52 protein-coding genes, 1 tRNA gene and 2 pseudogenes (1 of these 55 running past the window's edge) are annotated in these 57,671 nt (G+C 62.8%); 27 read left to right on the top strand and 28 right to left on the bottom strand.

Annotated elements, in window-relative coordinates; genetic code table 11:
- On the bottom strand, positions 1-257 hold the 5' portion of the coding sequence (locus EP237_RS18660) for a PaaI family thioesterase (protein WP_127562408.1). The gene continues 196 nt to the left of window position 1, outside the view; the window shows 257 of its 453 coding nt (coding positions 1-257); it begins with the start codon at positions 255-257; its stop codon lies beyond the left edge, outside the window.
- Positions 258-380: 123 nt separating this feature from the next.
- Here EP237_RS18660 and EP237_RS18655 point away from each other — a divergent pair, with 123 nt between their 5' ends.
- Positions 381-740: a MerR family transcriptional regulator gene (locus EP237_RS18655; protein ID WP_127562407.1), complete on the top strand. Its 360-nt coding sequence runs from the start codon at positions 381-383 to the stop codon at positions 738-740.
- 38 nt (positions 741-778) lie between these two features.
- Here the strand turns inward: EP237_RS18655 and EP237_RS18650 are convergent, their stop codons facing one another.
- Positions 779-2,029, bottom strand: a complete 1,251-nt coding sequence (locus EP237_RS18650; protein ID WP_127562406.1) for a glycosyltransferase family 61 protein — start codon at positions 2,027-2,029, stop codon at positions 779-781.
- Positions 2,030-2,334: 305 nt separating this feature from the next.
- Between EP237_RS18650 and EP237_RS18645 the strand changes: the two genes are divergently transcribed.
- From EP237_RS18645 to EP237_RS18610, 8 genes are all read left to right on the top strand, one after another.
- Positions 2,335-2,733, top strand: a complete 399-nt coding sequence (locus EP237_RS18645; RefSeq protein WP_071690766.1) for a MerR family transcriptional regulator — start codon at positions 2,335-2,337, stop codon at positions 2,731-2,733.
- A 31-nt stretch (positions 2,734-2,764) separates the two neighbouring features.
- Positions 2,765-4,537, top strand: coding sequence for an acyl-CoA dehydrogenase C-terminal domain-containing protein (locus EP237_RS18640; protein WP_127562405.1), 1,773 nt, complete (start codon positions 2,765-2,767; stop codon positions 4,535-4,537).
- A 10-nt stretch (positions 4,538-4,547) separates the two neighbouring features.
- Positions 4,548-4,760 carry a hypothetical protein gene (locus tag EP237_RS18635; RefSeq protein ID WP_127562404.1) on the top strand — a complete coding sequence of 71 codons (213 nt, stop codon included), beginning with the start codon at positions 4,548-4,550 and terminating at the stop codon, positions 4,758-4,760.
- A 310-nt stretch (positions 4,761-5,070) separates the two neighbouring features.
- Entirely contained in the window at positions 5,071-5,715 is a 645-nt protein-coding gene (locus EP237_RS18630) for a glutathione S-transferase family protein (protein ID WP_127562403.1), read from the top strand.
- On the top strand, positions 5,712-6,203 hold the full coding sequence (locus tag EP237_RS18625) for a hypothetical protein (RefSeq protein ID WP_127562402.1): 492 nt from the start codon (positions 5,712-5,714) through the stop codon (positions 6,201-6,203). The genes EP237_RS18630 and EP237_RS18625 overlap by 4 nt, the downstream gene beginning before the upstream one ends.
- Before the next feature lie 16 nt (positions 6,204-6,219).
- Positions 6,220-7,431, top strand: a complete 1,212-nt coding sequence (locus tag EP237_RS18620; protein ID WP_127562401.1) for an acetyl-CoA C-acetyltransferase — start codon at positions 6,220-6,222, stop codon at positions 7,429-7,431.
- Entirely contained in the window at positions 7,431-7,904 is a 474-nt protein-coding gene (locus EP237_RS18615) for a cupin domain-containing protein (protein ID WP_127562400.1), read from the top strand. The genes EP237_RS18620 and EP237_RS18615 overlap by 1 nt, the downstream gene beginning before the upstream one ends.
- Positions 7,901-10,108 (top strand): 3-hydroxyacyl-CoA dehydrogenase NAD-binding domain-containing protein, encoded by a 2,208-nt coding sequence (locus EP237_RS18610; RefSeq protein ID WP_127562399.1) that lies wholly within the window; start codon positions 7,901-7,903, stop codon positions 10,106-10,108. Before EP237_RS18615 ends, EP237_RS18610 begins: the two co-directional genes overlap by 4 nt.
- 59 nt (positions 10,109-10,167) lie before the next feature.
- On the opposite strand, the gene EP237_RS18605 is transcribed toward EP237_RS18610, so the two are convergent.
- Together EP237_RS18605 and EP237_RS18600 are read right to left on the bottom strand one after the other, a co-directional pair.
- Positions 10,168-10,701 carry a dihydrofolate reductase family protein gene (locus EP237_RS18605; RefSeq protein WP_127562398.1) on the bottom strand — a complete coding sequence of 178 codons (534 nt, stop codon included), beginning with the start codon at positions 10,699-10,701 and terminating at the stop codon, positions 10,168-10,170.
- 143 nt (positions 10,702-10,844) lie between these two features.
- Positions 10,845-11,513 carry a Hint domain-containing protein gene (locus EP237_RS18600; protein WP_127562397.1) on the bottom strand — a complete coding sequence of 223 codons (669 nt, stop codon included), beginning with the start codon at positions 11,511-11,513 and terminating at the stop codon, positions 10,845-10,847.
- A 402-nt stretch (positions 11,514-11,915) separates the two neighbouring features.
- Here EP237_RS18600 and EP237_RS18595 point away from each other — a divergent pair, with 402 nt between their 5' ends.
- The gene (locus EP237_RS18595; protein ID WP_127562396.1) at positions 11,916-13,547 is read left to right on the top strand and encodes an AMP-binding protein; all 1,632 of its coding nucleotides are present in this window, start codon (positions 11,916-11,918) and stop codon (positions 13,545-13,547) included.
- A 219-nt stretch (positions 13,548-13,766) separates the two neighbouring features.
- Here EP237_RS18595 and EP237_RS18590 read toward each other — a convergent pair whose 3' ends face one another.
- Positions 13,767-14,546 (bottom strand): methyltransferase domain-containing protein, encoded by a 780-nt coding sequence (locus EP237_RS18590; protein WP_127562395.1) that lies wholly within the window; start codon positions 14,544-14,546, stop codon positions 13,767-13,769.
- Between the two features lie 403 nt (positions 14,547-14,949).
- On the opposite strand from EP237_RS18590, the pseudogene EP237_RS23845 reads away from it, so the two are divergent.
- A pseudogene (locus tag EP237_RS23845) lies at positions 14,950-15,423 on the top strand (transposase); the annotation flags it as partial.
- Between the two features lie 29 nt (positions 15,424-15,452).
- Here EP237_RS23845 and EP237_RS18580 read toward each other — a convergent pair.
- The 8 genes from EP237_RS18580 to EP237_RS18550 form a co-directional block, all read right to left on the bottom strand.
- A complete protein-coding gene (locus EP237_RS18580; protein ID WP_164744762.1) occupies positions 15,453-16,202 on the bottom strand; it encodes an SRPBCC family protein in 750 nt (249 codons plus the stop codon).
- A gap of 312 nt (positions 16,203-16,514) precedes the next feature.
- A complete protein-coding gene (locus EP237_RS23195; protein ID WP_164744761.1) occupies positions 16,515-16,658 on the bottom strand; it encodes a hypothetical protein in 144 nt (47 codons plus the stop codon).
- On the bottom strand, positions 16,655-17,635 hold the full coding sequence (locus EP237_RS18575) for an FAD:protein FMN transferase (RefSeq protein ID WP_127562393.1): 981 nt from the start codon (positions 17,633-17,635) through the stop codon (positions 16,655-16,657). Before EP237_RS18575 ends, EP237_RS23195 begins: the two co-directional genes overlap by 4 nt.
- Positions 17,616-19,820 carry a PepSY domain-containing protein gene (locus EP237_RS18570; RefSeq protein ID WP_127562392.1) on the bottom strand — a complete coding sequence of 735 codons (2,205 nt, stop codon included), beginning with the start codon at positions 19,818-19,820 and terminating at the stop codon, positions 17,616-17,618. Before EP237_RS18570 ends, EP237_RS18575 begins: the two co-directional genes overlap by 20 nt.
- Positions 19,821-19,831: 11 nt before the next feature.
- A complete protein-coding gene (locus EP237_RS18565; RefSeq protein ID WP_127562391.1) occupies positions 19,832-20,302 on the bottom strand; it encodes a DUF2271 domain-containing protein in 471 nt (156 codons plus the stop codon).
- 38 nt (positions 20,303-20,340) lie between these two features.
- On the bottom strand, positions 20,341-20,727 hold the full coding sequence (locus EP237_RS18560; protein ID WP_127562390.1) for a PepSY domain-containing protein: 387 nt from the start codon (positions 20,725-20,727) through the stop codon (positions 20,341-20,343).
- A 188-nt stretch (positions 20,728-20,915) separates the two neighbouring features.
- The gene (locus EP237_RS18555) at positions 20,916-21,587 is read right to left on the bottom strand and encodes a cytochrome b/b6 domain-containing protein (RefSeq protein ID WP_127562389.1); all 672 of its coding nucleotides are present in this window, start codon (positions 21,585-21,587) and stop codon (positions 20,916-20,918) included.
- Entirely contained in the window at positions 21,580-21,888 is a 309-nt protein-coding gene (locus EP237_RS18550) for a PepSY domain-containing protein (RefSeq protein ID WP_127562388.1), read from the bottom strand. The genes EP237_RS18555 and EP237_RS18550 overlap by 8 nt, the downstream gene beginning before the upstream one ends.
- 145 nt (positions 21,889-22,033) lie before the next feature.
- Between EP237_RS18550 and EP237_RS18545 the strand changes: the two genes are divergently transcribed.
- The 3 genes and pseudogenes from EP237_RS18545 to EP237_RS18535 form a co-directional block, all read left to right on the top strand.
- On the top strand, positions 22,034-22,693 hold the full coding sequence (locus tag EP237_RS18545) for a response regulator transcription factor (protein WP_127562387.1): 660 nt from the start codon (positions 22,034-22,036) through the stop codon (positions 22,691-22,693).
- A complete protein-coding gene (locus EP237_RS18540; protein ID WP_127562386.1) occupies positions 22,690-24,021 on the top strand; it encodes an ATP-binding protein in 1,332 nt (443 codons plus the stop codon). Before EP237_RS18545 ends, EP237_RS18540 begins: the two co-directional genes overlap by 4 nt.
- Positions 24,022-24,138: 117 nt before the next feature.
- Positions 24,139-24,425 (top strand): annotated as a pseudogene (locus tag EP237_RS18535) (transposase); the annotation flags it as partial.
- A 251-nt stretch (positions 24,426-24,676) separates the two neighbouring features.
- Here EP237_RS18535 and EP237_RS18530 read toward each other — a convergent pair.
- Entirely contained in the window at positions 24,677-25,054 is a 378-nt protein-coding gene (locus tag EP237_RS18530; RefSeq protein ID WP_127562385.1) for a GFA family protein, read from the bottom strand.
- 173 nt (positions 25,055-25,227) lie between these two features.
- Between EP237_RS18530 and EP237_RS18525 the strand changes: the two genes are divergently transcribed.
- Entirely contained in the window at positions 25,228-26,244 is a 1,017-nt protein-coding gene (locus EP237_RS18525; RefSeq protein WP_127562384.1) for a M48 family metalloprotease, read from the top strand.
- Positions 26,245-26,255: 11 nt separating this feature from the next.
- Here the strand turns inward: EP237_RS18525 and EP237_RS18520 are convergent, their stop codons facing one another.
- From EP237_RS18520 to EP237_RS18470, 11 genes are all read right to left on the bottom strand, one after another.
- On the bottom strand, positions 26,256-27,368 hold the full coding sequence (locus tag EP237_RS18520) for an SPOR domain-containing protein (RefSeq protein WP_164744760.1): 1,113 nt from the start codon (positions 27,366-27,368) through the stop codon (positions 26,256-26,258).
- 70 nt (positions 27,369-27,438) lie between these two features.
- Entirely contained in the window at positions 27,439-28,068 is a 630-nt protein-coding gene (gene upp, locus EP237_RS18515) for a uracil phosphoribosyltransferase (protein WP_420812534.1), read from the bottom strand.
- Positions 28,068-29,051, bottom strand: a complete 984-nt coding sequence (locus EP237_RS18510) for an adenosine deaminase (RefSeq protein ID WP_127562381.1) — start codon at positions 29,049-29,051, stop codon at positions 28,068-28,070. Before EP237_RS18510 ends, upp begins: the two co-directional genes overlap by 1 nt.
- A complete protein-coding gene (locus EP237_RS18505; RefSeq protein WP_127562380.1) occupies positions 29,048-30,256 on the bottom strand; it encodes a phosphopentomutase in 1,209 nt (402 codons plus the stop codon). Before EP237_RS18505 ends, EP237_RS18510 begins: the two co-directional genes overlap by 4 nt.
- Positions 30,257-31,564: a thymidine phosphorylase gene (locus tag EP237_RS18500; protein ID WP_127562379.1), complete on the bottom strand. Its 1,308-nt coding sequence runs from the start codon at positions 31,562-31,564 to the stop codon at positions 30,257-30,259.
- A gap of 3 nt (positions 31,565-31,567) precedes the next feature.
- Positions 31,568-31,960, bottom strand: coding sequence for a cytidine deaminase (locus EP237_RS18495; protein ID WP_127562378.1), 393 nt, complete (start codon positions 31,958-31,960; stop codon positions 31,568-31,570).
- 66 nt (positions 31,961-32,026) lie between these two features.
- A complete protein-coding gene (locus EP237_RS18490; protein WP_164744759.1) occupies positions 32,027-33,535 on the bottom strand; it encodes an ATP-binding protein in 1,509 nt (502 codons plus the stop codon).
- Positions 33,536-33,670: 135 nt separating this feature from the next.
- Complete coding sequence (locus tag EP237_RS18485; protein ID WP_127562376.1) at positions 33,671-35,560, bottom strand: propionyl-CoA synthetase; 1,890 nt, start codon at positions 35,558-35,560, stop codon at positions 33,671-33,673.
- 151 nt (positions 35,561-35,711) lie between these two features.
- Entirely contained in the window at positions 35,712-36,488 is a 777-nt protein-coding gene (locus EP237_RS18480) for an outer membrane protein (protein WP_127562375.1), read from the bottom strand.
- Between the two features lie 272 nt (positions 36,489-36,760).
- The gene (locus EP237_RS18475; protein ID WP_127562374.1) at positions 36,761-39,040 is read right to left on the bottom strand and encodes an NADP-dependent malic enzyme; all 2,280 of its coding nucleotides are present in this window, start codon (positions 39,038-39,040) and stop codon (positions 36,761-36,763) included.
- An 82-nt stretch (positions 39,041-39,122) separates the two neighbouring features.
- Entirely contained in the window at positions 39,123-39,890 is a 768-nt protein-coding gene (locus tag EP237_RS18470; RefSeq protein WP_127562373.1) for an NAD kinase, read from the bottom strand.
- Positions 39,891-40,094: 204 nt separating this feature from the next.
- Between EP237_RS18470 and glyA the strand changes: the two genes are divergently transcribed.
- Positions 40,095-41,390 carry a serine hydroxymethyltransferase gene (gene glyA / locus EP237_RS18465; protein ID WP_127562372.1) on the top strand — a complete coding sequence of 432 codons (1,296 nt, stop codon included), beginning with the start codon at positions 40,095-40,097 and terminating at the stop codon, positions 41,388-41,390.
- Between the two features lie 304 nt (positions 41,391-41,694).
- Here glyA and EP237_RS18460 read toward each other — a convergent pair whose 3' ends face one another.
- From EP237_RS18460 to EP237_RS18450, 3 genes are all read right to left on the bottom strand, one after another.
- Positions 41,695-42,477 carry a carbon-nitrogen hydrolase family protein gene (locus EP237_RS18460; protein WP_164744758.1) on the bottom strand — a complete coding sequence of 261 codons (783 nt, stop codon included), beginning with the start codon at positions 42,475-42,477 and terminating at the stop codon, positions 41,695-41,697.
- Positions 42,474-43,634: a M24 family metallopeptidase gene (locus EP237_RS18455; protein WP_127562370.1), complete on the bottom strand. Its 1,161-nt coding sequence runs from the start codon at positions 43,632-43,634 to the stop codon at positions 42,474-42,476. Before EP237_RS18455 ends, EP237_RS18460 begins: the two co-directional genes overlap by 4 nt.
- Before the next feature lie 144 nt (positions 43,635-43,778).
- Positions 43,779-44,360, bottom strand: coding sequence for a TetR/AcrR family transcriptional regulator (locus EP237_RS18450; RefSeq protein ID WP_127562369.1), 582 nt, complete (start codon positions 44,358-44,360; stop codon positions 43,779-43,781).
- A 127-nt stretch (positions 44,361-44,487) separates the two neighbouring features.
- Between EP237_RS18450 and EP237_RS18445 the strand changes: the two genes are divergently transcribed.
- The 11 genes from EP237_RS18445 (at position 44,488) to EP237_RS18395 (ending at position 57,420) form a co-directional block, all read left to right on the top strand.
- Entirely contained in the window at positions 44,488-44,742 is a 255-nt protein-coding gene (locus EP237_RS18445) for a hypothetical protein (RefSeq protein ID WP_127562368.1), read from the top strand.
- A gap of 83 nt (positions 44,743-44,825) precedes the next feature.
- Positions 44,826-46,112: a homoserine dehydrogenase gene (locus EP237_RS18440; RefSeq protein ID WP_127562367.1), complete on the top strand. Its 1,287-nt coding sequence runs from the start codon at positions 44,826-44,828 to the stop codon at positions 46,110-46,112.
- A gap of 124 nt (positions 46,113-46,236) precedes the next feature.
- Positions 46,237-47,202 (top strand): class II fructose-bisphosphatase, encoded by a 966-nt coding sequence (gene glpX, locus EP237_RS18435; RefSeq protein WP_127562366.1) that lies wholly within the window; start codon positions 46,237-46,239, stop codon positions 47,200-47,202.
- A 3-nt stretch (positions 47,203-47,205) separates the two neighbouring features.
- Positions 47,206-48,951, top strand: a complete 1,746-nt coding sequence (recJ, locus tag EP237_RS18430; protein WP_127562365.1) for a single-stranded-DNA-specific exonuclease RecJ — start codon at positions 47,206-47,208, stop codon at positions 48,949-48,951.
- A gap of 117 nt (positions 48,952-49,068) precedes the next feature.
- Positions 49,069-49,143, top strand: a tRNA-Glu gene (locus EP237_RS18425).
- A gap of 243 nt (positions 49,144-49,386) precedes the next feature.
- Complete coding sequence (locus tag EP237_RS18420) at positions 49,387-49,632, top strand: helix-turn-helix transcriptional regulator (RefSeq protein WP_127562364.1); 246 nt, start codon at positions 49,387-49,389, stop codon at positions 49,630-49,632.
- 381 nt (positions 49,633-50,013) lie between these two features.
- A complete protein-coding gene (locus tag EP237_RS18415) occupies positions 50,014-52,035 on the top strand; it encodes a type I restriction-modification system subunit M (protein WP_127562363.1) in 2,022 nt (673 codons plus the stop codon).
- Positions 52,032-53,321, top strand: coding sequence for a restriction endonuclease subunit S (locus EP237_RS18410; RefSeq protein WP_127562362.1), 1,290 nt, complete (start codon positions 52,032-52,034; stop codon positions 53,319-53,321). The genes EP237_RS18415 and EP237_RS18410 overlap by 4 nt, the downstream gene beginning before the upstream one ends.
- Positions 53,318-53,695 (top strand): DUF4160 domain-containing protein, encoded by a 378-nt coding sequence (locus EP237_RS18405; RefSeq protein WP_164744757.1) that lies wholly within the window; start codon positions 53,318-53,320, stop codon positions 53,693-53,695. The genes EP237_RS18410 and EP237_RS18405 overlap by 4 nt, the downstream gene beginning before the upstream one ends.
- Positions 53,696-56,671: a type I restriction endonuclease subunit R gene (locus tag EP237_RS18400; protein WP_240661691.1), complete on the top strand. Its 2,976-nt coding sequence runs from the start codon at positions 53,696-53,698 to the stop codon at positions 56,669-56,671. It abuts the gene before it with no gap.
- A 56-nt stretch (positions 56,672-56,727) separates the two neighbouring features.
- Entirely contained in the window at positions 56,728-57,420 is a 693-nt protein-coding gene (locus EP237_RS18395; RefSeq protein ID WP_127562360.1) for a hypothetical protein, read from the top strand.
- Positions 57,421-57,671: the final 251 nt, after the last annotated feature.

Here is a 57,671-nt window from a genome sequence, read left to right as displayed (position 1 = left end):
ATCGTCGCCGTGCCTGCGGGTGCGTCGGGGTGACTCATCACCGCCGCACCGCCGCAGGTGTCCATCAACGCCGACACGGCACCGCCATGAATAACGCCGCTTTGCGGGTCGCCCACCAGATCCTCGTTCCACGGCATGGAGATCACGGCAAACCCGTCGCCGATATCGTCAAGGTTCATGCCCAGAGCCTTGGAAAACGGAATCGCCTCGATAAACTGCTTGGCGATGCGGGCTTTTTCGCCGGCTTTCAGCGTCATGGGCGGTCCCTTCCCTCTTCTTTCGGGTATTCGGAGTAGGAAACAGGGAACACGGTTTTGCATTCCCCGCAACCCTGATGCACAATCCCGTTACGGCAAGAGTCAGGACAGATCGGGGCGAGCATGGCTGAGGAACGGCTGACATTCAAAGAGATGTGCGAACGCTTCGACGTGACCCCGCGCACCTTGCGTCACTACGAGTATATCGAGCTGCTGTTTCCCGAGAAGGAAGGCCGCCAGCGCTTCTATGGCCCCCGCGAAGTTGCCCGCATGACGCTGATTCTGCGGGGCCGCCGTTTTGGCTTCAAGCTGGAAGACCTGCGCCAGTGGCTGGAACTCTATAACGCTGATCCTGAGCAGCGCCTGCAACGCAAGGTCTGGATGGAAATGGCAGGCAAACAGCTGGACGAGTTGCGCAGCCGCCGGGACGAGCTGGACGAAATCATCGTCGAACTGGAACGCATGCGCGATGTCTTCAAGTAAATTGAATGCCCTGAAGAGCTGAACACGCTTCGGTCGATCTAGTCCCCGCGTGTCGCCGCAAGGACCTTCGGGATGTCAATTCGCCAGGCATCGCCAGTCTGCGGTTCTCCGAATACAGGCGCATAGTTCAGACCACGTCGGGCAGCGATCATTGCAAATGCCGTTGTTCCTTTGTGCGGATGAAACATCTCGATGCAGCGTGATCCGGGCTTTGCCGCGAAGAGAGAGGTCAGCGCACCCCCATGCGGTGCAACGATGACATCGGCTCCCTGAATGGCATCAAGCTGGCCGACGCCGTCCAGTTCCTCCATCCGGATCGTGGTGAATCCGTCGGCCTCAAGTGCGGCCTGCAACTCGGCTTCATTGCTTAATGGCCTCCGTCGCATTCCCGTGCGGGAAAGGTAGATTTTCTTGCCATGACCCGACCCAGCTCCGACCACTCGCTCAGCAGCGGCTGCCATTTGCGCCATGAGCTCTGCATCACAATAGTGGAACGGGTGACTGTGGCTGTGGGCGCCCAATGAATCGCTGCTCATCACCAAAGTGCCCACGCTGTAGACATGACCTGGGCGTGCCGTCTGGAAACCGGGATCAAGGGCGTGCTGCATCACTTGGTTCAGCGGGGCCGAGGTTTCGGGCAGATAGATGTCTTCTGACGCCACGCCATAGGTATCACGCAGGATCAGCCCTCTGGTCAGTTGATCGGCGACGAAATGGGCCGGATTTCCAGGATTGTGGCGGTCGCCGCAATAGGCCATCACCCGGATCGGCGTCACCCTTCCCGCAGCGATCTGCTGCGCCATTGCCGGGCCGGGCAGAGCCGTGGATTGGGCATCAACACGGTCGCCACGCATGATACAGAAGCGATCTCCGCGATTTGCAAACAGAACATCTTGGAAAACATGCGCCCTTGCAGTTTTGACCTGCTGCGGCCCTGCAAGATGCAGGCGCGCGATCTTGGGGGCCTGAGCAAAGGGCACGGCGATACGCGTCGGAAGCGGATCAATGACGCGATCCAGTGGCTTGGCGTGGGCGCACAGGTCTGCCTCTTGCAGATCCTTCAGATGTGACCAGCGGGGCCGATTGGCCAGATGGGGAAGAATGAGGGAGGGTTGATTGAATGGCATGGGCGGCATGCCCGCATCACTCCGAAGCCAATTGATCGGCGCTAGATGCAGGTGCGTCCCAAGCTTGTACGAGATACCCAGGCGCTTTACCGCGCGGGAGAAAACCCGTTTGGCGAACTGTATCAAAATCGTGAAGACCTTAAGATCAATCTGATGCCGCACGCTACTTCGCCCGATAGTCGAAAGCAAGTCGCGCGAAGTGCCATCGTCCAACAGCGATTCCAACGCGCCCTGCGGCAAAGCATCCCCATTTTGAAGCCGATAGATTCGGCAGGTTCCGAGATATTATTGCGTCATCGGGTATTGTGCGATGGACGCGGCATCCGCGCAAAAATCCGCTGACGCGCCGTCAATTTAGAAAGTGACGCGACGTCTATTTTACGTTAACGTAAACTTATCTTGTAAGCTTGTCCCGAGAATCGCAAATCGGGACCCACACAACGATGTTTATGACTATAGGTGACCTCATGGATCCCGAAACCATGTCGATCCGCGAGATGTGCGATGCGTTTGACGTGACGCCGCGCACCTTGCGCTTTTACGAGTCCAAGGAACTGCTTTTCCCGATCCGGGAAGGCCAGAAACGGCTGTTCACCCGGCGCGACCGGGCCCGTCTGAAACTGATCCTGCGCGGCAAGCGCTTCGGCTTCTCGCTCGAGGAAATCCGGCAGCTTCTGGAACTCTACTATGTGGGCGACCAACAGGAAACGCAGCTCAAGCGCACGCTGGAAGTGGCGCGCGAACGGCTCGACGACCTGGAACGCCGCCGCGCCGAACTGGACGATGCCATAGACGAGATGAAATCTCAGATGGGCATGGTCGATGACATGCTGGCCAGCCTGTCCGGCGGCCAGAAATCAGCCTGACACCCCTTTTCTGCTTCTTCGGGAGGACCAGATGCCGAGCTACACCGCCCCCACCAAGGACATGCAATTCATCCTGCACGACGTGCTGAAGGTGACCGAGCAATCCATCCCCGGCTATGACGAGCTGGACCGCGATTTCACCGCCGCCATTCTGGAAGAATGCGGCAAGCTGAACGCCGAAGTGCTGGCCCCCCTCAATGTCGTGGGCGACACCGAGGGCTGCGTTCTGGAAAACGGCGTCGTGCGGACCCCCACCGGCTTCAAGGCGGCCTTCGACCAGGTCCGCGAAGGTGGCTGGACCGGTCTCGACATGCCCGAGGCATATGGCGGCCAGAACATGCCCTTCGTCCTCGGCGCGGCGACGCTGGAAATGTTCGCGGCCTCCAACCAGGCCTTTGCCATGTATCAGGGCCTGACCCATGGCGCGGCCTCTGCGATTCTGGCCCATGGCTCTGACGACCAGAAGGCGACCTATCTGCCCAAGATGATCGCCTGCGACTGGACCGGCACCATGAACCTGACCGAGCCTCATTGCGGCACCGATCTGGGCCTGATGCGCACCAAGGCGGAACCGCAGGAGGATGGCAGCTACGCCATCACCGGGCAGAAGATCTTCATCTCGGCGGGTGAACACGACATGGCCGAGAACATCATCCACCTCGTCCTGGCCAAGATCCCCGGCGGCCCAGAGGGCATCAAGGGCGTGTCCCTCTTCATCGTGCCAAAGTTCCTCGTGAACGAGGACGGCAGCCTTGGCGCGCGCAATGGCGTCGCCTGTGGCAAGATCGAAGAGAAAATGGGCATCCACGGCAATTCCACCTGCGTCATGAACTATGACGGAGCCAAGGGCTGGCTACTGGGCACCGAGCACAAAGGCATGCGCGCCATGTTCACCATGATGAACGAGGCCCGCATCGGCGTCGGCATGCAAGGCCTCGCGCAGGCTGAAGCGGCCTATCAGAACGCGCTGATCTACGCCAAAGACCGCCTTCAAGGCCGCGCCGTGACCGGCGTTGAAAACCCCGATGGGCCCGCCGACCCGCTGATCGTGCATCCTGATATCCGCCGGAGCCTCATGGATCAGAAAAGCTTCACCGAGGGCGCGCGCGCCTTTGTGCTGTGGGGCGCCACCCTGATCGACCAGGCCCATCGTGGCAAGGATGCCGATGCGGACGGGCTGATCTCGCTGATGACACCCGTCATCAAGGGCTTCCTGACCGACAAGGGCTATGACATGACCGTGCAGGCCCAGCAGGTCTATGGCGGCCATGGCTATATCGAGGAATGGGGCATGTCGCAGTTCACCCGCGACGCCCGCATCGCGATGATCTACGAAGGCGCCAATGGCGTGCAGGCGCTCGACCTCGTGGGCCGCAAGCTGGCAGCCGATGGCGGCAAGCATGTCATGGCCTTCTTCGAAATGGTCAAAACCTTCTGCAAGGAAAACGGCGACGAGGCGATGGAACCCTTTGTAAGCCCGCTCAAGCAGGCGTCGAAGGACCTTCAGGCCGCGGGCATGTTCTTCATGCAAAATGGCATGAAAAACCCCAATGCCGCGCTCGCTGGTTCAACCGATTTCATGCATATGATGGGCCATGTCTGCCTGGCGCTGATGTGGGCACGGATGGCGAAAACCTCGCTCGACGCCCTTGCAAACGGCACCACCGACCCTGATTTTCATGAGACGAAGCTCGTGACCGCGCGCTACTATATGACCCGCCAGCTGCCCGCTACCGGCATGCATCTGGCGCGGATCCAGTCCGGCGCCGATACCGTCATGGGCCTGACCGCAGACCAGTTCTGAGAGGGACCCGATGCCCAAACGCCTGCGCCTCACCCGCCGCCCCAATATCGCGATGTCCGAAGACGGGTATCGCAAGCTGAGGGCGCTGGCCGGTGAGGCCGGGCTCGACGAGGGGGAGTTTCTGTCTTTCCTCTTCGAGAACTGGAAAAGCGTGGTGGATGAGGACAATTTCACCCACCGCATCCGGCTGTTCAATTCGGAGCTGGAAACCCGCAAGAAATGACCTCGGACGACAGTGCCCGGAGAGAGTGAGGAGTTTTGAGTATTTGAACCAAGAAGAAGGAGGGGACACTCTGCCATTCCGCGCAGCCCCGCATCGGAGGCCCCATTGGCCCGGCGCGCGAGGGATCGGATACGCAGAGTGCCTTCTCCTTGGGCGGTCATCGGCTCTCCAGCCTGTACCGCAGGGAGCAAGCTAGGCGGTTAACCTTAATATCCGGTTACGAGCCTTCTTCTTGGTTGAAATACTCCACGGGGGGTGCGGGGGGTGTGAAATCCCCCGCCTGCGCGACACTGGCTAGGGAGGATGGCGCATGACGATCAAGCTCTACTGTTTCGGGGAAAGCGGCAATGCCTACAAGGCGGCGCTGGCGCTGGAACTGTCCGGCCTCGACTGGGACCCGGTCCATGTCGATTTCTTCGCCGGGGAAACTCGCACCCCAGACTATCGCGCCAATATCAATGAAATGGGCGAGGCGCCGGTTCTGGTCGATGGCGACGTGAAACTGACCCAGTCCGGCGTCATCCAGCAATATGTGACCGACAAGAGCGGCAAGCATGGTGGCGCGCCCGAAGATCGCTACGAGGTGCTCCGGTGGGTCCTTTGGGACAACCACAAGATGTCTTCCCAGGCCGGGATGACCCGCTTCCTGATGAACTTCCTGCCCGAAAAGCACCGCGACCCCAATGTCATCGCATTCATGCAGGGCCGCCTGAAAGCCGCCTATGCGACGCTCAACGCCCATCTGGAGGGCCGCGACTGGATCGTCGGCGACAGCCTGACCAACGCCGATCTCTCCTGCTGCGGCTATCTCTATTACCCCGAGCCCTTCGGCTTTGACCGGGCCGAATGGCCCCATATCGACGCCTGGCTTACCCGCCTGTCCGACACGCCGGGCTGGCAACACCCCTACGACCTGATGCCGCGCGCCATGACGGAGAAGGAGACCACCAAATGACCGCAGCCTTCGTCATCATGGCGGCCATCGCCCTGGTCGGCGGGCTGGTGGGAGGAGCGAGCCTCGCCTGCGTTCTCAAACCCTATCGCGGGCAGACGGACCCGCTGCCACGCAGCACCTTTGCCCTCCTCTTCGGCGCAACCTGTCTGGCCGCTCTGCCCGCGATGGCAGTGTTTCTTGGCATGATCGACTATGAAGCCCCGGCAACTCTGCTGCTCTTCTTCGGCACGGGCGCGATCACTGCCCTGCCGCTCCTCATACCGGCAAAGCGATTGCCACGCGACGCGCCGCTGATCTTCGCTGGCTTTGCACTGGCCACCCTGTCCGCTCTGGCCACGGTCTTCTGGGCCTCCCAGGGCTTCCGGGAGGCGCGCGAAAGCCTTCACCGGGCCTGCTCCGCCGCAACCGAAACCCTCAGCGCCGCCCGCGCTTGCAGAGAACATGTCGACACTCATTGGTCGCTTCCAGCCGACCTGCCACAGACCTGAGACGTAAGGATTCCCCATGACCGACGCCTATATTTACGACGCCATCCGCACCCCGCGCGGCAAGGGCCGCAAGGACGGCTCCTTGCACGAAGTCAGCGCCGCGCGGCTGTCCGCGATTGCGCTGAACGCGCTGAAAGACCGCAACAATCTCGAAGGCCATGCCGTCGAGGATGTGATCTGGGGCAATGTCACGCAAGTGGCCGAACAGGGCGCCTGCCTCGCGCGCACCGCCGTTCTGGCCTCGGACCTTGACGAGTCGATCCCGGGCCTCTCCATCAACCGCTTCTGCGCGAGCGGGCTGGAGGCGGTGAACCTCGCCGCCAACCAGGTCAAGGGCGGCGCGGGCAATGCCTATATCGCCGGTGGCGTCGAAAGCATGAGCCGCACGCCCATGGGCATGGATGGCGGCGCGATTGCCGTCGACCCCGCCATTGCGATGGACAATTATTTCGTCCCGCAGGGCATTTCCGCCGATATCATCGCCACCGAATACGGCTTCACCCGCGATCAGGCCGATGCGCTGGCGGTGGAATCCCAAAAGCGCGCGAAAGCCGCCTGGGATGACAATCGCTTCGCCAAATCCGTGGTGCCGGTCTTTGACCAGAACGGTCTGCCGATCCTCGATCATGACGAATACATGCGCCCCGGCACCGACATGCAGTCGCTCGGCGGGCTGAAACCGTCCTTCAAGGACATGGGCGAGGTCATGCCCGGTTTCGACGCCGTGGCGCTGATGAAATACCCGCATCTGGAGCGGATCAACCACATCCACCACGCAGGCAACAGCTCTGGCATCGTCGATGGCGCCGCCGCCGTTCTGATCGGCAACAAGGCGTTTGGCGAGGCCATGGGCCTCAAGCCCCGCGCCCGCATTCGCGCCACCGCCAAGATCGGCACCGATCCCACCATCATGCTGACCGGCCCGGTGCCTGTGACGCAGAAAATCCTTGCCGAATCCGGCATGACCATCGGCGATCTGGACCTTTTCGAGGTGAACGAGGCCTTCGCCTCTGTCGTCATGCGCTTCCAGCAGGCTTTCGACGCGGATTGGGACAAGATCAACGTCAATGGCGGCTCTATCGCCATGGGCCACCCGCTTGGGGCCACCGGCGCGATGATCCTCGGCACGCTTCTGGACGAGCTCGAACGCTCCGACAAGGAAACCGGGCTTGCCACGCTCTGCATCGGCTCCGGCATGGGTGCCGCCACCATCATCGAGCGCGTCTGATGCCCAAGATCGACCTGAGCCAACTCACAGCCCGTACCGGCTCCATCTACCCCGCGCCCTATGATGCGGAGATGGAGGGGCGATCCTCGCTTCGCGTGGGCGATGCGGGCGGTCTGACGCAGTTCGGCGCGAATATCGTCATCCTCGCCCCCGGCGCGAAATCCTCCCTGCGCCACTGGCACGAACGGCAGGACGAATTCGTCATGGTCACCCAAGGCACCTGCACGCTGGTCGATGACCACGGTGAAACGCCGATGTCCGTGGGCGATTGCGCGACCTTCAAGGCGGGCGATCCCAACGGCCACTGCTTCATCAACAAAACCGGCGACGAGGCCCGCTTCCTCGTCATCGGCACCCGCACGGAAACCGAGACCGGCTGGTACAGCGATATCGACCTGAAAATCAGCGTCGACGCGACCGGTTTCACCTTCACCCGCAAAGACGGCACCCCGCTCAAGGGAGACGAAAAATGACCGATTTCACCATGAAAACAGACGCTGACGGCGTCGCCACCATCACCTGGGACACCCAGGGCAAGAGCATGAACGTGATGACCCTCGAAGGCTGGGTCGAGCTGGAGGCGCTGATCGACCAGGCGCTGGCTGACGACGCCATCAAGGGCGTGATCCTGACCAGCGGCAAGCCCGGCAGCTTCGCGGGCGGGATGGACCTCAAGGTCATCGCCAAGATGAAGGAAATGGCGGGCGACAACCCGGCCAAGGGGCTCTTTGACGGGATCATGAATGCCCACCGGATCATGCGCAAGATCGAGCGCGCGGGCATGGATCCCAAGACCAACAAAGGCGGCAAGCCGATCGCCTGCGCCCTGCCCGGCACCGCGCTTGGCATTGGCCTCGAAATCCCGCTCTCCTGCCACCGCATCTTTGCCGCCGACAACCCCAAGGCCAAGATCGGCCTGCCGGAGATTATGGTCGGCATCTTCCCCGGCGCGGGCGGCACCACCCGCCTCGTGCGCAAGATGGGCGCGATGGCGGCCAGCCCCTTCCTGCTAGAAGGCAAGCTTTCCGACCCGAAGAAGGCCAAATCCGCCGGCATCGTGGATGAGGTCGTTCCGGCGGACGAGCTGCTGTCGGCTGCGAAGGACTGGGTTCTGAACGCGAAAGACGCCGATATCGTCAAACCGTGGGACCAGAAGGGCTACAAGATGCCCGGCGGCGCCCCCTACTCGCCTTCCGGCTTCATGACCTTCCTCGGCGCGGCAGCCATGGTGAACGGCAAGACAAAGGGCGTCTACCCGGCGGCCAAGGCGCTGCTCTCTGCCGTCTACGAAGGCGCGCTGGTGCCCTTCGACACGGCGCTGAAGGTCGAGGCGCGCTGGTTCACCAATGTGCTGATGAACCCCTCGTCCTCGGCCATGATCAACAGCCTCTTCGTCAACAAGGAAGCGCTGGAAAAGGGCGCGAACCGTCCGGACGTGGCAGATGAAACCGTCAGGAAAGTCGGCGTTCTGGGCGCGGGCATGATGGGGGCAGGCATCGCCTATGTCTCGGCCAAGGCGGGCATCGAGGTTGTGCTGATCGACTCCACGCAAGAGGCCGCCGACCGGGGCAAGAGCTACTCCACCGGCATCCTCGACAAGGGCATTTCGCGCCGCAAGGTGACGGAGGAGCAGAAAGCCGACCTGCTCGCCCGCATCACCGCCACCACCGAATACGCAGCACTCGAAGGCTGCGACCTGATCGTGGAAGCGGTCTTCGAAGACCCCTCCGTCAAGGCCGAGGTCACCGCCAAAGCGGAAGCGGTCATTCCCGAAGACGCGATCTTCGCCACCAACACCTCAACCCTGCCGATCAGCGATCTGGCGAAGGCCAGCAAACGGCCCGAGCAGTTCATCGGCATCCACTTCTTCAGCCCCGTCGACAAGATGCTGCTGGTGGAGATTATCAAGGGCAAGGAAACCGGCAACCGCGCCGTGGCCAAGGCGCTCGACTATGTGCGCCAGATCCGCAAGACACCGATCGTCGTCAACGACGCCCGCTTCTTCTACGCCAACCGCTGCATCATCCCCTACATCAACGAAGGCATTCGCATGGTGAAGGAGGGCGTGGCCCCGGCGCTGATCGAGAATGCGGCGAAACTGGTCGGCATGCCGCTTGGCCCCCTGCAACTGGTGGACGAGACCTCCATCGACCTCGGGGTGAAAATCGCCAAGGCCACCAAGGCCGCCATGGGCGACGCCTACCCCGATGGTGCCGTGGACGAGGTGCTGTTCTGGATGGCCGACGAGGGCCGCCTTGGCCGCAAGTCCAAGTCCGGTTTCTACGCCTATGACGACGCGGGCAAGCGTCAGGGCCTGTGGGATGGCCTCGCCGCGAAATACCCGGTGGCGGATGAACAGCCCGAGCTGATCGAGGTGCAGCACCGCCTGCTCTTCGCACAGGTGCTGGAAGCGGTCCGCGCGCTGGAGGAAGGCGTACTGGAAGACATCCGCGAAGGCGATGTCGGCGCGATCCTCGGCTGGGGCTTCGCGCCGTGGTCGGGCGGTCCGTTCAGCTGGCTCGACATGCTCGGCACGCCCTATGCGGCGGAACGCTGTGACCAGCTGACCGAGACCTATGGCGACCGCTTCTCCACCCCCGATCTGCTGCGCGAAATGGCAGGCAAGGGGCAGAGCTTCTACGGCCGCTTCGGCCCGCAAGCAAAGAAAGCCGCCTAAGTCGCAGGCAAGGCAATCAGGGGCGAGGCGGGTCATTCCCCTCGCCCCTTTCTCATGTCTTAGCGGATGATCTCGAACTCCTGATACAGATAACCGCCGGCATAGACGGTCTGTGACATCAACCGCAGGTCCGGTTGCACCGGGCAGCCCCCGAACAACCGCGTGCCGCCGCCCAGAACAATCGGCGCGCGTTTCACCCGCAGCCGGTCGATCAGACCCCAGCCCTGCAGCGTCCCGGCAAACGCCCCGCCGCCGCACAGGTAGACCGGCCCGGCAGACCTACGGATCACCTCCACCACCTGCGCCCGCCCTGCCCCGCGATGCAGGGTCACCGCCCGCTTGTCGGGCAGGTCCAGCCGCTCGGAAAAGACATGGGTGCGCATGTGGGTGTAGGGATTCTGCCCCGGCTCCATACCGAACCGATATCCAAACTCGTAAGTGCCACGCCCCATGATGGCGGTGGCATAGCCCTCCAGTCGGGCGACATAGTCCTCCACCACCGGTCCCTCATGGGCAAAACCGGAAATGTCCCCTTCGGGACCGGAAATATAGCCGTCCACAGATACGGCCACGTCATAGATAACGGGATGCATTCAGGTGCTCCTCAAACAAGGTCCAACTTGACCCCGAGGGGCCACGGAAACGGGTTGGTCCTTACTTGATCACTGGCAGAGCACTCCTGTTGTCAGGGCAATTCCTACCCTGCACCCGGCAGGAAAGGCAAGCCGAGCCGGACCTAGTCCACCTCTGCCGCGACCATGGCCCTGCCTTCGGCGAAGGTCCCGGCCTCGATATGCTTCATCAGCAGTCGCGCCTTTTCCCAGCTCAGCGCCTTGCAGTTGTCCACGATCTTCTGATGCCCCAATGCCACCTCGAAGCTCAGCGCATCGTCGGCCAGCAGATAGGTGCCGCCGCCCACGCAAATCGCCTGCGGATGATCGAAGATCAGTTCATAGACCAGCTGATCCCCCACGGGTTCCACCGGCTTGATACCGCCATATCCGTCAAGCGCCTTCGCTGGCAGCAGAACGAAGGGATCGCCGGTCATCTTCTCCACCAGATCGCTTTCATAGATGACCGCCTGATGCTGCATCAGTTGCAAAGGCTCACAATTGCCCAGCGCACCTGCGGGAATTTCGAAGGGCCAATGCTCCATGCAGCGTTCGGACGGGCTGGCCCAGGCCCGGCGCTGGATGATGGCGCGGATTTCCTTGTACCCGTCCTCGAAGGTTTCCACCAATGTCCCCGGCGTCAACTCGCTGACCGGCAGATCGCCATAGGGGGTCTGCACCGGTGTCCGCCCCTGCAACCCCAGGGGCAAGGCCTCGCCGCCGAACCCGGTCAGCATCGCCGCACCGGGAATGATGGCCTTTCCAACGGCCCTGTGTCTGATCTGCTTGGTCACGCTCGATTCTATTGTTTGATTGAATTTCTTATTGAGATTCAGAATGGCGAAAATATGAAAAACTTCGAGCAATAATAATTAACAGATCATTTCCCCTTAAAGAGTGTTTCCAGTTTTCTGAATGGAGGGTCGTGCAAAGCGCCCCCCGGATCGGCCGCTGCTCGGCAGACGTCCCGCTGCAATTGCCCTGCGATTCGCAGGCTGATGCAGGACAGCACCAGCGCGGGCGGCGCGCGCCCCGGGTCACGGTGCATCGGCAGCCTGCATTAGCGACTGTTCAGGATACAGGACCGCCAAATGTCCGACATTTGGTGCCGTTGCGTCACACAAACTCTTTTCTTTTGAAAAATCTCTGCCAAACATCCCGATCACCGCATCGACCACCGGCAAGGAGGACACCGCATGGGCTGGATGAAGGATGAAACCGGGCTGGAAAAACGCGCCGCGAATTTCGTGCCGCTGACGCCGCTGTCGCATCTCAAACGCGCTGTGCTGGTCTATCCGCAGGTCGAGGCACTGGTCTATGGCACGTTCCGAAAGACCTATGCCGAATACCATGCCCGCGTCTCGCAATTGGCCTCTGCCCTTACCGGTCGTGGCGTCGCGCCGGGCGATGTGGTCGCCACCGTCATGCCCAATGTCCCCGCCCAGGCCGAGGCGCTCTTTGGCGTGCCCGCCTGCGGGGCGGTTCTGAACACGATCAACACAAGGATCGAAGTCGGCACCATCAGCTACATCCTCGATCACGGCGAAGCCTCCGTGGTGCTGGTCGATACCCAATTCCTTGGCGCGGTCGAGGCGGCGCTGAAGGAAATGGAAGCCGAGGATTTGCCGCTGATCGTCGAGGTCCCCGACGAACAGGCCGGCTACCCCGCCTCTGGCCGTCACCTGACCTATGAGGATCTGCTGGCCGAGGGCGACGCCGATTTCGAATGGATCATGCCAGAGGATGAATGGGAGAGCATCGCGCTCAACTACACCTCCGGCACCACCGGGCGGCCCAAGGGCGTCGTCTATCACCATCGCGGCGCCTACCTCATCACCCTTGGCACCCCCATCGCCTGGCGGATGACGCTCTATCCCCGCCTGCTGACCATCGTGCCCTTCTTCCACTGCAACAACTGGTGCCACACCTGGATGCTGCCCGCGCTTGGCGGCACAGTGGTCTGCTGCCGCGACGTGACCGCCAAGGCGATCTATGACGCCATCGCCGATGAGGGCGTGACCCATTTCGGCGGCGCGCCCATCGTGCTGAACATGATCGTGAACTCCTCCGAGGCCGATCGCCGCGCCTTTGATCACACCGTCGAGGTCTTCACCGCAGGCGCCCCCCCGGCGGCCGCGACGCTCGCCGCGATCGAGCCCATGGGCTTCAACGTCACGCAGGTCTATGGCCTTACCGAAACCTATGGCCATGCCACCGAATGCGTCTGGAAGGACGACCAGTGGGGCGATCTGTCTCAGACCGACCGCGCCGCGATCAAGGCCCGCCAGGGCGTTGCGCTGCCGAATATGGAACCCATCATCGTCACCGACAGCGACATGAACCAGATCCCGCAGGACGGCACTGCGACCGGCGAAATCATGATCCGCGGCAATTCGGTGATGAAGGGCTATTACAAGAACCCCCGTGCCACCGCCGAATCCTTCCGGGGCGGCTATTTCCATTCCGGCGATATCGCGCTGCAACACCCCGACAGCTACATCCAGATCGCCGACCGCGCCAAGGACATCATCATCTCGGGCGGCGAGAATATCAGCTCGGTCGAGGTCGAGGGCGCGCTGATGCACCACCCCGCCGTGCTGCTTTGTGCCGTGGTGGCCAAGCCCGATGACAAATGGGGCGAGGTGCCCTGCGCCTTCGTGGAACTGAAATCGGGGGTCGAGGCAACCGAAGACGACCTCATCGCCTTCGCCCGCCAGCGCCTGGCCGGGTTCAAGACCCCCAAGCATGTGGTGTTCCAGGAACTGCCCAAAACCTCGACCGGCAAGATCCAGAAGTTCGAACTGCGCAAGGTGGCGCAAGCGCTGTAGTCGGTTTCGTACCGGGCCAGAGCCGCCTGAAGCGTGGCGAAGGGACCGTTCGTGTCCCTCACTGCCGCATCAGCGCCCCGCAGCAGACTTAGCGAATGCGGAAAATCGGACATTTGCAGCGAGTTGCGGGGTTGTCCGCTGCGCGGACTTTATTGCCATTGAGTGATCACACAGCAATGTCGACTTTGGTTCGGGAACATCCAGTCTCCAAGCACGAGATCAAGCTGATTTCCGCGCAACCACGACAAATTGTGTGATCGATAAGAAAAACCGCCCCTCATCCGACAGCGTCTGTTGTTCATTGAACCAAGCCTGCGCCTCCACCTCTTCGATATGCGAATTGGAAATCGCGTATTGCTTCATGAGATGCATCATCACGATGACAATGCCATCGGGCTCGAGTTCGTGATCGGTCATTGTAAAGGGTGTTACTGCATCCACCTTGTGTCCTTTGGCCTTGAGGATACCGGGAAGCCGTTCGGGCAGCGTACCGCTGACGAAATGCTTGTCCCAAGACGCTACTACCTTGGAAATGCGCTCGGGATTATCGGAATGCCAGATGAAGCTGCCAAAGTGCACGTCGCTAATCACCAAACGACCGCCCGGTTTCAGGCATCGCATTGCATCTTCCAGTGCGCTGTCCACGTCGTCTATGCATTCGAAAACCTGAACAGATACGGCCCTGTCGGCGGCACCGTCTGAAACCGGGAAGTCATTCGCCAAACCCTCCGCGAACTCCACGTTATCGTGGCCCTGGCAGCGGTCTTGCCCAGCCTTCAGCATGTCCTTGCTGGGATCAATGCCAATGATCCTGCCTGTCGGCCCGACGGCCCTGGCCAACTCGGCGGTCAGCAATCCGTTGCCACATCCGATATCAATGATCGTATCACCAGGGCTAGGCTTGAGCGCGTCAAAAGATGCCTGCCGTCTGCGGGTCAGGTCAGCACCTTCGTAAGCATTGTTCAATATCCGAGTAATCGCAGCATCAAACTTAAGCACTTGGATTACCTTCAAATTTTCTAGCACCGGGGATTTCCGTGACCCAATTTAGTCTGGAACGCGTCCAGCATTCGAAACTTGGAGCTAGTTCAGCCCGTTGCCGAATCGTCCCGGCCCGAAGGTTGTATGCGGCAGGTTTATCCTCGACGCCGCAGGAAAAGAGGCCGGAACCACGTTGTTGCACGGGTCAAGGAAATCGGCGAAGAAGTCGGCCCAGACATGGTAAAAGTAGAGCCCGATGCCGCACAAATTCCACGCTGATCGTCGAGGCAAGTTCCGGAAAGCGAAATATGCGGTGAGTTACTGGCCGAAATAAAACGAGGCGCTGCGCCGTCGCGGGGACGTGACGATCTGGCTTGAGGATGGGGCTGCCGGGAAATAGGTAGCACCCAAGCACAAGGGTCGTGGCGAGCAACCGAAATACTCCGACTTCGCCATCGAGACCTGTCTGACGCTGGGGCTGATCTTTCACCAGCCGCTGCGACAAACCCAAGGGTTCGTCCGGTCGCTACTTGGACTGATGGGCGTGGCGTTGCCGGCTCCAGACTTCTCGACCTTGTCACGGCGGGCGATTGGCCTCTCTGTCGTGGACGACAGGCCGCAATCGAGTGGCCCCATCACGCTGAACGTGGATAGCACGGGCCTGAAGATCCATCGCGGTTCAGGCTGGCTGGAGGAAAAGCACGGCACGAGAAAGACCCGCCAATCCTGGCGCAAACTGCACATCGGGTACGATCCGGATAGCGGCGAGATTATGCCCGTGACCGACAGGCCAATCCCGGAGGCACCGCTTTCGACGGCGATCCGGTGGGTGCCGACGGCGATCTCGAACCCCCCAGCGCAAGCCGATCGATCCGATCGACGAGCAGCACCATGACCGATTATTCGCGCACGTGACTCTTTCGGCTAGTTTTCAACCGCGGCTTTCAGTTCCGCATTGCAGGTTTGATACATCGGCAATAACTGACCCGCGAAGCTCGCTGCATAGGGGTTGTCCACGATCTCGTCGGATTGGACGAACAGAGTCTGATCACCGCAAGCTTCGACTCTATAGAGATGGTTATCATGCCCCCCGCCGATGTCTTCCGGGAACGGATCGGACCAACCGAATGCCTGGCCGTCTGCATAGATGAGCGTGTGAGGAACCTCCATCACATTGGGCTCACCGGTCTCGTCGGTGCCAAAGATGAAAGTGATCGTCACGCTTCCGCCGTCACGGATGTTGCCGGTCATGCCCTGCAATGTGCCGGTGCTCCAGCTTGCCATGTTGTCGAAGTCGGTCAGGGTCGCCCAGACCTCCTCGGGGGCGGCGTTGATGAGCACGGATGTGTCGACTGTTGCATGGGTCTGGCTGAGCTGCGCGATGCTGCCACTCATCAAACGCGCATCGCAGGGCGTGTCTGCCGCCAAAGATGAACTGAATGCGATTGCAAGCAGCGGGGCAGCAACTGCAGTTGAGGCGAAGGGGAAAGAACGGTTCATGATCACTCCAAATGAGTTTGTTTTCTTGCCAGACTTGAAGAGTTGGATAAGTTCGCGACTTCTCGCTGGGATCACCTGACGCCGAGGTCGCGCCATCGTCCTTGTCCATCTTTGCCATTGCGTCATGTCGGCATCGGCGATGGCAAAGGGGGACAGATCGACGGTCTGGGCCATCCGATCTGGGTTCAGGCTTTTGAACAGCACGGAACAGCCAATCGGTGCGCCCACCACGATAAAAGCTGGGCTTCGGACACGCCCCATTTCTTCGCGATGTCTTTGACGGCTACGTCGTCCGTCCTCATGTCATCTGACTTGGCACTGTCCGGGAAGTGCGAGGGATGAGGGTGAAGGTAGCTTGAGTTTCAGTCATGCAGTGCTCCATTCTTGCGTGTTGTCGATTGGAAGCTATGCGCAGCGCTGAAGCTCGTCCTGCCAAATTCTCCGAGACTTTTGCCAATTCCTCCAAATCGTAGGGAAAACACGTGATCACGCGTGACCTGGCCCCGACGGACCCCGCTCCATATCAAGAGTCTGCGCGGTCTCAGGCAGGCCCGCAGTCAGCCCGGCGATGGCCAGGCACAGGATGACGGGCTTGAGGCGGTCGGTGCGGGTGGCTTCCAGACGGCTCATCCTTCTCCGGCGGGGGCGAATGCCGCTGGCTCTTCCGCGAAAAGCCGTCCGACCCCCACGCTCCGCGTGCTGGACCCGGCATCGCGCAGGAGGAACAGGGCGTCGAGGCCGGTTCGCCGTGCGAGTGCCGCGCCCCGCTCCGGGCCGAGCACCATCAGGGCCGTCGCCCAGCCATCCGCCTCGGCGCAACTCCGGGCCACCACGGTGACCGAAGCCGGTGAGGCAATCAGCGGCGCGCCGCGTCTGGGGTCCATCGTGTGCGACAGGCGTCGCCCCTGCACCTCGACCCAGTGGCGGTAGTCGCCAGAGGTGGCCACTGCGGCGTCCTGTAGCGCAAGGATGGAATGCGGCGTCCGGCGCTCGGCATCCGGTGCCTCGACCGCGATGGCCCAAGCCGCGCCGTCGGGACGCAGACCCAGCGCCCGCATCTCGCCGTCGATCCCGACGAGAGCATCGGCGATCCCGTGGTCGCGCAAGATTTCTGCCAGCCGGTCGACGCCATAGCCCTTGGCGATGCCGTTGAGGTCGAGGGCGACGGGCGCGGCCTTGCGCACGCGGGCTCCGTCCATCTCCAATAGTTCATGCGCCGGGCAGCACGGGTTTTTCATCGCGGCGCGGATGCGATCCGGCGCAGTATTCCCGGGCCCGAAGCCCCAGGCCGTCACCGCGTCACCCATTCCGATGTCGAACGCCCCGCCCGAGGCACGCCCGATTTCGAGGCCGAGGCGCAGGACGTGCCGAAGGCGCTCGGGCACAGCCAGCCATTCCCCCACCGGTGCCGCGTTGAGCCGCATCAGATCGCTGCCCGCGTTCCAGGTCGACATCTGTCCATCCACCTCGTCCACGGCCGCTTGCAGCGCCGTGCGGATCGGGGCCGGGTCAAAGTCGGGTTGCGCAAAGAACAGCGCCGACCAACCTGTGCCCATTGTCGGGCCGCTCAGGGCGATCCTCGCCCGTTCAGTAGACATCTTCGACATACCGCCCCTCTGCCTTCAGGACCGCCGGCGTCAGCCCGGACGGTGCAAGGATCTCGGTCAGCGCATCGGTCACGCCCGCCGCCATGTCGCGGCCGCCGCAGACCATCACGCGGGCGCCGTTGCGGATGAGGTCCGCGACCTGGGCAGCCTCGCCCAGCAGCGCGTCCTGAACGTAGTGGGGCCGCGCCCCGCGCGAGATGGCCGTGACCAGCCGGGTCAAACGCCCTTCATCCTGCCAGCCAGGGATCTCCTTGCCGTAGAAGAAATCACTGCCCGGATGGCGCATGCCGAAGAAGAGGTGAACGGGCCTGCGGCGCGCGTTGCCGCGGATGATGCCCGCAAGCGGCCCGATGCCGGTCCCCGCGCCGATCAGGATCAACGGTGCCCGGCTCTGCCCCGGACGGAAACCTGGGTTTCGGCGGAGGAAGGCGGCCACCGTATCGCCCGGCTCCAGCGCCGTAAGCTGTCCCGAACAGAGCCCGCCGGGATGCTTCTTGACCACGATCTCGACAAAGCCATCGCGGCGTCCAGAGGCGAGCGAGTAAAGTCTGGGGACAGCGCCCCCTTCGGGCTGGACGCCGATCAGGTCGCCAGCCTGAAACCTTGCGAACCCGCCGCCCAGTAGCCTTTGCCAAAGCGAGGCGCGCGGGAGCGCGAAGCGCAGGATGGCGGTCGGGGCCTGTACCTCGACACCGTAGTCGCGGCGCGAGACGAGAGTCAGCATGGTCGCTTGCGGCTGGACCGGCTGATGCGACAGTTCGAGGTCAATGCCAAGCGCCTCTCCGAGCGCCCTGCCCCAGCGTGCGAAGTCCTGAGGCGATTGGCGGTCGACCGTGTCAAGCGACATGAGTTCTGGCCAACCCTTCGCCCGTGCCGCTGCCGCGACCTCCCTGGCGAAGGCGCAATAGGCCGGAAAGCTGCGGTCACCGAAGCCGAGCACGGCCAAAGGAATGTCCGGCACCCGGTCGGACGCGGTCAGGCGGTGAAGAAAGCCCTTTGCAGAGGCGGGCGCTGCCCCGTCTCCATAGGTCGCGGCGAGCAGGATGATCCGCTCGGCATGGGCGTAACGCTCCGGCGCGAAGCCCGACATCGGGCCGACATGGACGCTCTGCCCGGCTTGCGTCAGGGCCGCGTGCAGCGTCGCGGCAAAGCCCCAGGTGCTGCCGCCCTCGCTGCCGACGAGCAGGATCGTCTCGGCGCGGCCTGCGGTCTGGTTGCCCCGGATGCGCGGTCGACCGCGCCGCCCGGCGAACCAGACCAGCACGCCGGTTGCGCCCATCGCGGGCACGCCGAGCGCCATCAGCCCGAGCACGAGCCCAAGCGTCGCCGCCCCCTGTCCGGTGTGCAGCATGTAGATGGTTTCCGAGACGCGCTCCCATCCCGTCAGGTCGGACCAGGCCAGCAGGGCCCCGTCGCCCTGATCGAGATACCCGGTGCCCCTGTCGGTCTTGAGCGTGTAGACATCCGTCGCATCGCCGGGATAGGGAAAGCTCAACTCGCGCAACTCGGCGACCGGCGTTTGCTGTAGCGTGGGCATTTGATCGAGTGCGAAGGCCATCTCTCCGCTGACCTCTGGCATGTTTGGCAAGGCGCCCCCATCCGGCAGGAGATCGAAGGTAGACGCCGTCATCCAGAGCGCAGTCGTGGAGGACAGAACGAGGCCCACGACGGCGATCCGGGCGATCTCGACGTGCAGCCTTCCCGCGAGCGGGCCACGCAGGCGCGCGAACCAGTGCCGCCAGCCGCCCGTCCGCCGCGCGACCAGCGCCGCGCCGGAGAGCGAGAGGACCAGCATCGCGGCAGCCCCTGCGGCCATCGCCATACGCCCGCCGTCGCCGAGGAACAGCGACCGGTGCAGGTTCGTCAGCCAGCGGAGGGCCTGGTTCGGATCGGCCGAGGCCACGCCCTCGCCCGTCGCTGGATCAATCACGGCGGCGCCCGGCGCGCCCTGGTCGAACCAGTAGGCGATGATCCGGCCCGAAGGCGCACGGCGGATCTGCTCCACGCCCGGATAGACGGTCTGGATGCGCTCCGCGAGAGCGGCGACGGTCAGCCCGGCTTCGGCCTGCGGCGCGGCGAGGCGCTCGGCCGCGGGGAAAACAGACAGTGCCGCACCGCTGAGGCTCAGGATGGTGACGAGCGCTAGGGCCAAAAGTCCCGGCCAACGATGGAATGCACGGATCATGGCCCCACTCCTCACATGTCGTAGGTGAAGCTGGCGATGTAGCGTCGACCCCGCACCGGCGTGGCAGCGCCATCGGTCGTGAGAGGCACCGCCACTTCGTTGGGGCTGTCGCGCATATCCTCAGCGGCTGCATCGATATGGAGCGTGTAGCCCGCATCGAAGAGCGCGTCGGCCAGGTCGAGCGTGATTTCCAGCGTGCGACCCGCGCCGACACTGGCACCGGTGATGCCGTTCACCTGAGCGGTATCGCCGCCCGTGGCGCGGTACCAGTCGCTGAGGTGTTCGTAGTAGCGCGAATTGTTGCCCGCCATCCACAGGCTGCCGACATAGGTGCCCGAGGCGTCAGTGACATAGAGCGTGAAATAGGCGCCATCGCCGCCATAATTGGTCAGTTCCGTAGTGAGCGTCACGGGCCGCGCCATGGCAAGGCCGGGAAGTGTCAGGGCGGTGGTCAGCGCGAGCGTTGAGAGAAGCGATTTCATCGGATTGATCCTTGTTGGGAAAGGTGCTGGCGTGCGTTTCAGTTCACCTGAACCTGCGGAGGCGTGCCGTTCTCGAAGAGGCCGTTCAGCGGCGGGGCCACCGCGCCGGCGGGCGCTGGATTCTGCGCGCTCCGGCGGTCGTCGTCCTCGTCCTCGTCCTCGTACTCCATCTCGACAATTTCCAGGGTCGCCGGATCGAGCTGCACCTCGATCTCCCGACCATCCTGGTCTCGGCCCTCGATCTCGTAGCAGCCGTCGTCGATCTCGAATTCGCGCACGGTCCAGCCGTTCTGCTCGGCCAGCTGCATCGCGGCCTCGCGCGGCTGCCACTGGTCACGGGGCGCGTGGCACTCATCGTCATCGGCCAGCGCGGCGCCCGCAGGCAATAGGGCGATCAGGGCGAAGGCGCTCAGGGTCTTCTTCATGGCAGGGTCTCCTTGTCATCTGCTGAGGACAACCTGGGGACCAGACCTGAGGGCATCCTGACGCGCCCGCGATTCCCGCTTCAGCTTGCCGTCAGGAAGAAAGCAGGTTCGGGAGAAAAAAGGGCCCCGCCCGTGAGGGCGAGGCCAAGGGGGGCCGAAGGGACGGACGGCCTTGGGAATGGGTGATGTCAGGCGATGTCGCCGGGGCCGGGTCCGCGCTTGTCGCCCGTTACCATGGCCCGCGCGAGGTTCTCGTTGTGCCGGAACGAGGCCAGAACGACGCCAGCCACATGCAGCGCGGCGAGCAGCAGCATCAGGTTGGCCAGCGTCTCGTGGAGCTCCTTCAGTTGCCCCTCTGCCTCGCCGCGCACGCCATATTCCCGCTCGTCGCCGTCGTCGTCGGCCCAGGCGGGTGCCACAATGGCGGGAATGGACGGAAGCATCGCCATGCGAGACTCGTCCTCCATGAGCCAGCCGGTGAGGGCTGTGCCCGACAGCGTGACCAGCAGCGCAACGATCATCGCCGCGCCCGCCGGATTGTGGCCAAGATAGCGCCGCTCGCGTCCGCGGGCCATGTCCCCGAAATAGCCAAGCGTCTCGCAAGGGCCTTTCAAGAACTGGGCAAAGCGCGCGTAACGACTGCCGACAAGGCCCCAGACCAGCCGGAAGGCAACCAGCCCGGCGACGGTGTAGCCTGCGACCTCGTGGATGGGTTGCAGCTCGTCCGCTGTCAGCCATGCGGTCGCAAAGGCCGCGACCAGACCCCAGTGAAACACGCGGACAAACGGGTCCCAGACCCGGATCTTGCCAGTTGGACCAACGGTCGTTTCCGGCGCATCATGCGTGATGCCGTCAGTCATCATCGTCGCCTTCATGATCGTCGCGCTCGTCTTCGTCCTCGTATTCGAACTCGATCACCTCCAGCGTCGCTGGATGGACCGTCACCTCGATCGGTCGCCCCTCGGCGTCGCTGCCGTCGATCTCGTAGCAGCCATCGTCGATCTTGATCCGGCGCACCGTCCAGCCATTCTCTTCGGCCAGTCGGGCAACGGCATCGCGCGGCTGCCATTCGGCCATCGGCACGAAGCAATCGTCATCCGCCAGCGCGACACTGGCTGGCAAGACCGCAAGAAACCCGAGAATTGTCAATGTCTTCTTCATGGTCCAAACTCCTCGTTGCGGCCATCTTGACACCATTCATGCGCGGCGAAGCTGACGGCAGCCTGAAGGAACGTATTCCGCCGCTTCAGCTTCGTGTCAGCCAGAGGGATCATGGAGGGTCATCGGAAGAGGACGGGAAAAGAGCATGCGCATCCTGCTGATCGAGGACGACACGGTTCTGGGGGCCGCGATACGCGACCAGATCGCGGCCGATGGGCAATCGGTGGATTGGGTGATGCGCCTTGATGCGGCTGGCGACGCGGTGAAATCCGCGTCCTACGACTTGATCCTGCTCGACCTGATGCTGCCGGACGGACGCGGGATCGGCTTCCTGAAGGGTCTGCGCGCGCGCGGAGATGTGACGCCCGTCATCATCCTGACCGCGCTCGACCAGGTGTCGGACCGGATCGAGGGGTTGAACGCGGGCGCCGACGACTATCTCGTGAAGCCGTTCGATCTGGCCGAGTTGTCGGCGCGGATCGGATCCGTCGCCCGACGCTACAGCGGCAACCCGAACCCCATCGTCTGCCACGGGCCGCTTGCAATCGACCTCGCCGCCCGCAGCGTTCACCGCGACGGCAAGCCGGTTGCCCTTACGGCACGGGAATGGGCGCTGTTCGACGCCTTCCTGGCGCGCCCCGGTCAGCTGTTATCGAAGGCTCAGCTTGAGGAGAAGCTCTACGCCTTCGACGCCGAGGTGGAGAGCAACACCATCGAGGTCCATGTCAGCCGCCTGCGCAAGAAGCTCGGGAGTGCGGTGATCGAAACCGAACGCGGCATGGGCTACAGGCTGGGCCGTCCATGAGGTGGCCCGCCAGCCTTCAAGGCCGGCTTGGCCTGTCGCTCGGCCTGACGCTGACGGTTCTGTGGTTGCTGGCGGCGACGGTGACAGCCCTGATCGTGCGGGACGAAATGGACGAGGTCTTCGACAGCGCCTTGCGAGAGACAGCCGAACGTATCCTTCCGCTGGCGGTAACCGACATCGTCGGGCGGGAAGTCCAGGGCGGCACGCAGCGGCTCGCCCCTGTCCGGGAGCATGAAGAATACTTCACCTATCTTGTCCGCGATGCCGACGGGCGCATCCTGCTCCAATCTCATGCAGCCGATCCTGCCGTCTTTCCGCTCTATGACGGGTCCGGGTTCCGGCAGACCGAAACCCACCGGCTCTACAGCGACGCCGCGCTTCAGGACACGATCCGCATCACCGTGGCCGAACCGCTGGCCCATCGCGCCTCGGTCGCGCAGGAGATCCGGATGGGCCTCGGCCTGCCGCTGCTGATCGTGCTGCCCGTTGCGCTTGCGGCGATCGTTTTGGCTGTCCGTTTCAGCCTCGCCCCCCTGCGCCGATTCCGCACGCGGCTGGAGGCGCGTGGCGCGCGCGATCTTTCGGAGGTTCCTGCAGGCGACCTGCCGACGGAGATTGGTCCGCTCGCTGAAACGCTCAACAACCTGCTGGCCCGCTTGCGCGAGGCATTCGAGGCCGAACGCAGCTTCGCCGCAAACGCGGCACACGAGCTGCGAACGCCCCTGGCCGGCGCAATTGCTCAGGCGCAGCGGCTGCGGTCGGAAACGCACGAGCCAGCCACCGAAGCGCGAGCCGGTGAGATAGAGGCCACGCTCAAACGCCTCACCCGGCTGTCCGAACGCCTCATGCAGCTTGCGCGGGCGGAAGGCGGGCGTCTTCGGCTGGACCGGAGCGCGGACCTGAGGGCGGTCGCCCGTGTGGTCGCGGAAGATCTTGGGCGCGCCACTGCCGAGGGCCGCATCGTGCTGAGCCTGCCGACCACAGCCGTCATGTCTGCCATCGACCCCGACGCCTTTGCCATCCTGTTGCGCAACCTCGTTGAAAACGCCCTCCGTCACGGAGCAAAGAATTCGCAGGTCGACGTTACGTTAGCTGCGGACGGGCTGCTGTCCGTCGCGAACGACGGCCCGGTCCTGCCACCCAACACCCTCGACCGCCTGACGGGGCGTTTCGAACGGGCGAACGCGAGCGCCGACGGCAGCGGGCTCGGCCTCGCCATCGTCGCGGCCATCGCGAACCGGATCGGAACCTCTCTAATTCTGGAGTCTCCACGTCCGGGTGAGTCTTCAGGTTTCGAAGCATCGATAAGGTTGCCGATCGAGACTTGAGCTCCCCCAATTCGGACACTGAAAGAAGCTACTGTTGGATGTCACTGAGAACTGACCCAGCTTTGTCACCGAGATCTGACCCGCCCGTTCGTTATGTTTGCTAATTCATGATGGGGTCAATGCTGCCCGAACGCAGACGCCAGATCCATCACCCGCGAGGAACACGAAGATGCGCGCCAGGTTGCGCGCGACATCGCCAAAACCAAGCAATACAGCATCTCGATGAAGCTCCAAAAAAGGTCGAGATGCACTTCGCGCACCTCAAACGCATCCTCGGCCTGGGCCGGCTTCGACTACGAGGTCCATGTGGCGCCAACGACGAATTTCTCCTCGCAGCCACTGCTCAAAACCTCCGCAAACCGGCCAAGATCTTACCTGCACCGCAGAAACCATGCAAAGCCTGATCAGAAAGGCGCTTACGCCACGTTCGACGCCGCACTTTCTGTGCCAGCATCATGTTTTTTTCCACAGAATCGGCTCCAAGCGGTCATCCGCTGCGGAAACCACCAAGGGCCACTACAGGCCGGGTTCCACCGGGTCCGACCAGGCGTCCAACCCGCCGTCGTTGTCACACCACGACCATCCACAAACACCGCCAAGACAGGTGGCGGCTACGGGCTGCTGCCAAAGCCGGGACGGCCAACCGTGCGGCCTGTCACCCCTCCTCCCGCTCCCGGTCATACCGCTCCATCCCCGGAAATTCCGGCAACCAGTTTTCCCGACGAATAGTCCAGAGCTCATAGCTCGGGCGCAGTTGGTTGGGGGTATCGAGGCTGCCCAGGTTGATCTCCAGCTCGTCCCCGCTTTGCGAGAAAACCGATGATCCGCAGCGCGGGCAGAAGGCGCGGCCCTCATACTGGCCGGTCTCGCCGGTGATCTCGACCGCCGCCGCGGGGAAGATGGCCGAGGCGTGAAAGAGCGCCCCGTGGAATTTGCGGCAGTCGAGGCAATGGCACAGCCCGACGCGCAGCGGTGCACCCGACGCCGTCACACGCACCGCCCCGCACAGGCACCCGCCGCTATAGCTCTTCATCGCCATTCTCCCCGCCAATCTGCGCAACCACCCGAAATCCGGTCATTCCGTATGTACGGGGGGTGCACGGGGGGTGTACAGGGGGTGTACGGGGGGCACCGGGCTGCACACAACCGTTGTTCCGGGCGGGTATTTCCGGTATTCTATCAGAAAAACAAGGTGATAGATCGAGCATGACGGCGCTTACGGAATATCAGCGTCTGGAGAGCACGGGGCTCTGGCGAGAGACCCCCGACAGCCAGCGCCGCGAGGTCGTGATCTCGCTTGGCGATGCGACGCTGGTGATCTCGACCATGGCCGAAACGGCACTGTCCCATTGGTCGCTACCCGCCGTCAAGCGGTTGAATTCCGGGAAGATTCCGGCGCTCTACGCCCCCGATGGCGAGGCCGACGAGCTGCTGGAAATCTCCGACCCCGACATGATCGACGCCATCGAACGGGTGCGCAACGCCATCGAGAAACGCCGCCCCCATCCCGGCCGCCTGCGCCTCTGGCTCGGCGCTTTCCTCTGCCTCATCACCCTTCTCATCTGCATCATCTGGCTCCCCGGCGCCCTGACCCGCCAGACTGCGGAAATGCTGCCTGCGGCAAGCCGGACGGATATCGGGCAGAGCATTCTCGCCGAGATGGCCGACCTCTCGGGTCGGCCCTGCGCGGGCCCCGGCGGGGTTTCGTCGATGCGGGATCTGAGCAGGGCCGTCTTCGGTCAGCAGGCACCTCAGATCATCGTGCTGCCCTCCACTGCCCAGGCCACCGCCAGCCTGCCCGGCAACATCATCGTCGTGAACCGGGCTCTGGTCGAGGACTACGAAGGGCCGGAAGTGCTGGCGGGCTTTCTTCTGATCGAAGACCTCCGCCGCCGCTTGCGCGATCCGATGCTGCACCTGCTGGAGCAATCGGGGCTGATGGCCACGGGCCGCTTGCTGACCACAGGAGAGATTGACGACAGCCACCTGCGCGCCCATGCGGCAAGGCTGCTGACGACACCGCCCATCAGCGTGGATCTCCCCCTTATCCTCGCGCGGTTCGAGCGGGCGGGTGTTTCGACCGAGCCTTACGCCTATGCGATTGATCTGACAGGGGAATCCGTTCTAGATCTGATCGAGGGCGATCCGATGCGCGGACGCTTGCGCGCGCCGCTCATGACGGATCAGAACTGGATTGCCTTGCAGGAAATCTGCGGTGGCTGACCCCGCCGACCCTAGCGCGTGACCGCCCCGCCATAGCCTAGCCCGCGTGCAGCAGACAGGGTCTGCCCAAGCATCGCGGCGTCATCGAACGGCCCGGCCAGAACCACGAATGTGCTGAAGTCGCCGCTGTCCTGCGCGACGCCCCCCAGCATCGTGGCCATGCCCTGCTGCTGCAAGCGCAGTCGCGCGGCATCGGCGGTGGCGCGGTCGGAATAGCGGGCGATCTCCACATAGCGATGACCGGCAGGAACCCTGAGGGCCGGAGCCTCCGCCGTGCTGTCCTCCGCCGCGATGTTCGGGGTGGAGGAGGCGCGGGTCACCAGCGGCGCAGAGGCCGGTGCAGCCGTTGCGCGGCTCACTGCGATGCCGTCGGCTGCGGGGTCAACGGCCACGCGCGGCACGGTCTCAGTCCAGAGTTGCGCCATGGCGGCATCGCCTTCGGTCGTGGCATAAGGCAGGCCGCGCGCGGCGTTCAGGCGACCGTCGGTCCATGCCTGGCGGTAGCCTTCGGGAATGACCACCGGCGCCAAGTCAACCCGGCGCGCGGGCGAGGCCGCCCCGGCGGCCCGCAAGACCGGCTGGCCATCGGCAGGGTGAATGGCCTGAGGGCCACAGCGCAGGCCAGAGCCTTGCATGTATTGCGCGGCGCCCGCAGGCAGGCCCTGACAGCTGACCACCTGCATGGCAGCGGGGGCCGACGGCGCGGGATTGGCGGCCGGCGCGGGGCGTGCGGCAGCGACGGCCTCAACAGGCGCCGCAGGGCGCGGCTGAGCGGCGGGTGTGACCGGTTGCGCGGCTGCAGGGGCCACGACGATTTCGACCGCAGGCTGCTCTGCTGGTTGCTCCGGCGCGGCAGCCACGGCCACCGGGGCCGATCCGCCACCGGACGGCTCATACCCACAAAGCGGCTGGCGATCCCGCGTCACGCGGGGCACCCAGGTTTCCTGCCCGCCATAGCCCGCGCGGATGAACACGCAGCCCCGGCTGTCGACATATTGGTCAGAAGAATAGCCCGCGGGCGGCGTTTCCGCCGGTCCACCAAGCTGCGCAATGCTTTGCGCGGATACAGGAACGGCGACAATCGCCGCCACGGCCAATCCAGAAACGGCCCGCAACAGATACATACCAGACAACCCCCATTGCTGTACCGGAAACAGTGGCAGAGGATTGTCCGCAGGTAAAGGGGGCGGTCGCCTATTTTGTGCCGAACATGCGGTCGCCCGCATCCCCTAGGCCTGGAACGATATAACCCTTTTCATTCAGGTGGCTATCGAGCGCGGCTGTGACGATGGGAACATCCGGGTGCGCCTCTTGCATACGGGCCACGCCCTCAGGCGCGGCCAGCAGGCAGAGGAAACGGATATTCGTGGCCCCGGCCTGTTTCAGCAGGTCGATGGCCGCGACGGAACTGTTGCCCGTAGCCAGCATCGGATCGACGGCGATCACCATCCGTTCGCCCAATTCATCCGGCACCTTGAAATAGTATTGCACCGGCTTGAGCGTTTCCTCGTCACGGTAGAGCCCGACGAAGCCGACACGGGCAGAGGGAATCAGCTCCAGCATCCCGTCGAGCAGACCGTTGCCCGCCCGCAGGATCGAGATCAGCGCCAGCTTGCGGCCCGCCAACACCGGGGCATCCATTTCCTGCAGGGGCGTATTGATCTTCTTGGTGGTCATCGGCAATTCGCGCGTGACCTCATAGGCGAGGAACTGGCTGATCTCGCGCAGAAGCTGGCGGAAGACGGCGGTGGATGTGTCCTGTTCCCGCATCAGCGTCAGCTTATGCTGCACCAGCGGGTGATTGACGACGGTAAGATGCTGCATCAGGTCCCTTTCTTCAGTTTCTTGGCCACGCGCGCCCGCGTGTCTTCATCGCAGAAGGCGGCGGCGAGTGCATTGGCGGTGATCTCGTCAAAGATCTCTTCGTCCCAGCCAAACGTGTCGGCCAGGTGATCATATTCACGGGTCATCGTGGTGTGGAAGAAGGGCGGATCGTCGGTCGAAACCGTCACCTTCACCCCTCGTTCGCGCAGGGTTTCAATGGGATGGTCGCGCCAGGAGGGGAAGACCCCCAGGAAGACATTGGACCCCGGACAGCATTCCAGCGTGATGCCCGCCTCGGCGATCTCATCGACCAGCGCAAGGTCGGTGATGGCCTGAACGCCATGGCCGATGCGTTCCACGTTCAGATCGCGGATCGCATCGCGGACGCTTTCCGCCCCGCCCCATTCGCCCGCATGGGCGGTGAGCCTGAGCCCCGCCTCTCGCGCGCAATCGAAGGCCCAGAGGTAATCCTTGGGCTTGCCAATGAGCTCATCGCCCGCGATGCCGAAGCCGGTGATGAAATCGCCCTTGGTCTCGGCCGCGCAGATGGCAATGGGCTTGGCCTTTTCAGGCCCGAAATGGCGGATGCAGGTGATGATGCCGCGCAGGGTGATGCCAAGCTCGGCCTCGGCCTTGGCGGCGGTTTCCTCCATTGCGTGCAGATATTCGCGCCAAGCGCCCACATCGCCGCCACCGCAGAAATCGGGGCTGATGAAGGTCTCGGAATAGACCACCCCGTTTTCGGCGCTTTCCTCCAGAACCGCGCGGGTCAGGCGGGCGTAATCCTCGGGCGTGGTCAGCACAGAGGTCGCGGCCTCGTAGACTTTCAGGAAGTGCCAGAAATCCTTGTAGGAATAGCTGCCATCCTCGCGGAAGATGCGCGACAGGTCGGTGCCCTTTTCCTTGGCGATCCCGCGAATGAAGGCCGGCGGCGCGCCGCCTTCGAGATGCAGGTGAAGCTCTATCTTGGGGATGTTTTTCATAGGAAACTCTTGCCCGGTCCTTGTGATGGCACCCCCAGATGCGCCGCAATAGATGCCGCGACATCGGTGAAGGCGCATAGCCCTATCTGCCCGGTTTGCGGCCCCTTGCCAAGCACCGGCACCCTCTCGCGCGTGTGGTCGGTGCCGATCCAGGTGGGATCGTTGCCGTGATCGGCTGTGAAGATCATCAGGTCGTCAGGGCGCAGGCGGGCCAGGATCGGGCCGATTTCCGTGTCGAACCATTCCAGATGGCCGGCATAACCCGACACATCGCGGCGGTGACCGTAAATGCTGTCGAACTCCACGAAATTGGCGAAGGTCAGGCTGCCGTCTTCGGCGCTGTCCACGAGGTGCGCCAGATGTCCCATCAGCGTGGTATCGGCCCCCTTCACCACATCGTCGATGCCGCGCATGGAGAAGATATCGCCGATCTTGCCCACGGCATGCACCTTGCGCCCCGCCCCCTGCACCCAATCGCACAGCGTCGGCGCGGGGGGCATAATGGCGTAGTCGTGGCGGTTGGGGGTCCGAGTATAATTGCCCGGCTCGCCCACGAAAGGCCGTGCGATCACGCGGCCCACTTTCATGGCGTGCAGCGTCGGGGCCAGTTTCTCGCAAAGGTCATACAGCCGATCTAGGCCAAAGCTTTCCTCATGCGCGGCGATCTGGAAGACGCTGTCGGCGGAGGTGTAGCAGATGGGCCAGCCGGTTTGCTGGTGCCGTTCGCCTTCGACGTCGATGATCAGCGTGCCCGAGGCGTGGCGGTTGCCCAGAATACCCTCGGTTCCCGCGATGCGCTTGACCTCTTCGATCAGCTCGGGCGGGAAGCTGTTTTCCGTGTCGCTGAAATAGGTCCAGTCCCAGGGCACCGGCAGGCCCGCCAGTTCCCAGTGGCCGGATGGTGTGTCCTTGCCGGGGCTGATCTCTGTCGCCGCGCCCCAAAGGCCCTCAGGCTCTACCATTAGCCCCGGCGCATCCTCCCCTGATGCCAGTCCGATAGCATGCCCCAGCCCAAGCGCCGCGAGATTGGGCATGGTGAGCAGCCCGCTGCGCCCCTCCTCTGCCTTGCCCGCCGCGCAGGCCGCCGCGATATGGCCGAGCGTATTGGCCCCGGTATCGGGGTGCCCGTCATTGAAGAACCGGTCCGCATCGGGCGCGCCGCCACAGCCAACGGAATCCATCACCACCAGAAACGCGCGGGGCATCTAGGCAATCCTTTCCTGAACGAGTTCGGGAGGCGTAACGGGGCCATCTGTCAGCCGGTAGGCCCGGTCCAGCGCCTTAGCCGCGGCGCGGGCGTCCTCCTCGCTGCGGGCATGGATGCGGGCAAGCGGGCGCGCGCTGTCCACCCGCTCGCCGATCCCGGCCAGATCGGTCAGGCCAACCGCCGGGTCCACCTTGTCGGTCTGCACGAGACGCCCGCCGCCCAGATGCACCACCGCCTCGCCCACGGCGCGGGTGTCGATGGCGGCGACATGGCCGGGGGTTTTCGGGGTGATTTCCACCATCACCGGGGCGGCCGGCAACCGGTCGCGCCAGCGCGACACGAAATCGGTCGGCCCGCCGAGCGCTGCCACCATGCGGCCGAATTTCTCTGCCGCCGCACCCGAGTTGAGGGCCTCGTTGATCTTCGCCTCACCCTCTGCCGCATCCGCAGCCAGCCCGCAAAGCGCCAGCAATTCGCCGCCAAGCGACAGGGTGACCTGCCGCATCCGGGGGGAGCCGCCCGAGCCGGTGAGGATCTCCATCGCTTCCATCACTTCCACTGCGTTGCCCGCTGTGGAGGCAAGCGGCTGGCTCATATCCGTCAGCAGGGCGGTACATTTGCAGCCCGCCCCCTGCGCCGTGTCGACCAGCGATTGCGCCAGCGCCAGCGCGTCGGCGGGGTCCACCATGAAGGCCCCAGAGCCGGTCTTGACGTCCAGCACCAGCGCATCGAGCCCTTCAGAGAGTTTTTTCGACAGGATCGACGCGGTGATGAGGTCGATGCTTTCCACCGTCGAAGTCACATCCCGCACCGCATAAAGCCGCTTGTCCGCCGGGGCGATTTCGCCCGAGGCCCCGACGATGGCGCAGCCCACCTCGCGCACGACCTTTTGCAGCTCGTCGTTGCCGATGATGGCGCGGTAACCGGGGATCGCCTCCATCTTGTCGAGCGTGCCGCCGGTATGGCCGAGCCCGCGCCCCGAGAGCATCGGCACGAAGGCCCCGCAGGCCGCCAGCGCCGGGGCCAAAGGCAGCGACACCGTATCGCCCACGCCGCCGGTGGAGTGCTTGTCCACGATCGGGCCGTCGATATCCCAGGACAGCACCTGCCCGGTGTCGCGCATCGCATGGGTCAGACTGACCCGCGCATCTTTTCCGATGGGGGATTTGCAGATCGCCATGGCGAAGGCACCGGCCTGCGCATCACTGACGGTGCCATCGGCCAAGCCCTTGGCGAACCACTGGAAATGCTCAGGTGACAGCGTGTCCCCCACCCGCAACCGCGCCAGGATCTCTCGGGCATCCATGCCTCAGACCCCGTCCATATGGCCCATGCCGAAGGCACCGGGCAGCAGATCACCCACAGTGGTTTCCAGCCGCTTGCCGTCGGTCGTCGCCAGCGTTACCGGCGTCGTGGGATCGGCAAATTCCGCCAGCTTCTGACGACACCCGCCGCAGGGGGGCACCGGCGCGGGGCAATCTGCGATGACGGCAATTTCGGCAATCCGGCTGTCGCCTGCCGCGATCATGGCCGCAATCGCGCCCGCCTCGGCGCAGGTGCCTTCCGGGTAGGCGGCGTTTTCGACATTGACGCCAAGATGCAGATTGCCTTCGGTGCTGCGAATGGCGGCACCCACCTTGAAGCGGGAATAGGGGACATAGGCGTTTTCGCGCACGCGGGCGGCATCGTCGACCAGGGACATTGGGGTAACCTCCGGAAACTGTGTCCCCCACTGTGGTCCCGCCATCCGGCGCTTGCAAGCCTTCCGCTACAGAAGGTCCTCTCGCCTGGCGCGGCGGTCGACCTGGGTGATCAGCGCCGCCAGCGCCTCATCGCAGCTTTGCACCAGGGATTGCGCGTGGGAAAGCCGGTTCTTGTGGGCGGCCGCGTTCAGCGCCTCGGCCATGTTCTGCAAGCGGTCCGCCCCGATCGCCCCGGCAAGCGAGATGAGAATATGGCTCTGCGCCCGTGTGGTGGCGGTGTCATTTGCCTGAACGGCCTGTTGCAAGGCATTCTGAACGCTGCGCAGGTCCTGCAAGAGGTGATCGAGCAGTTCCCCGCGCCCGGACGGGCCTGCGGCCTGCAGGATCGCCTCGAACCGATTGCGGTCGAGCGTTCCGTTGGGGGCCGCGACAGGGGGTGTGGCCTCAGAGGGGCTGCGACGGTCCACATGACGGCGGATCGCCTGCCCGAAGGCGGTGACGGATCGGATCGGCTTGGCAATGACCCCATCCGCCCCGGCGGCATAGATCGCCTCCCGGTTCTCGCGCATCACATAGGCGGTCAGCGCCACCAGGGGCGTGTCGAACCCAGGCGTGGCGCGCAGGCGCTGCATGACCTCGATGCCAGACAGTTTCGGCATCTCGATATCAATCAGTGCGATATCCACAGGCTCACGCGCCAGCAGATCGAGCGTTTCCTGTCCGTCGCGGGCCAAGATCATCCGCGCATCCATCGCGTCGAGCATCTGGCGCACCAGAAGCTGGTTGGTTTCATTGTCCTCCGCCACCAGAATGCGCAGGTCGGACAGATCCGGCATATCCGCCGCGTGATCGCGGCATTCCCATGTTGCGCGCGGCAGGGTCAGGGTCACATCCGCACCGCCTTCAGGCAAGTTCTCCACCCTCAAGGATCCCCCAAGCCCATCCGCCAGACCCTTGGAGATATGCAGCCCAAGACCGCTGCCGGGCCGGTCCTGCCCTTCTGGCCGTCCGCCCGCTGTGAACAGGCGTTCCAGCGCCGTGTCCGAAAACCCCCTGCCCTGATCGCGCACCTGAAAATGCATGTCGCCATTCTGCTGCCAGACCGACAACACCACCTGCCCCGCATCCGTGAACTTGAGCGCATTGGCGATGAGGTTGCCAAGGATGCGATCCAGCTTGATGCGGGCCACGGTCACCCGCTCGGCCACATGGCGGTCGATCTCGACACGGAAGGTCAGCCCCTGCTCTCGCGCCCGGCCCGACCAGCGCAGATCAATCCCGGCCAGGAAACTGCGAAAGTCGAAGCTGGCGGCTGCGGTTGACCGCTCCTGCCCCGAGGTCAGCATCATCGCACCATCGACCAGTTCGGCCAGGGTTTCCCCGGCGACGCGGACCCGCTCGATATGGGTCTGGGCGTCGGGCGGCAACCGGTCCACATCCATCAGCCGCAGCCCGCCGATGATGTCGGAAACCGCTGCACGGATGTCATGCCCGTAAAGGCGCAGCGCGTCGCGCATCGCCTCCAGATCGCTCGTCCCCGGGCCGATCACCGGCCCATTGCCGTCCTGTGTCATCACGCATCCCCTGCCCATGCAGCGTTGCGCCCCCGTGACCCATGCAGCCGTGAGTGAGGTTAATATTTGGTTAACAACGCGAGAAGGCCGGGCGATTTCGCACCCGGCCTATAGTTTCTTCCCAGGGAGGTCGGCTTATTTGGGGTAGCCAAGCTCTTTCAGGGCTTCGGTGATCTCATCCAGAATGGCCGGATCGTCGATGGTCGCGGGCATCTTGTAATCCTTACCGTCGGCGATGTTCACCATGGTGCCGCGCAGGATCTTGCCAGAGCGGGTCTTGGGCAGGCGTTGCACGACGGTGGCCAGCTTGAAGGCGGCAACCGGGCCGATCTTTTCGCGCACCAGCTTGACGCATTCCGAGACCACGTCCTCAGCCGATTTCTGCGTCCCAGCATTGAGGCAGAGGAAGCCCATGGGCATCTGCCCCTTCAGCTGATCCGCCACACCGATCACGGCGCATTCGGCCACATCCGGGTGGCTGGCCAGAACCTCTTCCATACCGCCGGTCGACAGGCGGTGGCCCGCGACGTTGATCACGTCATCGGTGCGCGCCATGATGTAGAGGTATCCGTCCTCGTCCTTGTAACCCGCATCGCCGGTTTCGTAGTAGCCGGGGAAGTGGTCGAGATAGGACTTGCGGAACCGCGCCTCGGCATTCCACAGGGTCGGCAGGGTGCCCGGCGGCAGCGGCAGCTTCACCGCGATGGCGCCAAGATCGCCGTCCGGGACGGGATGGCCACCTTCGTCGAGGATCTGCACGTCATAGCCCGGCATCGGCACGGAGGGCGAGCCGATCTTGACCGGCAGCTTCTCGATACCAAGCGGGTTGCCCGCGATGCACCAGCCGGTTTCGGTCTGCCACCAGTGATCGACCACGGGCACACCCAGCTTGTCCTGCGCCCAGACAATGGTGTCGGGATCGGCCCGTTCACCGGCCAGGAACAGCGATTCAAGGCAGGAGATGTCATAGTCGCCAATCAGCGCGCCCTGAGAGTCCTCGCGCTTGACGGCGCGCAGCGCAGTGGGCGCGGTGAAGAGGCATTTCACGCCATGATCCTGAATGACCCGCCAGAAGGTGCCCGCGTCGGGCGTGCCTACGGGCTTGCCCTCGAACACGATTGTGGTGCAGCCGAAGGTCAGCGGCGCGTAGCAGATATAGCTGTGCCCCACGACCCAGCCCACGTCGGAGGCCGCCCAGAAGACCTCGCCGGGGTTCATGTCGTAGAGATTGCGCATCGACCAGTTGAGCGCGACCATGTGCCCGCCAGTGTGCCGGATCACGCCCTTGGGCTGGCCGGTGGTGCCGGAGGTGTAGAGGATGTAATGCGGATGGTTGCCCTCGACAGGCACACATTCCGCCGGCTCCACGCCAAACTGGAAACCGTGCCAGTCATAGTCCCGGCCCTCTTCCAGACGCGCGACTTCCTGTTCACGCTGGAAGATCACGCAGAAATCGGGCTTGTGGGTGGCCATCTCGATGGCACCGTCGAGAAGCGGCTTGTAATGGACGACGCGGCCCGGCTCCAACCCGCAAGAGGCGGCGATGATGCATTTGGGCTGGCAATCGTCGATGCGCACGGCCAGCTCGTTGGCGGCAAAGCCCCCGAACACGACCGAGTGGATCGCGCCAAGCCGGGAACAGGCCAGCATCGCCTCCAGCGCTTCGGGCACCATCGGCATGTAGATGATGACGCGGTCACCCTTCTCCACGCCCTTGGCGCGCAGCGCACCGGCAAGGCTCGCCACGCGGTCGCGCAGCTCGGCATAGGTCAGCTCGTGCTTGGAATGAGTGATGGGGCTGTCATGGATGATCGCAATGCGCTCGCCGTGGCCGGCCTCCACATGGCGATCCACCGCGTTCCAGCAAGCGTTCAGCGTGCCGTCCGAAAACCATTCATAGAGCGGGGCGTTGTCGTCAAAGAGTGCCTTGGTGGGTGGCGTGACCCAGTCGATGGCTTCGGCGGCTTTCATCCAAAACCCGTCAGGGTCTGCCTTGGCTTCGGCGTAGACATGCGAATAGCCCATGTCGTCTCCTCCAAAAGATGTCCTGCATTCCCCTGCGGCAGCACCTACATCCCCTTGCCCCGTCAGACAAAGGGTTTCATTGACGCAGCCCCACAAAAGCAACGGGGCGCCCAAAAGGACGCCCCGCTACAAACTTCGCGACTGACCGGGATCAGAAGTGCATGTTCAAACCGACGCGCACCTGCTGCACCGCATTCGAGGTCTGGGTCGAGTAGATCCCGCCGACAGTGGAGCTGAAGATCGTCTGATCACCCAGATCGGTGTAGCGGTATTCCACCCCGAGCGAGGTCCGGTCGCCAAGGCGGGTTTCCATACCGATCCCGATGGTCGCACCATCCACCTCGTAAGAGCCCGAGGCCGTGCTGGCCAGACCGGTCAGGACGCCGCCGCCGTTGTAGTTATGCGACTCGCCGAAGCTGGCGCGCGACCAGCCGAGCATGCCGTAGAACTGGGTGTTCTCGTTGGCCAGAACGCCGACGCGGCCACCGATGGTCATCATGCTTTCGGGCGTGATTTCCTGATCGACGGTTACCTGCTGGCCACCCACGAGATACTGCATGTGGGAATTCGCGTTCACATCGAAGATCGTGTAGTCAAAGGTCGCACCCACATAGGTGCGTTCCGACATGGCGAAGGTGTAGCCGATCTGGATCGACGCCAGGCCGCCATGTTCGCCCAGATCATGGGAGAACTCGAGCCGGTCGACGGAGTCGAAATTGCCGCTGTACTGGTGCTGCGACATGCCGATGCCAAGCGCACCGCCGATGAACAGGCCCGACCAGAAGTCGTTGGAGACCTGCTGAACCGGTGCCGGTTCATAGACGGTGGGGGACACCTGCGGAGAGGGGCCATCCGCTGCCGCCGGAAGCGCCGCAACGAGAGTGGCCATGGCAGCGGATGCTGCCAAAGCAGAATGGAGTCTGGGCATGGGAGTGCTTCTCCTCGTGAAACCTTGGTTGCCTCTGCCGGACTGATTTTTTAGCGCCCGACGTTATTATTAACGATCGCTTAACTTTCGTTAATGCGTCATTAACCAGTGTTAACACATCAGATTCCGGAAATCTCCCCCCATTTTGCCTTGTGAGCAGGAGCCGTTGCGATCATGCAAACACGCCACAGTCGCACAGGGCAAAAGGACAGGGCCAACCGCAGCAGGCGGCTGGCCCTTTCATAGGTAACCAATTGATTTGTATTCGTTTGTCAGCCGTAGTGCTGGACCGGCGTACCGGCCAGGGCCGAGATGTTCAACAGCCCCCGCGCGGTGATCGAGGGTGTTACGATATGGGCACGGTTGCCCATCCCCATCAGAATCGGACCGACCTCCAACCCGCCTGCCTTAACTTTCAGCAGGTTACGGGACGCGCCTGCAGCATCGGTTGAAGCAAAGACCAGCGCGTTGGCGGACCCTTCGAGTCGGCATCCGGGGAAGACCCGCTCCCTCAACTCGGGATCGAGCGCGGCATCCGCCAGCATCTCGCCCTCGTAGACGAAGTCGAGCCCCATGCCGTCGAGGATTTCCAGCGCCGCGCGCATCCGTCGGCCGCTGTCGCTGTCGAGATTGCCGAACTGGCTGCCCGAACACAGGGCGATCTTCGGCTCCACCCCGAAGCGGCGCACATGGCGGGCCGCGCCGATCACGGTTTCGGCGATCTGCTGCGGCGTTGGCACTGCATGTACATGGGTATCCGCGATGAAGAGCGGCCCGTCTTCCAGGATCATCAGGCTGAGCGCCCCGACCGGGTGCAACCCGCCATCGCTGAGAAGCTGGGTGATATAGTTCAGGTGCCACAGATACTGACCGAAGGTGCCGCAAATAAGCGAATCCACCTCTCCCCGTTGCACGGCCACGGCGCCGATAGCGGTCGTGTTGGTGCGCATGATGGCACGGGCAAGGTCGGGGGTGACGCCGTTGCGCTGCATCTTTTCCAGATAGGTTTGCCAATAGTCGCGATACCGGTGGTCGCTTTCGGGATTGATCAGCTCGAAATCGCGGTCCGGGCGGATGGTCAGGCCCGCCCGCTCGATCCGCATCTGCACCACCTCGGGACGACCGATGAGGGTGGGCGTGTCGGTCATCTCCTCCAGCATCGCCTGCGCGGCGCGCAGCACCCGTTCATCCTCACCCTCGGCAAAGACAAGCTTGCGCGTGGTTGAGCCTGCCGCCTCGAACACCGGTCGCATGATCAGCGCGGAGCGGAAGACCGACTGGTTGAGTTTCTCGCGATAGGCGTCGAAATCATCCAGCGGACGCGCGGCAACACCGCTTTCGATCGCGGCCTTGGCGACAGAACTGGCCACCACTCCGATCAGACGCGGATCGAAGGGTTTGGGGATCAGGTAGTCTGCCCCGAAGGTCAGTTGTTCCCCCTTGTAGGCCGCCGCCGCTTCGGCGCTGGTCGTGGCGCGGGCAAGCGCCGCGATACCCTCGACGCAGCCGATCTGCATGGCGTCGTTGATCTCTGTCGCGCCCACGTCCAACGCGCCCCGGAAGATGAAGGGAAAACACAGCACGTTGTTGACCTGATTGGGAAAATCGCTGCGGCCCGTGGCGATGATTGCATCAGGCGCGACGCTGCGAACATCATCGGGCAGGATCTCGGGCGTCGGATTTGCAAGCGCAAAGACAATAGGGCGGTCCGCCATCTTCGCAACCATGGAAGCTTTCAGGACACCGGGACCGGAGAGGCCCAGAAACAGGTCAGCCCCGTCAATCACCTCATCCAGCGTGCGAAGCTCGCTTTTCTGAGCATAGTCCGCTTTCTGAGGGGTCATATCCTCGCTGCGGCCCTCGTAAACCAGCCCGTGGATATCGCACAGCCAGACGTTTTCGCGCTTCACCCCGAGTTTCAGCAGCATGTTGAGGCAGGCGATCCCCGCCGCCCCGCCACCGGTGGACACGACCTTGATATCCTCGAACGTCTTGCCCGCCAGATGCAGCGCGTTGGTGGCCGCCGCCCCCACGACAATCGCAGTTCCGTGCTGATCGTCATGGAAGACGGGAATGCCCATGCGCTCGCGGCAGATCTTTTCGACGATGAAGCAATCGGGCGCCTTGATGTCTTCGAGATTGATCGCGCCGAAGGTGGGCTCCAGCGCGCAGACGATCTCGGCCAGCTTGTAGGGGTCGGATTCGTTCACCTCGATATCGAAGCAATCCACGTTGGCGAACTTCTTGAACAGAACCGCCTTGCCTTCCATCACCGGCTTCGACGCCAGCGCACCGATATTGCCAAGACCCAGAACCGCCGAGCCGTTCGTGACAACCGCAACAAGGTTGCCACGCGCCGTGTAACGCGATGCATCGGCAGGGTTTTTGGCAATCTCGGTGCAGGCTTCAGCCACGCCGGGGCTATAGGCGCGTGCCAGATCGCGGCCATTGGCCAGGGGCTTCGTCGCCCGGATTTCCAGCTTTCCGGGCTTGGGGAATTCGTGGTAATCCAGCGCGCCCTGGCGAAACGTATCGTGTTTGTCTTCGGTCATGAAACAGGCCCTCCAGAAACTTGTTTAACGTTAAACTATATCTAGCGGCAACCGAAAAGGCGGCCCGACGTCGCGGTCACGCTCAGGCGAACTGCTCCCGGATCAGCCGTTCTTCCAGCCCATGACCGGGATCGAAGAGGATCCGGTGACTGATCTGCGGATCGGACCGGATTTCCACAGATACCACGTTTTCCACCGATCGGCTGTCAGCATCCGCCATCACCGGTCGCTTGTCATGGTCCAGCACGTCAAAGCGCACCACTGCGTTTTTCGGCAGCAACGCCCCCCGCCAGCGCCGCGGTCGGAACGCCGCCATTGCCGTCAGCGCCAGAACGTCCGAGCCAATCGGCAGGATCGGACCATGCGCCGAATAATTATAGGCCGTCGAGCCCGCGGGCGTGCAGACAAGCGCCCCGTCGCAGACCAGCTCCTCCATTCGCATCCGGCCATCGACCCAGATCTGCAGCCGCGCCGCCTGCGGACCCGCGCGCAGCAGGCTGACCTCGTTGATCGCCAGCGCTTCCGTCACCTTGCCTCCGGCCTGAACGGCGGTCATGTGCAGCGGGTTGATCACCGCCTCCTCCGCCGCCTCCAGCCTGTCGATCAGCCCGTCCTCGGCATATTCATTCATGAGGAACCCGACAGTCCCCCGGTTCATCCCGTAAACCGGCGCATCCAGATCCTGCGTGGCGTGAAGCGTCGACAGCATGAACCCATCACCGCCAAGCGCCACGATCACATCGGACTCTTCGGGCGCGTGCTGACCATAGCGGGCCGACAAGCGCGCCTGAGCGTCCTGCGCAATCGGCGCGTCCGAGGCGAGGAAGCTGATATTTCGGGCGGCGGGCATGGCGTCTCCGGCGGGTCTGGGTCCTGCCAGTGTTCACCCGTGACGGTTGGAAACTCAATCCCGGATTCGCCCGCGATGACCGTGAAGTTTCCGATAGTGGACGTTCCTGAGACGAAATGCGCCGGTTTCCGGGCTTTCGTGTCGCGCCCGCTTTGGATAGATGCTGCCGAACGACCCTCATCGCCTTCAAAAGGGAGACAGGCCATGAACGCGCCCCACCGCGACGCTGGTTTCTTCACCGAGAGCCTCGCAGACCGCGACCCCGAAATCTTCGGTGCCATCACCAAGGAGCTTGGCCGCCAGCGCGACGAGATCGAGCTGATCGCATCGGAAAACATCGTCAGCCGCGCCGTAATGGAAGCGCAGGGCTCGGTCATGACCAACAAGTATGCGGAAGGCTACCCGGGCCGCCGCTACTATGGCGGCTGCCAGTTCGTGGACATCGCCGAGGATCTGGCCATCGACCGCGCCAAGCAGCTCTTTGGCTGTGAATATGCCAATGTGCAGCCCAATTCCGGGTCGCAGGCCAACCAGGGCGTCTTCACCGCGCTTCTGCAGCCCGGCGACACCATCCTGGGCATGTCGCTGGACGCAGGCGGCCACCTGACCCATGGCGCCAAGCCCAACCAGTCGGGCAAATGGTTCAATGCCATCCAATACGGCGTGCGCCAGCAGGACAGCCGCATCGACTATGACCAGGTGCAGGCGCTCGCCACCGAGCATCAGCCCAAGCTGATCATCGCCGGCGGCTCCGCCATCCCGCGCCAGATCGACTTCGCCAAATTCCGCGAGATCGCCGACAGCGTCGGTGCCTACCTGATGGTGGACATGGCCCATTTCGCGGGCCTCGTGGCGGCGGGCGAACATCCCTCGCCCTTCCCCTACGCGGATGTCGCCACCACCACCACGCACAAGACCCTGCGCGGCCCGCGCGGCGGCATGATCGTCACAAATGACGAAACCATTGCCAAGAAGGTCAACTCCGCCATCTTCCCCGGCATCCAGGGCGGCCCGCTCATGCATGTGATCGCCGCCAAGGCCGTGGCCTTCGGCGAGGCGCTGCGCCCCGAGTTCAAGGCCTATCAGCAACAGGTGCGTTCCAATGCCGTGGCGCTGGCCGACCAGCTGATGAAGGGCGGCTTGGATATCGTTACCGGTGGCACCGACACCCATGTGATGCTGGTCGATTTGCGCCCCAAGGGCGTCAAGGGCAACGCGACCGAGAAAGCACTCGGCCGCGCCCATATCACCTGCAACAAGAACGGCATCCCTTTCGACACGGAAAAGCCGACCATTACCTCCGGCATCCGCCTCGGCACCCCCGCAGGCACCACCCGCGGCTTCGGTGAAGCCGAGTTCCGCCAGATCGCGGACTGGATCGTCGAAGTGGTCGACGGGCTTGCCGCCAATGGTGAGGACGGCAATGCCGAGGTTGAAGAAAAGGTGAAGGCCGAAGTGGCCGCGCTCTGCGCCCGCTTCCCGCTCTACCCCGATCTCTGATCGCAGCTTACCCCATCAGACAGAGGGCCGCTCCTGATCCGGGGCGGCCTTTTGTCCTTCCCCCGGCTCTCCCCGGCCCCATCCCCCAAACGCGCCTCGCCTGTGTAACCGCCCTGGTTTCATCTTGGCCGGAAATACCTCCGCCGGAGGCATCCTACGCTCACCAGATACACCTCTGCCAACTAAGGCGCGCCTCGCTCGCCACATTCCCGTGGCAACGCGGGCCGACGAGGCCTCCGGCGCAAGCCGGGGGTTGAGGAGGACCGCTCGCGGATCGACGCCAAAGGCGGCGAAACCGGCTGAACTACGCGCTTGACCCCGACAATCGCGCCAACAGTCCCGCCCGATCCGCCAGATAGGGCAACCGCGCCCGCGCCGCCCGCACAGCCGCGACATCCAGCTCTGCCGCGATCAGCTCCGGGCCATCCCCGGCCAGTGCCACGCTCTGCCCCACCGGCCCCACGATCCGGCTGCCGCCATAGTAGGACAACCCGTTTTCCACACCCGCATGGTTGGCATAAAGCAGCCACAACCCGTTCTCGAAGCCCCGCGCCGGCATCACCTCGCGAGAGACATTTCCCCACTGATCCGACAGCGCCGTCGGCACGAAGAGCACCTCCGCCCCCGCAAGCGCCGCCGCGCGCGGGCCTTCGGGAAACTCCGCGTCGTAGCAAATCAGGATCGCACAGCGCATCCCGGCAAACTCGAACACCGCGCAGCCCTGCCCTTCGGCAAAATGCCCGGTTTCCGGCCCCGGCGGGATCACAAGCTTGCGGTGATGGGCGATCGGGCCGTCCGGCCCCACCAGCTGCGCGGAATTGTAGACCCGGTCGCCGTCACGCTCCGCGTAGCCGTAAAGCACCGCCGTTCCGGTCCGCGCCGCCAGGGCCGCAACCGCCTGCGCAAAGGGCCCGTCCGCCGGCTCCGCCAGAAGGGCGATGTCCACCCCGATGTGATAGCCGCAGGCAAAAAGCTCCGGGCAGAGCACCAGGTCGAGCCCCTGCCCCGCGATCGCCGCCTCCAGCCGTGCGAGCCGTTCTGCCGCCGTCAGCCCCGCCCCGTCGCTCTGCCAGACGCCTGCCCTCATGGCAGCTGACCCGAATAGAGGATTTCGCGCGGATATTCGGTCAGGTAGTCGCAGCCCGTGTCCGTCACCACGATGGAATCCCCGATCCGCCCGCCGCATTGCCCGTCCAGAGAAATCCCGCCATCGACCGCGAAGGTCATGCCCGGATGCAACACGGTCTGGTCCCCTGCCTTTAGCTCCGGTGCCTCAAGGTAGCTCATCCCGATGGACCGCCCGGTGCGATAGCCGGTCTCGTAGCCACGCGCGCGGTAGACTTCGTTCGCGGCGTCCGCCACGCTTTCCGCCGTCACCCCGGGCCTGATCGCCGCAATCGCGGCCTGCTGCGCGTCGATGGCCGCCTGCTGCACCCGGATCGCGTCATCGCTGGCGTGTTCGATGAAGAACATCCGGTCGAAGCCGAGCTTGTAGAGCTTGAACTGCGCCATGTTGCAGAAACAGAAATAGACCGGGTCGCCGGGGGCCAGCCGCTTCACGCTGGCGCGGCGATGCACCATCGACGTGTCGCTGCCCGATTGCAGGATCTGCAGCCCTTGGATCATCGGCGACACGAAGGCCTCCCACCCCCGGTCGGTCAGGAAGCCCGCGGCCTTGCGGGTGCCCGCGTCGATCACCGCCAAAGCGGCCTCGTATTCCGGCACGTCTGCGGCCAGCGCCCCATGCGCCGCCCCCATCATCGCGCCCGCAATCTGGCCTGCCTGGCGCATCACCTCGATCTCGGCGGGCGACTTGATCATCCGCATCGCGCCCAGAAGTGGTGAGACATCGGTCAGCTCGGTCCCCGGCATCTGGTCGTCGAACCAGTTGCGCAAGGGGGCTGGAAGGGTGCCCTTTTCCACCGCCACGCGGCGGGCATCGCCCAAAACCTTCGGCAACACGTGGACCCAGTGATTGTTGCCCATGTCCTCCCAGGTCACGATCTCCTCGACCCAGGTCATGGCGGCGACCATCTCGCTTTCCATCAGCGGCGTGACCACGACGGGGTCGGCGTCGGGCCGCACCACCAGCGCCGTCGGTCGCCCGAACTCCACCGAGAGATAGCCCCAGAACCCGGCAAGATAGCCGATAGAGGCCTCATCGGTGATCAGCGCCACCTCGATCCCGGCATCGGCCAGCTTCTGCTGGAACCGCGCGTGTCTGTCTTTGGCTTCATCGAGCATTCTCGTTCTCCTTTGGCTGATGACCAGCCTGCGCGTGTCACCGCCGGATGCATGCCAAATCGCGGCCTGTCCATGTCGCGGAGGGACAAGCCGCGCCAAACAAGTGTGACGCGGATCGTCGTGCTAGAGGCAGGGCGAAACCGCTCAGGCGGCCACGGATTTGCGCACCATGTCCCAGTAGATCCCTTCCACATCGGCCCGTGCCAGACGCCCGCCTTCGCGATACCAGGTGTTGACCCCGGTCAGCATCGCGATGATCGCCATGGTCGCCAGCTTGCCATCGGCCACCGCGAAGGCACCGCTTTCCTGTCCGCGCCGCAAGATCCCCTGCAACCGGTCCTCATACTGGCGCCGCAGCGCTTCGATCACCGCGAAGTTCTCCGGCTCCAGGTTGCGCAGTTCCATATAGGCGATGAAGACGAGTTCCGGCCGGTCGAGGTGATAGCGGATATGGTGGCGACAGAACGCTTCCAGCTGGTCCAGCGGCGCGCCGTCCGGCACCCGCCAGTGGCTCAGCAGATGGTCCATGTGATCGCGCATCAGTTCGAACAGAAGCGATTGCTTGTCCGGCGTGTAGAGATAGAGCGCCCCGGCCTGCACCCCCACCTCCTTGGCGATCTGGCGCATGGAGACGGCGGCAAATCCATGTCGCGCGAACAGCTGCAATGCCGCATCGCGGACCTTGGGGCCGGTGGTTTCCGCATGTGAACCTTGTTTGCGTGCCATGGATACAGGTTAGCCGTGCCTGACGGATATGAACAGATGTTCAATTCACCAAAACCGCCTTGCCGCTGGACGTCGCCCGCCTGCCCGCGCTATCACTTGGGGGCTCGTTTCTGCCTTGGGGGCCGCCATGCGCGCCGTGATCTGTCTTTCCTTGCTGCTGGTGCTCTCCGCCTGTTCGATTCGCGCGCCCGAGCTTGATGCGTCGATCACCGAAACCAGCCGCGCGGCGGACTGGCCAGAACTTGTGCCGCTCGGCCCGCTTCTGGCCGGGGCCGAGGCGCTGTCGCCCCGCGCCGCCGATACCGAAGGCCGCACATTGCAATGGCGCGCAGCCGACCTGCGCCGCCGTGCCGCGATTCTGCGCAGGCTCAGCGTCAATTAAGCCACCGGCCCACGTTGCGCCGCCGGGTCATTGCCGCTAACAGACATGAAAACCTGCAAGACCAGACAGCCGGAGGATTTTCCATGACAGACCCGCTTCGCCTTGGCATCGCCGGGCTTGGGACCGTGGGCGTGGGCGTTGTGAAGATCGTCCAGCAAAGGGCCGATCTTCTGGCCGCGCGCACTGGCCGACCGGTGACGATCTCGGCGGTATCGGCACGCTCCCGCGACAAGGATCGCGGCGTCGATATCTCGGGCTATGCGTGGGAAGACGACCCGGTGGTTCTGGCCACCCGCGACGATGTGGATCTGTTCGTGGAACTGATGGGCGGCTCCGACGGCCCTGCCAAGGCCGCGACCGAGGCTGCCATTGCAGCGGGCAAGGATGTGGTCACCGCCAACAAGGCGATGCTGGCCCATCACGGGCAGGTCATGGCCGAGGCCGCCGAAGCCGCTGGCCAGGTGATCCGCTTCGAGGCCGCTGTTGCAGGCGGGATCCCGGTGGTCAAGGCCCTGACCGAGGGGCTTGCGGGCAACGAAATCAGCCGCGTCACCGGCGTGATGAACGGCACCTGCAACTATATCCTCACACGGATGCAGTCGGCGGGCCTGTCCTACGACGAGGTCTTTGAGGAGGCCAACCAGCTCGGCTATCTGGAGGCCGACCCCAATCTCGACGTGGGTGGGATCGACGCGGGCCATAAGCTGGCGCTGCTGTCCTCCATCGCGTTCGGCACCCAGGTCGATTTCGACGGGGTGGCCCTGGAAGGCATCGGCCAGGTCACCATCGAGGATATCAACCAGGCCGCTGAACTGGGCTTCCGCATCAAGCTGCTCGGCGTCGCCCGGATGACGGGGCGCGGGCTGGAACAGCGCATGACGCCGTGCCTCGTGCCCGAAAACAGTCCCCTCGGTCAGTTGGAAGGGGGCACCAATATGGTGGTGCTGGACGGCGATTCCGTGGGCCAGATCGTGATGCGCGGGGCCGGAGCCGGCGAGGGTCCGACCGCGAGCGCCGTGATGGCCGATATTCTGGACATCGCGCGCGGCATCCGCCTGTCCACCTTCGGCCAGCCCGCGACCTCGCTGATCAAGGCCAACCGCGCCGCCGTGGCCACCGCCGCGCCCTACTACCTGCGCCTGACGCTGAAGGACAAACCCGGCGCGCTGGCCAAGGTCGCCGCCGTTCTGGGCGATTGCGGCATCTCCATCGACCGGATGCGCCAGCGCAGCCATGGCAGCACCGACGCGCCTGTTCTGATCGTGACCCACAAGGTTGCCGCGCCCTCGCTGCAGGACGCGCTGGAAGCGCTGCCCAAGACCGATGTGGTCATCGGCCAGCCCGTGGCCCTTCGGATCGAGAATGTCTGACCGTCGTCACAGGGTCGAAACGGTCAGAGCGTAAACGTCAACGGGGGGCTCCCCCGCCTTGTGCCGACACCCCGGTGCGAGGTAAAGATTTCCAAACGGCCCAAGAAAAACTGGATTGTCCCAAATGTCTCATCCCACCGATTTCAATGACCGCATGTTGTCCCTCGGCCTCGCCCGCGTGTCCGAGGCCGCTGCCATCGCCTCAGCCAAGCTCATCGGGCGCGGCGACGAGAAAGCTGCGGATCAGGCGGCGGTCAACGCCATGCGCGACCAGCTGAACATGCTGGATATCGCCGGGATGGTCGTCATTGGTGAGGGTGAGCGGGACGAGGCCCCGATGCTCTATATCGGCGAAGAGGTGGGCACCGGTGATGGCCCCGCAGTGGACATCGCTCTTGACCCGTTGGAAGGGACGACGCTGACGGCGAAGGACATGCCGAACGCGCTGACCGTGATCGCCATGGGCCCGCGCGGGTCGATGCTGCACGCGCCCGATACCTATATGGACAAGCTGGCCATTGGGCCGGGCTATCCCGAAGGCATCGTGACGCTGGACATGGACCCGGCCACCCGCGTCTCGGCCCTGGCCAATGCCAAGGGCTGCCTGCCGTCGGATATCACCGTCTGCATTCTCGAACGCCCCCGGCATGAACAGATGATCGAAGAGGTGCGCGGCACCGGCGCCGCGATCCGCCTGATCACCGATGGTGACGTGGCGGGCGTCATGCATTGCGCCGAGCCTGATATCACAGGGATCGACATGTATATGGGCCGGGGCGGCGCGCCCGAGGGCGTTCTGGCCGCCGCAGCGCTGAAATGCATGGGCGGGCAGATGTATGGCCAGCTCGTCTTCCGTAACGATGACGAACGCGCCCGCGCCGCCAAGACTGGTATCACCGATCTGGACCGAATCTATTCGCGCGATGAGATGGTGACAAAGGACGTGATCTTCTCGGCCACCGGCGTGACCAACGGCTCGATCCTCAACGGCATCAAGCGTGAGGTCGGCTGGCTGACGGTGGAAACGCTGCTGATGCGGTCCAAGACCGGGTCGGTGCGCAAGATGATCTACCGCAACCCCTCTCGCTGAGGCATGACCGGCGCGTTCCTTGACGTCGAAAGCTCCATCACCGGTCGCCGGTGGGTCGGGCTGAGCGCGGGCGAGGAACGGCTGGCCGAGGCATTGGCCCAACAGGCTGACCTGCCACCCGCCGTGGCGCGGGTGCTGGCCCGCCGAGGCGTGGCACCCGAGGCGGCCCAGGGTTTCCTCGCCCCTGCCCTGCGGGACCTGTTGCCCGACCCACGCAGCCTGAAGGACATGGAAGCCGCCGCCGCGCGCTTCCTTCAGGCCGTCAAAACGCGGGAACGGGTGGCGATCTTTGCCGATTACGACGTCGATGGTGGCAGCTCTGCCGCGCTGCTTATCGACTGGCTACGCCAGATGGGGCGCGCCGCAACGCTCTATGTCCCCGACCGGATCGACGAGGGTTACGGCCCCAATGAGGAGGCGATGGCGGCGCTGGCGCGTGACCATGACCTCATCATCTGCGTTGACTGCGGTACGCTCTCACACGGCCCAATCGCGGCAGCCAAGGGCGCCGACGTGATCGTGCTGGATCACCATTTGGGCGGGGCGGACTTGCCCGACTGCGTGGCCGTGGTGAACCCGAACCGGCAGGACGAGGACGGATCGCTCGGCCATCTCTGCGCCGCCGCAGTCGTCTTCCTGATGCTGGTCGAGGCCAACCGCCAGATGCGCGCCAATGGCACCACCGGCCCCGACCTGATGGCGATGCTCGACCTCGTGGCACTGGCCACCGTTGCCGATGTGGCGCAGCTGACCGGCGTCAATCGCGCCTTCGTGCGGCAGGGCCTGACAGTCATGGCGCGCCGCAACCGCCCCGGTCTGGTGGCGCTGTCCGATGTCGGGCGGCTGGATCGCGCGCCAAGCGCCTATCACCTTGGCTATGTGCTCGGCCCCCGCATCAACGCGGGCGGGCGCATCGGCAAGGCCGACCTCGGCGCGCGTCTGCTGGCGACCGCCGATATGGGCGAGGCCATGCAACTGGCAAAGCTGCTGGACGATCTCAACACCGACCGGCGAGAGATCGAGACCCGTGTCCGCGAGGCCGCCCTCGAACAGGCCGAAGCGCGCGGGCTAGAGGCGCCGCTAGTCTGGGCCGCCGAGGATGGCTGGCATCCCGGTGTCGTGGGCATTGTCGCGAGCCGCCTGAAAGATGCCACCAACCGCCCCGCCGTGGTCATCGGCTTCGATGGGGATGAGGGCAAGGGCTCTGGCCGCTCCATCGCGGGCGTGGATCTGGGGGCGTCGATCCAGAAGCTCGCCGCCGAGGGGCTGATCACAAAAGGCGGCGGCCACCGGATGGCGGCGGGGCTCTCGCTAACGCGGGCACAATTGGACCCAGCCATGGACCGCCTCTCCGACCTATTGGCCCGCCAGGGCGCGGGCGAGGCCGGCCCCGCCGATTTGCGGATCGACGGTCTGTTGATGCCAGGCGGTGCCACGGTCGAGCTGATCGAGATGCTGGAGGCTGCAGGCCCCTATGGTGCCGGTGCCTCCGCCCCGCGATTCGCCTTTCCCGCGCAGACCGTCCGGTTCACCAAACCCGTCGGCGACGGCCACCTGAAACTGAGCTTTTCCGACGGCGGCCCCGTGGTGATGGACGCCATCGCCTTCAACGCCCGTGCGACGGGTCTGTCCGACATGCTGGAAAACCACAATAGCCGCCCCTTCCACCTGGCCGGACGCATCGAGGTCAACCACTGGAACGGCCGCCAGAGCGTGCAATTGAAGCTTGAAGACGCCGCCCCCGCCTGAGCGGAAAAAAGTTTCGGCACGTATGTTTTTTCCCCTTGCGTGGGTCCCGGGCATTTCATAAACACCGCCTCACGCCAGACACGGCGCGGCCCCGACCGCCCGCTGGCACCCAAGAGTGGCCCGTTCGTCTATCGGTTAGGACGCCAGGTTTTCAACCTGGAAAGAGGGGTTCGATTCCCCTACGGGCTGCCACTTTTCAAAAATTTCTCTTAATTATCAATGCTGTGGCATTGAGCCTCAAACACCACCCGCCATCTTTCCCACCAATAATTCTGCGCTTGGATACGTTCTCCTGCAGCCCTTTGCAGCTTCGGCAAGTTCCCAAAAATGCGCGGTAATAGGATTCTGTAGGAACATTCGCTCAATTGACTTGAACCCTGCTGAGCGCTCCCCACATCGCCTGTCCCACACACCCGCAACCATAAAGGGACAGACATGCAGAATCCTGACAATATCTTCCTCTCGGTCGACCAGGTCGCCGAGCGCTTCTCGGTTTCCACTGACTCGATCTACCGGTGGAAACGCAACGGAGACTTTCCGAAAGCCGTGAAACTCGGCCCCGGAACCACCAGGTGGCGTCTCAGCGATCTTGAGGACTGGGAAAAAACGAGACGCGCGTGCCTTGCGACCCATCTCGACTGGGCACCGACCGGCCTCACACCCTCGCTTGCCGACCAGTGATCGGAAATGGATTTCGGGAGGCGGGTTCCACACTCACTACCTCCTGAAATCCGAGTCCATTCGCAAAATTTCTGATTCCATCTCAAAGAGACGCTGCCTCTTGCGGGTGTTTTCGCCATATTGCCAACCTGGAAGTGCCTACGGGAGTTCAGTGAAACTACCAGCGCTAGCTCAATGTTTTTTTGAGCGTAGGGATGGTCCCGCATGTGCTTGGAGCGTTTCTTGTTCTCAAGAATTTCGATCTATCACTAAGCATCACCATTTCTGACGAGTAACACAGCTGTTGTAGTTGTGAATTTCTTCAGGGTTCAAGGGTTGAGCGCGCGAGGATAAGGTGACAGCGTTCCGGGATAACAAATAAGTTGGGGCGTAGCGTTTCTTATGAGCACGGATATCAAATCACTCGGGTCTTTCGTCTGGTCCATCGCTGAACTGCTGCGGGGCGACTTCAAGCAATCCGAGTATGGCAAGGTCATCCTGCCCTTCGTCGTGCTGCGTCGTCTCGATTGCATCCTTGAAGAGACCAAATCTGCCGTTCTCGACATGGCAGGCAACCTCCCTGACGACATGGACGATGATGCGCGTGATACCCTGCTCTCCGGCGTCGTCGGACAAGATATCCGCATCTACAACCTGTCCCGGTTCACCTTTGCCTCGCTCAAGGGGCAGGACGCCAAGGACATCCACAAGAACCTGATCGACTACATCACCAAGTTCTCGGGCAACGTCCGCGATATCTTCCTCGACAAGTTCCTGTTCACCGACCAACTCAAACGCCTGAACGATGCCGGTCTGCTCTATCAGGTCTTCGACAAGTTCACCCAGATCGACCTGCACCCGAACGCCATCTCGAACCTCGAAATGGGGTATCTGTTCGAAGACCTGATCCGCCGCTTCTCCGAAATCTCGAACGAGACGGCAGGAGAACATTACACCCCGCGCGAGGTCATCCGCCTGATCGTCTCGCTCCTGCTGATCAACGACAAGGACGCGTTGACCGGGTCGGGCGTCATTCGCCAGGTCTACGACCCCGCCGCAGGCACGGGCGGGATGCTCTCCATAGCAGAGATGGAGATGAAGGCGCTGAACGACCGCATCCGCGTCGAACTCTTCGGGCAGGAACTGAACCCCGAGTCCTTCGCAATCTGTAAGTCCGACATGCTCGTGACCGGGCACAACCCCGAGAACATCGCCTTCGGCAACACACTGACCCAAGACGCTCACGCCACCAAACGCTTCCACTACATGCTGTCGAACCCGCCCTACGGTGTGGACTGGAAGAAATACGCCGACCCGATCAAGGACGAGGCAGCGGAGCAGGGCATGTCCGGTCGGTTCGGCGCGGGTCTGCCCCGCATCTCGGACGGGCAGTTGCTATTCCTGCAGCACATGATCTCCAAGATGCGCAACGACGAACAAGGGTCGCGGATCGGCATCGTTATGAACGGGTCGCCCCTCTTCACCGGCGGTGCTGGATCAGGCGAAAGTGAGATCCGCCGCTGGATGCTTGAAAACGACTGGGTCGAGGCGATCATCGCGCTGCCGACCGACCTCTTCTACAACACTGGCATTCAGACCTATGTCTGGTTGCTCACCAACCGGAAGGACACCGCCCGGCGCGGCAAGGTGCAACTGATCGACGCCAGCGGAGAAAGGTTCTGGAAATCGATGCGCAAGTCGCTCGGGTCCAAGCGCCGCGAAATCCCCGAGACCGCCTGTGACGAGATTGCCCGCATCTACCACGACATGCTGAACGGCAACGAGGGGTGGGAGGATGTCTCGAAACTCTTCGCGACGACCGACTTTGGATATCGTGAAATCCGCGTCGAGCGCCCGCTGAAACTCGCCTTTGCCGTGACGAAGGAGGGTCTTGAGGCGTTGAGGGACGCCAAACCGTTCCAGCGCCTCGAAGATGATGCGCGCGAAGGCGTCATGGTGGCGCTGCTCCACCACTTGTCTAAAGACGAGCGATGGATCGACCGTGACGACTTCGACAAGGCGCTCTCCGCCGCCCTCCGTCGCGCGGGCGTCAAGATCGGTGCGCCAGTCAAAAAGGCGATCCTGTCTGCACTCTCGGAACGTGATGAAGATGCCGAGGTCTGCACCGACAAAAAGGGCAATCCCGAACCCGACACCGATCTGCGCGATCACGAACTGGTGCCGCTTTCCGAGGATTGGCGCGCCTATGTGCAGCGCGAGGTTCTGCCCTTCGTCCCCGATGCCTGGGTGGATGAGAGTTACACCGACGCAGCAAACGGCGGAGTCGGGCGTGTCGGGTATGAGATCAACTTCAACCGCTACTTCTACAAATACGTGCCGCCGAGACCGCTCGACGAGATCGACGCCGAGTTGAAGGCGCTGGAAGCAGAGATCGCGGGTCTGCTGCAGGAGGTGGTTGAGTGAGGTTCGACAAACTCAAACGTCTAGTCGATCCTGCGAGACCGATCACATACGGCATCGTGCAAGCGGGACCCGAGTTCGAAGGCGGCATTCCTTACATCCGACCTGCTGACATGATGGACGAAACTGGTGTCAAAGACTTTGGATCGATCAAACACACCAGTCCCGAGATCGCGCAACAGTATCGTAGGAGTGCAGTGAAAACGGGCGATCTTATCATCTCTATCGGTCCCTCGTTTGGCAAGGTCATGGAGGTTCCGGCAGAACTTGACGGCGCGAACCTTACGCAGGGAACAGCACGCGTCGCACCCGGACGTAACCTGCACGCACGTTTCGCATTCTGGTGCCTGCGCAGTCATCACTGCTATTCCCAATGGGAAGCATCCATCGGCGGTGCAACTTTTCGCGCACTGAACCTTGGTCCACTTTCTGAAACCCGCATTCCACTCCCCGACCTCGCGACCCAACGACAGATTGCCGACTTTCTGGACCGTGAGACCGCAAGAATAGACCTGCTGATCGAGAAAAAGCGGCGGTTGGTGGCGTTGCTGGGGGAGAAATACGAAGCGACCGCCGCTCAACTAAGCACTGGTGAACGATCCCAAGAAGATAAGTTCGACAGCGGTATCGACTGGTTGGGGTCGATACCAAAGTCGTGGAGTATCGAAAAACTAAGTTGGCACTTCTACGCCGCGAAGGGCAAAGACGCACAAAAATACACCAAAGAATATTGCGGCGCGAACGAAGGCGAGTTCCCCGTCTATAGTGGTCAAACTGCGAACGAAGGAGTTATGGGGCGAATAGACACCTACGACTATGACTTCGGTGAAACAGGCGTTCTATTTGCAACAACTGTCGGCGCGAAAGCGATGGACCTGCGTCACTTGCAAGGAAAGTTCTCTCTATCGCAGAACTGCATGATCATCATTCCGCGACAGCAGATTCCACTGAAGTTTTACCTCTACCAAATGCGCGTCCTGTTTCGTAAGGAGCGGCAACTTATACCAGACCATATGCAAGCGTCTTTCAGGGTCGAGGATCTATATCGGTATCGCATCGCCGTGCCGCCGCCGGATCTAGCATCTGAGATCGGTGCGAAAATCGAAAAGGCGGAGGCGGCACTCAAGGCAGTCGTCGAACCTGTGAACGCCTCCATCGACCGCCTCAAAGAATACCGCTCCGCCCTGATCACCGCCGCTGTCACGGGTCAGATCGACGTGACGACCTACGCCAAATCCGGCACCCCCGACCGCCGCCTCGACGCCATTCAAGAGGAGATGGGCGCGTGACGGAGTATGTGGTCAATGTGCCAGAGGAACTCGAAGACGAGTTGTCCAAGAGTTTCGCATCTGGGCGGATCATCGAGTTCACCGAGCAAGGTGAATACGTTGAACTGAAAAAGGTCCAAGTCGACCGCCTAGGCGGATTGAAGATCGAAATATTCTCCAACGAACATCCACCACCGCATTTCCGCGTCAAGTTTCAGGGTTCCACGGCGAACTATCGCATAAGCGACTGTCAGCGGATCAACGGAAGCGGTGAGGTTGTTCGCTTCGAAAACAACATCCTCAAGTGGTGGAAGTCGAACAAGCAGAAACTGATCGACACATGGAATGAGCGACGCCCCACGGATTGCCCTGTCGGCGTGTATCAAGAGAGTTGAATGGACGCATTCATGACCACCACCCACACGACCGCCGATATTCATCAAGAGAAGGTCTTTGAGGCGCATATCGTCGCCTGCCTGACCGCCGATCAGGGATACATCGAACGCATCTGCGCGTCCCACTATGACGTTGCCCATGCCCTCGACACCGAGTTGCTGTTCCGCTTTCTCAAGACGACGCAACCCGACGCGTGGCAGGTGCTGGAAGATCACTACAGCGCGCAGGCAGAGGCAGAGGTTCTGAAACGTCTCGACAAGGCGTTGAAAGACAACCCGACCCATGTCGTGCTGCGCGAGGGCATCAAACTGGTGCCGAACATCCGGTTCGCGCTGTGCTTCTTCAAACCCGCGTCGAACCTGAACCCGGACCTGACGCGTCTGTATGAAGCGAACATCCTGTCCGTGATGCGGCAGGTGACCTATTCGGCGAAGAACAAGAACGCCATTGATCTGGTGACCTTCGTCAACGGCATCCCCGTCGCGACACTGGAAGTGAAGAACCTGCTGACCGGGCAGAACGTCAAACACGCCGAAAAGCAGTATCGGCAAGACCGCTCCCCCGCCGGCGAACCGCTGTTGACCTTCAAACGCGGTGCCATCGTCCATTTCGCGGTCGATCAGGACAACGTGTCGATGACGACGCGCCTGATGAACGGCAAGACGCGGTTCCTGCCCTTCAATCGCGGGCGCGACGGCGGTGCCGGAAATCCCGATGTGCCAGGCGAGAACCGTGTCGCCTATCTCTACAAGGATCTGCCCGAGGCGAAGGCAGTGTTCTCGCGCGAGGTGCTGCTTGACCTGATTGGGCGGTTCATCCATCTCGAACGCTCGGGCGGCAAAGAGGTTCTGATCTTCCCCCGGTTCCAGCAGTTCGACGCCGTGCGCAAACTGCTGTCAGACGCGCGTTCCAAGGGCGCAGGACAGAACTACCTGATCCAGCACAGTGCCGGGTCGGGCAAGTCGAACACCATCGCCTGGACCGCCCACCAGATCATCAATCTGCATGACGAAGACGACCAACCGCTCTTCGACACCGCGATCATCGTGACCGACCGCTTGGTGCTTGACCGGCAATTGCAGAACACCATAGGCGGGTTTGCGCAGATCGAAGGCGTGGTGCGAAAGATCGACGGCACGTCCCGCGATCTGAAAGACGCGATCCTGAAAGGCGCGCGGATCATCATCACGACGATCCAGAAATTCGGCACCGAGCATCTGGCAACCATTTCGGGTCAGGGTGGCAAGAACTTCGCCGTGATCATCGACGAGGCGCATTCGTCGCAGTCCGGCAAAGCGGCGCAGGCGATGAGCGATGCGCTGACCCGCGATGCCGCCAGTTCCGACACCATCGAAGACATGGTTCTGGCGTTTCAGAAGGCGCGTGATCCGCAGAAGAACATCTCGTTCCTCGCCTTCACCGCGACACCGCGCAACGTGACGCTGGAACGCTTCGGTCACATCGGATCAGACGGCAAACCGCACCCGTTCCACCTCTATTCAATGCGCCAGGCGATTGAGGAAGGGTTCATTCTGGATGTGCTCCAGAACTACATGACCTACAAGGCATACTACCAACTCGAAAAAACCATAGAAGACGATCCTGCCTTCAAAGGACGCAAGGCACAGTCACGGGTCGCCCGTTATGCCTCGCTACACCCGACCGCCATCGATCAGAAGGTCGAGGTGATTGTCGAACACTTCCGTCGTCATGTTGCCAAGGAACTGGGCGGTCAGGCGAAGGCGATGATCGTGACCCAGAGTCGCGAGCACGCCCTGCGCTACTGGCAGCGGCTGAACGAATACATCGCGCAAAAAGCATACACCGAGGTCAAGGCGTTGGTCGCGTTCTCGGGTGATCTGAACATCGATGGCGATGTCTGGACCGAGGCGACCGCAAACGGGTTCGCCGAGACGGAACTGCCGAAGAAGTTCGACACCGACGAGTTCCAGATCCTCGTCGTTGCCGAAAAATACCAGACCGGGTTCGACCAACCGAAACTGGTCGCGATGTATGTGGACAAGAAACTTGCCGGATTGCAGGCAGTGCAGACCCTTGCCCGGTTGAACCGGACGCATCCCGGCAAGACCCGAACCTTCGTCCTCGACTTCCAGAACACGATGGAAGAAGTAAAAGAGGCGTTCTCTCCCTTCTTCGAGGCAACGGCACTCGAAGAACGCACCGATCTGAACCAAATCTACGATCTTGAACAGCGCATCTCGTCATCGACCTACATCCATATAGACGAGGTCGAACGGTTCGCTGATCAGTTCTTCAAAGGCGATCTGACGACGCAAGACCGTCTCAAGTTGGAAGGCACCGTCCGTCTCGCGGTGGATCGCTTCGAACTGGATGAAGATGAGGCACAACAGGAAGAGTTCCGGCAACTCCTGAAGAGTTTCCAACGGTTCTACGCTTTCGTGGCACAGGTGGTCTCGCTCAACGATGCGTGGTTGGAGAAACTTTATGCCTACACGTCATGGTTGTCGCGTCTGCTGCCGTCGCGCGACGTGCCTGCCGATATTACCATTACCGACGACATGTTGAACTTGTCCGCGTTCAAGTTGCAGAAGGGTGAAGAGGGCAGTGCATCCTTGAGCGCCGGTGAGACCCGAACGCTCGACCCAATCACCGAGTTCGGTGCGAACCCCTACACCGAAGAAGAAGAGAAATCGCTGTCGGAGATCATCGACTCGTTCAACGAGCGGCATGGCACCCAGTTCTCACGCGAAGACTTCCTGCGCTTCGAGCGGGTGACGCGCGATATCATGGACGAAGACATGACCGAGATGGTCAAGAACAACCCGGCAGACGTGGTCTACAACGCGTTCTCGCAGGCGTTCTTCCAAGGCATGGTGAAGATGTTCCAGCAAGACAACGAGATGCGGAACATCGTCATGACCGACAAGGATGCGCGCGAGCAGGCAACGCGGCACTTCTTCAAACGGGCGCAAAGGCAGGCGCGTCAAGGATAAAGTGAATGCGCCGCTGGGCTTAAAGCGGCGTTATAATGAGGAGCATGTGATCGAGCGTGGAAGACTATCGGAAACTCGTCGAGGAATACGAAAAGAAGATCGCAGAGCAAAAGCAGCACTGCGGGCTAACGCTCGTCGATCCACGGAAGTTCAGAAACTACTACGACCGACCTCAAGGCGCAGTTGATACAAACATGCTGTATCTCGGATACGGTCGAAACGCGTGGCACAGCACTTGGATCAACAGATATTACCCCGGTTCGGTGTCATTCTTCGAGAAGCAGTTGAGGGACACCGCTGAAGGACTGAGGGTTCAAGGATCTCAGTTCAAAATCTCCAATCGCCCTGCCATCGTTCTGAACTTCGAGATCGCACAAATCGCGATCATGTCAGTGAATGACCGTCCGTTCGCGAGTTATGAGGACCTGCTTGGTGAGGTGAAACCTTGGGACCTGAATGCATTCTGGGCATCTCCAGCATTCCAGCAAGCAAACTGGTTGCTTGTCTTTCGTCTGAGCGGTTGGCGCCCCGACCTCTTTCCAAAGAACTCAGGGGGGCAGAGGGCGGAACCGCAAGGGGCGGGTAGAACTCTGAAATGGACCGGAGTCGAAAAAAGCAGGTCATTTGATGGGTTCAGGGGTTTTCGCGACGAGTTCTACGAACTTCTCCTGCGTCTGAATCGCCCGTATGTCTGTTCGTGCGAACCATGCTACCGAGATGGACTCGCGGATTCGAAGGCATCAGTTTGAGCACATATTCCTGTATATCATGCACTTACAAAGTTGGACAATTAGTTAGACAAAAATCCGTAACCTATAGTTATTCATAGCAGGCTATGCATTGAAAATCCTCGTGTCAGCGCTTCGACCCCACCCCCATTTCCCACCAATCCCCTCAGCATTCCTGTCGATGCCACCCGTATAACTGAATCAGTCAATCGCTGCATTCATACGGAGACACACGAGCATGACGAATGGAAATCCCTACGAGGGAAGCACCT

This window comes from Nioella ostreopsis, from assembly GCF_004000255.1.
GTDB lineage: Bacteria > Pseudomonadota > Alphaproteobacteria > Rhodobacterales > Rhodobacteraceae > Nioella > Nioella ostreopsis.
Note: the sequence above shows the minus strand (reverse complement) of the source record. Positions and strands in the feature narration are given on the sequence as shown.

Coding starts and splice junctions, on each gene's coding strand:
- EP237_RS18655 (WP_127562407.1), top strand. CDS start 381: ATGGCTGAGGAACGGCTGACATTCAAAGAGATGTGCGAACGCTTCGAC.
- EP237_RS18645 (WP_071690766.1), top strand. CDS start 2,335: ATGGATCCCGAAACCATGTCGATCCGCGAGATGTGCGATGCGTTTGAC.
- EP237_RS18640 (WP_127562405.1), top strand. CDS start 2,765: ATGCCGAGCTACACCGCCCCCACCAAGGACATGCAATTCATCCTGCAC.
- EP237_RS18635 (WP_127562404.1), top strand. CDS start 4,548: ATGCCCAAACGCCTGCGCCTCACCCGCCGCCCCAATATCGCGATGTCC.
- EP237_RS18630 (WP_127562403.1), top strand. CDS start 5,071: ATGACGATCAAGCTCTACTGTTTCGGGGAAAGCGGCAATGCCTACAAG.
- EP237_RS18625 (WP_127562402.1), top strand. CDS start 5,712: ATGACCGCAGCCTTCGTCATCATGGCGGCCATCGCCCTGGTCGGCGGG.
- EP237_RS18620 (WP_127562401.1), top strand. CDS start 6,220: ATGACCGACGCCTATATTTACGACGCCATCCGCACCCCGCGCGGCAAG.
- EP237_RS18615 (WP_127562400.1), top strand. CDS start 7,431: ATGCCCAAGATCGACCTGAGCCAACTCACAGCCCGTACCGGCTCCATC.
- EP237_RS18610 (WP_127562399.1), top strand. CDS start 7,901: ATGACCGATTTCACCATGAAAACAGACGCTGACGGCGTCGCCACCATC.
- EP237_RS18605 (WP_127562398.1), bottom strand. CDS start 10,701: ATGCATCCCGTTATCTATGACGTGGCCGTATCTGTGGACGGCTATATT.
- EP237_RS18595 (WP_127562396.1), top strand. CDS start 11,916: ATGGGCTGGATGAAGGATGAAACCGGGCTGGAAAAACGCGCCGCGAAT.
- EP237_RS18580 (WP_164744762.1), bottom strand. CDS start 16,202: ATGGCCCAGACCGTCGATCTGTCCCCCTTTGCCATCGCCGATGCCGAC.
- EP237_RS23195 (WP_164744761.1), bottom strand. CDS start 16,658: ATGAGCCGTCTGGAAGCCACCCGCACCGACCGCCTCAAGCCCGTCATC.
- EP237_RS18575 (WP_127562393.1), bottom strand. CDS start 17,635: ATGTCGAAGATGTCTACTGAACGGGCGAGGATCGCCCTGAGCGGCCCG.
- EP237_RS18570 (WP_127562392.1), bottom strand. CDS start 19,820: ATGATCCGTGCATTCCATCGTTGGCCGGGACTTTTGGCCCTAGCGCTC.
- EP237_RS18565 (WP_127562391.1), bottom strand. CDS start 20,302: ATGAAATCGCTTCTCTCAACGCTCGCGCTGACCACCGCCCTGACACTT.
- EP237_RS18560 (WP_127562390.1), bottom strand. CDS start 20,727: ATGAAGAAGACCCTGAGCGCCTTCGCCCTGATCGCCCTATTGCCTGCG.
- EP237_RS18555 (WP_127562389.1), bottom strand. CDS start 21,587: ATGACTGACGGCATCACGCATGATGCGCCGGAAACGACCGTTGGTCCA.
- EP237_RS18550 (WP_127562388.1), bottom strand. CDS start 21,888: ATGAAGAAGACATTGACAATTCTCGGGTTTCTTGCGGTCTTGCCAGCC.
- EP237_RS18545 (WP_127562387.1), top strand. CDS start 22,034: ATGCGCATCCTGCTGATCGAGGACGACACGGTTCTGGGGGCCGCGATA.
- EP237_RS18540 (WP_127562386.1), top strand. CDS start 22,690: ATGAGGTGGCCCGCCAGCCTTCAAGGCCGGCTTGGCCTGTCGCTCGGC.
- EP237_RS18530 (WP_127562385.1), bottom strand. CDS start 25,054: ATGAAGAGCTATAGCGGCGGGTGCCTGTGCGGGGCGGTGCGTGTGACG.
- EP237_RS18525 (WP_127562384.1), top strand. CDS start 25,228: ATGACGGCGCTTACGGAATATCAGCGTCTGGAGAGCACGGGGCTCTGG.
- EP237_RS18520 (WP_164744760.1), bottom strand. CDS start 27,368: ATGTATCTGTTGCGGGCCGTTTCTGGATTGGCCGTGGCGGCGATTGTC.
- upp (WP_420812534.1), bottom strand. CDS start 28,068: ATGCAGCATCTTACCGTCGTCAATCACCCGCTGGTGCAGCATAAGCTG.
- EP237_RS18510 (WP_127562381.1), bottom strand. CDS start 29,051: ATGAAAAACATCCCCAAGATAGAGCTTCACCTGCATCTCGAAGGCGGC.
- EP237_RS18505 (WP_127562380.1), bottom strand. CDS start 30,256: ATGCCCCGCGCGTTTCTGGTGGTGATGGATTCCGTTGGCTGTGGCGGC.
- EP237_RS18500 (WP_127562379.1), bottom strand. CDS start 31,564: ATGGATGCCCGAGAGATCCTGGCGCGGTTGCGGGTGGGGGACACGCTG.
- EP237_RS18495 (WP_127562378.1), bottom strand. CDS start 31,960: ATGTCCCTGGTCGACGATGCCGCCCGCGTGCGCGAAAACGCCTATGTC.
- EP237_RS18490 (WP_164744759.1), bottom strand. CDS start 33,535: ATGACACAGGACGGCAATGGGCCGGTGATCGGCCCGGGGACGAGCGAT.
- EP237_RS18485 (WP_127562376.1), bottom strand. CDS start 35,560: ATGGGCTATTCGCATGTCTACGCCGAAGCCAAGGCAGACCCTGACGGG.
- EP237_RS18480 (WP_127562375.1), bottom strand. CDS start 36,488: ATGCCCAGACTCCATTCTGCTTTGGCAGCATCCGCTGCCATGGCCACT.
- EP237_RS18475 (WP_127562374.1), bottom strand. CDS start 39,040: ATGACCGAAGACAAACACGATACGTTTCGCCAGGGCGCGCTGGATTAC.
- EP237_RS18470 (WP_127562373.1), bottom strand. CDS start 39,890: ATGCCCGCCGCCCGAAATATCAGCTTCCTCGCCTCGGACGCGCCGATT.
- glyA (WP_127562372.1), top strand. CDS start 40,095: ATGAACGCGCCCCACCGCGACGCTGGTTTCTTCACCGAGAGCCTCGCA.
- EP237_RS18460 (WP_164744758.1), bottom strand. CDS start 42,477: ATGAGGGCAGGCGTCTGGCAGAGCGACGGGGCGGGGCTGACGGCGGCA.
- EP237_RS18455 (WP_127562370.1), bottom strand. CDS start 43,634: ATGCTCGATGAAGCCAAAGACAGACACGCGCGGTTCCAGCAGAAGCTG.
- EP237_RS18450 (WP_127562369.1), bottom strand. CDS start 44,360: ATGGCACGCAAACAAGGTTCACATGCGGAAACCACCGGCCCCAAGGTC.
- EP237_RS18445 (WP_127562368.1), top strand. CDS start 44,488: ATGCGCGCCGTGATCTGTCTTTCCTTGCTGCTGGTGCTCTCCGCCTGT.
- EP237_RS18440 (WP_127562367.1), top strand. CDS start 44,826: ATGACAGACCCGCTTCGCCTTGGCATCGCCGGGCTTGGGACCGTGGGC.
- glpX (WP_127562366.1), top strand. CDS start 46,237: ATGTCTCATCCCACCGATTTCAATGACCGCATGTTGTCCCTCGGCCTC.
- recJ (WP_127562365.1), top strand. CDS start 47,206: ATGACCGGCGCGTTCCTTGACGTCGAAAGCTCCATCACCGGTCGCCGG.
- EP237_RS18420 (WP_127562364.1), top strand. CDS start 49,387: ATGCAGAATCCTGACAATATCTTCCTCTCGGTCGACCAGGTCGCCGAG.
- EP237_RS18415 (WP_127562363.1), top strand. CDS start 50,014: ATGAGCACGGATATCAAATCACTCGGGTCTTTCGTCTGGTCCATCGCT.
- EP237_RS18400 (WP_240661691.1), top strand. CDS start 53,696: ATGGACGCATTCATGACCACCACCCACACGACCGCCGATATTCATCAA.